The organism is Bartonella sp. W8167, from assembly GCF_016100335.1.
Taxonomy (GTDB): domain Bacteria; phylum Pseudomonadota; class Alphaproteobacteria; order Rhizobiales; family Rhizobiaceae; genus Bartonella; species Bartonella apis.
This window is the reverse complement of the sequence record NZ_JACFSQ010000001.1, coordinates 230,687-288,357: the sequence shown is the minus strand read 5'-3', so window position 1 is coordinate 288,357 and position 57,671 is coordinate 230,687. Positions and strand designations below refer to the sequence as shown.

The following is a 57,671-nucleotide window of genomic DNA, read 5'->3' as shown; positions in this document are numbered from 1 at the left end:
AGAACATTGCCGATATTCTCGACTCGGTTTACGAGCGCGACCATGTTCGTGCCGATATTTCCGAATTTGCCGAGGCTGGCAATATGGTTGGCAACAACCTTGCTGCCCATATCGAACATCTGGAAAAATTGATGCGCGACGCGGCTGCCGATCTTGATTTCGAGGAAGCGGCAAAATTGCGCGACGAGATCAAGCGCTTACAGCAGACGGAGCTTGCTATTTCCGATGATCCGTTGACCCGCAATGTCGAGAAGACAATCGAGAGTGGCGAACTGTCGCGAGACAAAGCCAATAAAAAGGGACTTTTCGCCAAACCCGACCTTGACCATATGGGGCCGAATATGGATGTCGGGATTCTCCAACCAAACCCGAAAAACGGAAAGTTCAGAAAAAATACGCTTGATGAAATGACCGTAAAACGTACCGAAGTCCCGCTCGGTGAAAGTGCAAAACCGATCAAGCGCGAACGTATTGGTTTGGGTTCTTTCGAAGACCCTGTGGAAGTTGCACGCAAACGGCGTCGTCCCGGAAAAACCGGAAGGCCGGGGCGTTAAGCGCCCTTGGCCTCTTCTCCTACACGAGTAGGCATAGTACCGAGAGGGTGAATTCTTGTGTAAATCTTTCCTTTTGCCACTTTGAACAGCCGCTTACCGTGAAAAATATTTTAAAAAAAAATGAAAAACGCATTTATCGTATAATTAGATCGATTTAAAGAATTGGATAATTCTTCATAAGAAAAGGCATAATTATACTTATTTTTTATCAAATTTGATTGGGACGTTTTTGATCTCCCGCGCTTTTTCATGTGAAAAATATAATTATCCGTATGATTTCATTATATATTTTATTCTGTTCAAAAATTCCGGAAATAAAAACAATTGTTTGAAATTGATTTCGGTCCTGCATCATCGCTGTTGATACGGGTTTTTAGAAAAGCGCTCAAATTAAAACGCTTCTTTTTTCCTGTTTCAGAGCTCAAAAAGCGCAATTATCGGTAAAACAAGTGGATAAAACCGGACAAGCTTTACGACTTTTTAAAAGTGCAAATCGCCTCTCTTGATGGTTTCATAACGATTTAAAAAACGGGTATGGAACTGCGTCTCTTTATGTTTAGACGAATTTTAAACTGTTAATTTCAATCAATTTAAAGAATAAATCCAAAAAACTCTTGCAAATTTCAAGAATTTAATACAATCTATGCGGGTTCGGGCATTTTACGAACATTGGAAGACTATTAACAGGCGTGCCAAAACCGCTATAAGTTTTGGGCTGGTAACAACCGGATTTCCGGTAAAACCGGAGCCACTTTGCCAATAGAAATATTGGTTTCAATTGGTAACCGTCGGTTGCAAGCTGGTAAATAGAGTGCTTTCCAGACTTCAAGAACTGCCTGCATGAGCCGTTTTGCGCATGGTGTGTGGGGCGGCGTTTATTATGAAACCTGTTGCGACAGGTAACTGAATGAGGAAACATTCTATGGCACAGACCGGGGAAGTAAAGTTTTTTAACAACGATAAAGGTTTCGGGTTCATCAAGCCGGATGATGGTGGCGCTGATATTTTCGTGCACATCTCGGCCGTTCAGGCTTCGGGTTTGACTGGACTTACCGACGCACAGAAGGTGTCATTCGACACCGAGCCTGACCGTCGTGGCAAAGGTCCGAAAGCGGTCAATATCACAGTTATCGGATGAACCCGGACCGTTCATCCATTAAACCGGGTCTCGCGATCCGGTTTTTTTTTGACAAATTTTCTGTAACAAAAAAATATAAATTGTGATGGAAAAAAATGTTAAATATCTTATTTACCATAAGAAAGTCACAAGCAGCGTTCAGGCTGCGTTCAGAAAATGAGACATAGAATTGTTTTCATGAACCGAATTCAAAGGAGTTCAACCATGAAAAATTTTGCAAAATTGGCAATGCTTTCTGCCGTATCGGCAGTGATGGTTGTGGCCCCGCTTGCTGGCGCATCAGCACATGACCACTATTGGGGTGGTCCGGGTTATTGGGGTGGTCCGCGTTATTGGGATCACCACCATCATCATCACGATCACGGAGACGCAGTTGCCGCCGGTGTCGTCGGCCTTGCAGCCGGTGCGCTGATTGGCAGCGCCTTGTCGCAACCGTCACAACCTCAGGTCATTTATCAGGCTCCGCCCCCGCCTCCGGCCTATTATCCGGCAGCACCAAGATATTATGCACCTGCCCGTCCCTATTATCCGCCGGCACCTGCCGCTTACAAACCGATTTATCAGCCTTGGACACCGGGTTGGCGCGCCTATTGCTCGCACAAATACCGCTCGTTCAATCCGCGGACAGGAACATATCGTGGCGTTGATGGTCTCAACCATTTTTGTAACGCCAATTGATTTGACGGCATCCGATTAAAGGAAAATACCCGGCCTCGCGTCGGGTATTTTTTTACCCCTCTTCGAAACAATGCTTGAACTCGAGATAATGCCTGATAAACAGCATCAATTCGACCGCACCTCCCAAGCAGATGAAGTTATAATTTTTAACCGAAAAGGCATCAACCGTTCAATCAATCGCTTGAAGGCCTCTGGAATGATTGAATGCGGGCGCGAGTAAACGCGGGATATTTTCCGCCATCAAATGATTACCGATGGCGCCGAGTGCCTATTTCTATATGACACGCCTATTTCTATGAGTCCTATGGCACCAAAGGACATAGCAAGTGCAATAGCACTTGCTATTTGATCTTGAAGCGAGGACTGTTTCACATCTCACATATCTTGTAAGAACGGATTATGGCGTTTTTCTTCGCCGATCGTGCCCATTTCACCGTGCCCGCTGATGAACACAACATCATCCCCCAATGGCAAAACCTTTTCTTTCAACGAGCGCATAAGATCCGGATAGGAACAAAAGGGAAAATCTGTCCTGCCGATCGAATTATGAAAAAGCACATCGCCGACGAAGGCCAATTTTGCTTCTTTATTGAAATAGATGACGTGACCGGGTGCATGACCGGGTGTGTGGAAGACTTCGAATTTATGGCCACCACAATCCACAACATCACCTTCTTTAAGCCAATGGTCGGGAACACAATTACGCACGTCTTTCATTCCATAATCCCGCGCTGTGATAACCAGATTTTCCATGAGCGGTTTATCGGCAATATTGGAACCGTAGATTTGAACACCAAGAGCTTCCTTGGCCTCCATCGCTCCGCCTGCATGGTCGACATGGGCGTGGGTGATCCATATGGCTTCAACATGGACGCCAGTCTCTTTTATTGCATGGGCGACATTCGGCCAATCACCACCGGGATCAACCAGCACGCCACGCATTGTTTCACCATCATAAAGGAGAGTGCAATTTTGCCGGAACACAGTGACCGGTATGATTGTTGCTTTCAAGTTTCCCATTCAATTACTTTCGACAATCGGTTGCAGGAATTTTAAATTTATATCGACTTCAAGCTTTAGAATATCAAGAACTATAACGGGACAGCCCAAAACACCTCTCGCCTGTCTTCCCGACCGATTATCTATATTTTGCCTTTAACAGTACCGTGCGGGCGCTTCACAGTTTCGAGCCTTTCCAAACATGACAAAAGCGATTTTAAAAGCCAACGGCGAATGGTAGGTGAAGACATAATCATCGTTTTTTGAAATTCGTTACTGAACAGCCTTCTTTCCCTCCCGCCCCTCTTACCAAAGAAATTCACATAAAAAAGAAGTCGGACCACGCAACGCGAAATTTATAGACTTGCAATCGTTTTTGGCCTGTCACGTAAAAGCCTAAAATTGGGAGCAATAAAAAGCCGGTTCTCTCGACAGAGGCGGATTCTTCCGATAAACTCTTTTCAATTCGGATAGGTAAAAATGACAGAACAAACAACAAAGCTTTCTGATGACGCCCCCCATCTTCTGGTTATTGATGATGATACGCGTATACGCAGCCTTTTGTCGCAATATCTTGTCCAGAACGGTTTTCGTGTCTCGGTTGCTGCAAACGCTGATGACGCACGCCGCAAATTAGCCGGACTTGATTTTGACCTTTTGATTGTCGATGTCATGATGCCGGGTGAAAACGGCATTTCGCTGACGCGGTCACTACGCCAGACAAAAACCGTGCCCATTCTCATGCTTACAGCTTTATCTGAAACTGATAGCCGTATTGACGGGCTTGAGGCGGGTGCTGATGATTATCTGCCAAAACCGTTCGACCCGCGCGAACTTTTACTGCGCGTCAATGCTATTTTGCGTCGCGGTAATACCAATGGACAGCCGAAGATAGAGCAACTGGTTTTTGGACCCTATACATTTTCGATTGCCAAGAAAGAACTGAAAAAATCCGGCGAAGTCATAAAGCTCACAGATCGCGAACAGGAAATTATGTCAATCTTTGCCGAACATGCGGGCACAACCATTCCGCGCCACAAACTCGCCACCGGTGAAGGAGAAGTTGGTGAACGCACAATTGACGTGCAGATCAACCGGTTGCGCCGCAAAATCGAAAAAGACCCTGCCAATCCGGTTTATTTGCAAACGGTGCGCGGCGTCGGTTACAAACTTTCAATCGAGTAGGATGATCAATGGCCGGGCCTATCAATAGTTTTGGGCGTTGGCTGGCAAAAAAAATGCCAAAGCGCCTTTATGCGCGCTCGCTCATCATCATCATTGCGCCAATGGTGTTGTTGCAATCGGTTATTGCCTATGTTTTCATGGAACGGCATTGGCAGATGGTAACCGAACGCCTGTCTACGGCCGTTGTTCGTGATATTTCCGCCATTATCGACATTATCGAAACCTATCCGCAAGACGATAATTACAACAATATTACGCGCATTGCCCAGCAACGCATGGGGCTTAACATATCAATATTGCCGCCCGAACCATTACCACCCCCCGGCCCGAAACCTTTCTTTGCTATTCTCGATTATTTCTTAAGTGAAGAAATCACCCGCCAGATCAACCGCCCGTTCTGGATTGACACAGTGGGAGATTCCGACCTTGTGGAAATCCGCATCCGGCTTGATAACCATGTCTTGCGCGTATTTGCCATGCGCTCGCAAGCCTATGCATCAAACACCGGTATTTTCTTGAGCTGGATGGTTGGCACAGCGCTTGTTTTATTGATTATTGCTATTTTCTTTTTAAGAAACCAGATCAAACCGATCCAGCAGCTGGCCGCTGCGGCCGATAGTTTCGGGCGCGGCCTGCCTTTACCGGAAGGGTTCGAACCGAGAGGTGCAGAAGAAGTGCGCCGTGCAGGCACTGCATTTTTGCGCATGCGCAAGCGCATTGAACGCCAGATTGAGCAACGCACAATGATGCTTTCCGGTGTCAGCCATGATTTGCGCACCATTTTAACCCGCTTCAAATTACAACTGGCTTTGGCAAAGGGAAGCTTCGATACAACGCCCCTTGAACAGGACGTGGCCGACATGCAGAACATGCTGGAAGGTTATCTTGCCTTTGCCCGTGGCGAGGGAACCGAAAATGTCGGCGAGCTCGACTTGAGCGAATTGATGAAGACCCTTCAAAAGGATGCGAAACTGCGCGATCGCGGCTTTGTCTATCACATGGAAGGATCGCCTCTCGTACAATTGAAACCGAAGGCTTTTTCAAGGCTTGTCAGCAATCTTGTCTCGAACAGTTTCCGTTATGCCAAAAACGTTGATGTGGCCATTGTCCATGGTGACGATGACCTCGTCATCATTATCGATGATGATGGGCCGGGAATTCCTGCCAATATGCGAGAGGAAGTGTTCAAGCCGTTCTTCCGGCTTGATGAAGCACGCAATCAGGATGCCAGTGGCACAGGCCTTGGCCTTTCGATTGCACAGGATATTGCCCGCAGCCACGGCGGCAATATTGTACTGGATGATAGCCCGACCGGCGGCTTGCGCGTCATTGTTGAAATTCCTCTCTAGCGCCCGATATGAATAAGAACAGGCATTTCATTTCGAAACAGTCTTGAAGAAAGTGAGATCAGCTTTCTTGTACTGTTTCAATCTTATGTATCTGTTCTTTTCAGAAAGGAAATCATCATGCCAGCACGTTCCAAAGTCCAGCAGAAGGCAGCCGGAGCAGCCCTCGCGGCCAAACGCGGCAAAAGACCGGTCAGCTCTTTGCAGGGGGCTTCCAAAAAAATGGAACAATCCATGACAGAAGACGAGCTTGAAGATTTTGCTTCGACCAAGCTCAAGGATTTGCCTGATAACATCGGCAAAAAATCAAAAAAATAAGAAGCGGCACGTCGTTGTCACGCTTTGACTCGAGCTTATCAGGAAATAATGGCTATCTGAGAATAGAAGCTCGGGCTTGGCTTCAGCCTGACGGGCAAAAAACCGTTTGCGCAACTATTTTCTATTGCCCGCTTGTGAACACGTGATGCCAGCGGTGTCGGGAAGAACTTGTCGCACCAGCAACTTAAAATTATTCCTTGACGACCAAATTAATATTTTTATCAGTGACGAAGGCCGTTTGCGCCTGTCATTAAACGTTCCTTGTTAATGACAGGCCACGCGTACCCTGAAGAGCGGTTCATATGCCGTTCGGCAGTGGTTACTGATGGCAGGCTTGTTTAGCAATGACTGGAACCGTTTGCCCGCAAACCACTTATCCTTGAGCCACTCATCCTTACATTCGAATGCAGTTACAGATGGTAAAAGCAGTTATTTTCGAAGCGCTGATAGGAAAAATTGGCAAACGGAAAATGTAGCGACTGATTTTTTAAAGCGCCCCAAAGACACTAAACCATCACCGCATTCGATCAATCGTTGTGCTATGCCGATCATTGACCTTCGACCATCATCACAAAGTGTAATCGGTTCACTCGGCCACAAGCAACAATGCTAATGGTTCAAGTGTTGGTCATTCAAGTGGCACGGTTGGCTGGGTTAACCCGCTTCGCATTGCAAAAATCCGATGCATTGATGCTTCTAGAATATACGTCCGCCGACAGGAACTTCTTTTGATGGCTCGAGAAGCACGACATCACCGTTTTCATCCGGCAGACCGAGAGTGAGAACTTCCGACATGAACGGGCCGATCTGGCGCGGCGGAAAATTGACAACGCATAGAACTTCACGACCGACAAGCTCGTCGAGCTTGTAATGCACAGTTATCTGGGCTGATGAAAGTTTGACGCCAATCTCTTTGCCGAAATCGATTTTGAGCTTATAAGCAGGTTTACGTGCTTCAGGAAAAGCCTTCGCTTCGATAATTTTCCCGACACGGATATCAACCTTTAAAAAATCATCAAAACTGATTTCTGCCACCTTACAAACTCCTTGTACTGCCTGCCAAACACTTTATCCGATTAGGCATTTCCCTTTGTTTCGAACAAAGCAAATTGCAGTGCATTTTCTGCTGAAAGGGAAGACCACGCCACCATCTGGAAAGCGCTATAATGCGTTTCGCAAACATCAAGAGCATTGACAAGCAGGTTTTCCACTTGTGCGTTCGACGGATGCAAGCCACCCGAAAGCAACAATGCCTGCCGGAAAATGACCGACGAAGAATCTTCCCAGAAATCAAAATGCCCCATCAGCAATTTTTCGTTGATTGCCAGAACCAGTTTGAGAAGTTCTTTTCGTCTTTGTTGCGAAACAGACATATCGAATGCACAGGCAAGATGCAGTGCTTCCTGATTTTCCATCCACGAGAACGCAATATGGTAAGTCGCCCAATGGCCCTCGACACAAATTGTTATTTCGTCTTCGGCCGTTCTTTCAAATGACCAATCATGACCATTGGCTACCTGCTCGATCAAATCGACAGGGTGGCGATCCCGTTCCAAGTTGCCTACGGCAAGCCTCATTTCATTCCTCAATTCCAAAAGCGCATTTCCGCAAGAAAAATTCCGGCGAAAAATACCACCCGTGCGTTGCCACACGGTTCAAGTTACCCGCAAAAATCATAAACGCATAAAACGCACAACAACTGCATAAAACGCAAATATTGCCATTTGTTCTGTTTCGGCTTCTTTGCGAATCATCTTTAATTTTCAGTGTATTGATCTAAATTGCGAACGCTAGTCCCCCTGATTCAAAAAGCTGTTCAAGAATAAAAAAACGGGCCGGAGACAAAAGTCCGACCCGTCCTAACAGATTCTGGATTAAGCGTTTTTCTGACTTATTCACAGCCAATAAAAACTGGGGATTATTTTTTCTTTTCGTGCTCTTCTTGTGAAGTCGAAGCGGTTTTTGCCTTCGAACCCGATTTGTTTTCCTGTTTATCCAGACGTTTTTTCAGTTCCTCGACTTCTTCGCGTGCTTTGGCGGCCATTTCCTTGACAACCTCGAACTCGTCACGATGAACAAAATCGAATTTATTGAGAACACGTTCCGCCTGGGCACGAAAAGCGGTTTCGGCTTCTTTGCGCACGCCCTGTGCAGCACCGGCTGCATCGGTCATCAACTTTGCAAGTTCATCAAGAACACGATTGGGTCCATTATTCATTTGGCCTATCCTTTTTAAAACTATTTAGACGCCCATTAAAAAATCAATTCAGGCTAACATATAGAACATTTTTTTAAAATGAGGATAGGCGATTTGTCATCTCTTTGTCCCCACATCGCAAAACATAAACATAAAAGCACTTTTTAGCTAAAAAACATAAAAGCTTTTAACCGCATGATTTTAGAGCCTAAGTTGCAACCGTCCTTTACGCCACTTCCTATAGTTTTAGATTTTTTTAATAGCTGACAATTGACTTTACAAGCAATAGAGGGTTGACCGAAACCCGTTCCTCGGTCATCTTCGGCTGCAAAAATTCAGGATTGAATAGTTTGTCATGAACGATTTGCCCAACTGTCCCGCTATTGCATTTCCCGATTTTCTCAATCCGATCATTGTAGAAATCGGACCGGTTGCACTTCATTGGTACGGCCTTGGCTATGTTATCGGTATCCTTTTTGCCTGGTGGTATGGCACCTTTTTGTTAAAACACAAATCGCTCTGGTACAATGAAACCCCGCCAATAACCCCGCAATTATTGGGTGATTTTGTGGTTTGGGCAGCTATCGGCGTTGTCGTTGGCGGGCGTCTCGGGCAGGTTTTATTCTGGGACCCGCAATATTATTTCAGCCATCCGGCGGAAATCATTGCCGTCTGGGATGGCGGCATGGCCTTTCATGGCGGGCTGATCGGCACCATTATCGCCATGATCTGGTTTGCCGTAAAACACAAAATCGGCATTTGGACAATGTTTGATACAATCGCTGCGGGTGTGCCTGTCGGCCTTGGTGTGGTGCGCATTTGTAACTTTATCAATCAGGAGCTATGGGGCAACGTGACAAATGTTCAATGGGCAGTCTGTTTTCCGCGTGATCCCGATTATCTTCCCCGCCACCCGAGCCAGATTTATGAAGCGCTGATGGAAGGGCTCATATTGTTTATCGTGCTTGCCATTCTTGTTTTTGCATTCAAAGCCTTGCGCAAGCCCGGCATTGTTTCAGGCACCTTCATTTTCGGCTATGGTATAGCACGCATGATTTCGGAAATATTCCGCGTACCCGGTGAAGATCCGGAATGGTTCAGCAGTGTTTTTTCCAACACCGGCGTTACCTATGGCATGGCATTGTCGCTTCCCATGGTGCTATTCGGCCTTTATGCCATTTGGCGGGCTTTCAAATACGCTCCAAAAAACAAGGCCGATCTTCATTCGATAAAAAACGATGGCTGATCTTAAAACAAAAATTTGCGAGTTGATTGCCCTTCAGGGACCGATGCGGGTGAGTACCTTCATGACACTGGCCTTGAGCGACGATCAAAACGGCTATTACAAACATGAAACACCGTTCGGTAAAGAAGGTGATTTTATTACCGCACCTGAAATAAGCCAGATGTTTGGCGAACTTATCGGTGTCTGGGTGATTGAAACTTTCAATCAGTTGAACAAACCGTCATCCTTCAGCCTTTGCGAGTTGGGACCGGGCCGCGGCACACTCATGCAGGATTTGTTGCGTGTTGTTGCAAAACTTTCGCCCGAATGTTTTAAAGCTTCGAAAGTGTTCATGGTCGAGACCTCCGACAAGCTTGTAGAAGCGCAAAAACAGGCTCTTTCTTCTTATAGTGATAAAATCCATTGGCTAAAGGATTTCGATAAACTTCCTGACAACCCACTCATTCTTGTAGCAAACGAATTTCTAGATGCTTTGCCGATTGACCAATTCGTCAAAATCGACGGTCAATGGCACGAACGGCTTATTGGAACAGACGACAACGATCAACTGGAGTTTGCCGTAGGTCACAATGTGCTTGATCGGAAAAATTTACCGAAGAAATATCAGGATTTGCCGGATGGTTCGGTCTTGGAGCTTTCGCCCGCAAGAATGCAATTTGTGGAACAGGTTTTAAAACATATTTCAACGGCGCGGGGCTCGGCACTGTTTATTGATTATGGCAGCACCGGTCTTCCCTATGGGGATACGTTACAGGCTATATCCCGTCACAAATTCAAAAATGTTTTTTCCGCTCCGGGAAAAGATGATTTGACCAGCCATGTCGATTTTTCTTCGTTAGAAATGGTTGCAAAACGCCACGGCATTCTATCAGGCGTCATCACACAAGGCGCATTTCTGACTGGCATGGGACTGATCGAGCGTGCAGGCCAACTCGGCGCCAATAAAAGCCCGACCGTACAGGAAAAAATTCGCCTTGATGTTGAAAGATTGGCAGCTCCCGAAGAAATGGGAACACTTTTCAAAGTACTTTCCTTAAGCGATAGTAAAACAGGTCTTCACCGGTTGTTTACTGCCAATAATACTTCCCATAATTGACAACCGGTTTTGAAAACGCCACGATAAGCCGATAAAATAACAATGGTCGCTCACATGTTACTATCACCATCGCCTGTTTTTTCACCATCCCTTAAAGTTTTGGAAAAAGAAGGCATCCGCCACGCTTTTTTTACCCGTCAGGGCGGTGTATCACGCGGTATTTACGAGAGCTTGAACCTCGGGCGCGGCTCTAATGACGATAAAGAAAATATCGAAAAAAATCGCGCTATTGTTGCCGACTATATGGGGATAAAACCGGAAAACCTCGTTAATCTCTATCAAATCCATTCCCCGCATGCGTTGATCGTCAATGAACCGATAAAAGGCGAACGCCCCCGTGCCGATGCATTGGTGACCAACAAAAAGGGACTGGCGCTCGGCATTTTATCGGCAGATTGCGGACCGGTGCTGTTTGCCGACCCGAAAGCCCATGTGATCGGCGCTGCCCACGCCGGTTGGCGGGGTGCTCTTGCCGGTGTTGTCGAAAACACCGTTGCGGCAATGGAAACATTGGGTGCAAAACGGAATGATATTGTTGCAACATTAGGGCCGTCGATTGGCCCGAAACATTATGAAGTTGGCAAAGAATTTTATGAGACTTTTGTCAATGAATGTGCTTCATACGAGAAATTCTTTGTTCCATCCGGCCGTTTCGAGCATTTTTTCTTCAACCTTTGGGACTTCGTTCAAAACCGTCTTGATGATGCCGGCGTTCATGGCAATTGCCTGAAGCTTTGTACTTATGGTGACGAGAAAAGGTTTTTCTCCTATCGTCGCAAGACACATCGTGACGAGCCGGATTATGGCCGCCAGATATCGGTCATCACACTCGAATAAACTTGTTCCTGGTTGGGCCTGTGCTCGTTCGTTGGTGCGGGTTCAACGAATTCCAATTGTTGCATCAACCCCATTCTTAATCTTGTCTGGCTATTCCGTTTTTTCGGCCTCTGATGAAACGTCAGCATTCAACAATCAATTTTGCATCATTCGGACAAAGATTGGATAATGAAATTCCGTCGTTGGTTCCGGCCATTTTTCTGCTATGAGGCACCGGAAAATAAAGCAAGGCCTTTTAGCCGGCCTCAATAGCGACCAATCAAAAGCCGATTATTGGCACGGTCACGCCTGACCTTTATGATCGGGTTCGTTTTTAATGGTTGCATCGGTGCAAATCTTTTGTCTTTAAAGAAAATCCGTTTTTTAAAAATTCCGCGGTGAAACGCATCCGATTTTCCCCTCAAGCCGTTTAATGCGGATAATAACAGTTTGCTTTTCTACAGTTGATTATTCAATCATCATAGAAGTGAAGATCGTTTGCAACTTGTGAATATCATTTCATAAACGGTGCAAAAACAAAACAGTCAAATAGAAAAAGGCCGAAGTGACAATTTGAACCCTTGCAATCTGATAACAAAAAGTTAAAACCGCACGCAGAAAGTCTGTTTTCTTTAGAGCCAGAGGCCAAGCCATGAAACTTTTCTGCGGCAATTCCAACCCACGCCTTGCCGAAGACGTAACAAAATATCTCAACATTCCCATGGGTAAAGCAACGGTGAGACGCTTTGCCGATCAGGAAATTTTTGTTGAACTCCACGAAAATGTTCGCGGTGAAGATGTGTTCCTCATCCAGTCGACATCCTATCCCGCCAATGACCATTTGATGGAACTGCTCATTATGATTGATGCGGTTCGTCGTGCATCGGCACGCCGCATTACAGCCGTTATTCCTTATTTCGGTTACGCAAGACAAGACCGCAAACCCGGTCCAAGAACACCGATTTCGGCCAAGCTTGTTGCCAATCTTTTGACAGAAGCCGGTGCAAGCCGCGTTTTGACGCTTGATCTTCATGCCGGCCAGATACAAGGCTTTTTCGACATTCCGACCGATAATCTTTATGCGGTTCCCGTCATTGCACGCGATGTCAAAAACAACTATTCCCTCAAAAATGTTATGGTTGTTTCGCCGGATGTCGGTGGCGTGGTTCGCGCCCGTTCTCTTGCCAAACGTCTGGATTGCTTGCTTGCCATCGTCGACAAACGCCGCGAACGGCCGGGCGAATCGGAAGTTATGAATGTTATCGGTGACGTTTCAGGAAAAGATTGTCTTTTGCTTGATGATATTGTCGATTCCGGCGGCACACTTTGCAATGCAGCCGAAGCCCTTTTGAAAAAAGGCGCAAAAAGCGTCACCGCCTATATAACTCACGGCGTTCTTTCGGGCGGGGCTATTGCCCGCATCACTGCTTCAAAGCTTAAAGAACTGGTCATTACCAATTCTATTATGCCGACCCCCGCGGTCGAGCAGGCACCCAATATCCGTGTTCTGCCCATTTCCGACCTTATCGGCGAGGCTATTTCACGCACAGCTGCCGAACAATCGGTTTCAAGCCTGTTTGATTAAAAGTTTCATTTGTTAACGAAAAAAAGGGTCGCAGAATTTTTCCGCGGCCCTTTATCAAAACCGGACTGTTTGACCGGCTGAACTTTTTTCCGGTTCGTTAGCACTCTTTTTTCCGGTTCATTGCCATATTTTGTTAAACCGGTTTTGCCGGATAGTCCGGATATTCTTGCTTTGTCTCCAGCCTCTTCAGTTTGTTAAAATGCCGAGACTTTCTCCGGTAAGTCAAAAAGCTTGAAAAAACCTCTTCCCTTTTATCTCTCCCAAGCCTCCCGTCAGTTATTTTAAATTTCAATTTTTCATCCGTTAAAAGATTTTTAAGTGATGAAGAACAAACATCTGACGATATGCGACGCTGCTTCAAATAGAGCCCGTCATCATTCAAAATTTTCCCGTCCTCTTTTCGCCTTTGGTCATGAGAACTGACAATCGCCAAGCATTATTCACGATTTTCCCCCCACGACAAAACTTTGCTCGTCACCAAAATTTTTTTAAAAACAGTGCTGTCATAACTGCGCCTATCGTGCCCGTTTGCGACAAAACGAACAGCCGGAATAGCGACCAGAAATTTCTTCAAAAATCCTCGTTCTGAACTACAAAAAAAGATTGTCGACTGATTGGCAGCTTAAAAAATTGCTATTCTGCCGCATCTTCCCTGCTGACGAGATTATCGGGAGCTTCCGGATCTCCCGGTAATGTTTCAAGCCCGAGTTCGGGGAAAGCGGCAATGCGTTTGCCGCCGAAATCGGTTCTTACAACCAAAAGCCCGCGTTCTTCGAAATAGGTCAGAAGATGACGGGCACGGCTTAGCGAATGGGTGCCATAAAGGCGGGCAAGCGTTGCATCGGAAGGACATGGTTTGCCGCTTACCGCAGCTTCTGCGACATTCAAAAATACACCCTGAATATCATCCGTCAGCGTTTCGGAAAGCGCTAAAGCCTTTTGCCAGGTTTCACTTGCAGCCATATCTTCGTCAATAGCAGCCTGTGCTACAGCAAGCTTGCGCCTGAATTGGGCAAGATCAAGCGGTTCACCCTGAACACGATGAATTCGACAACGCACCAGAAAATCCTGATAAAGCACTGCAATCGAGCGGAAAGAGGCATCCTTGTCATCAACGATTTCGCGCAGCACCACATCAAGTTCGGCTTCGCGTTCATTTTCGTCAATTTCAGGAAAGAGGCTTTGGGCTTCTTGCGGCTCTTCCTGTTTCTGGCGCACCAGCTCTTCCAATAATTCATTGGTGGGTTTGGGAGGTGTCGGTGGCGGTGTACGGCGCACCGGCATAATCATTTCTTCAGGTGAAGGCGTAAAAATCAGGTCTTCGGCGTCGACCGGCGCTTGCGGCAAAGGAACAAGCTTCGGACTTGTCGAACGGGCAGCCGTTTCCACGGGGCCAATCACCACATGAAGCGGGCGACGCGACAAGGCCGGCCCTAAAGCTACAAAATGACCGCGTTCAAGATCGCGGAACATTTCCGCCTGACGGCGCTCCATACCTAACAGATCGGCAGCACGCGCCATATCAATGTCAAGAAATGTGCGCCCCATTAAAAAGTTGGAAGCTTCGGCGGCAACATTTTTTGCAAGCTTTGCAAGACGCTGGGTGGCAATAACACCGGCAAGTCCGCGTTTTCTGCCACGACACATGAGATTGGTCATGGCACCAAGCGAAAGCTTGCGCGCTTCGTCCGAAACATCACCAGCGGCAGCGGGTGCAAACAATTGCGCCTCGTCAACCACCACCAGAAGCGGATACCAATAATCGCGTTCAGCATCAAAAAGCCCGCCAAGAAAGGCCGCAGCAGCACGCATTTGCTGCTCGGTATCAAGCCCTTCCAGATTCAAAATGGCAGACACGCGATGCTGGCGCACACGCGCGGCAATACGTGTCAATTCGAGTTCGGTGCGTTGTGCTTCGACAACCACATGGCCGAACTTGTCGGCAAGCGTAACAAAATCGCCTTCAGGGTCGATCACGCATTGCTGAACCCAATGGGCACTTTGTTCAAGAAGCCTGCGCAACAAATGCGATTTTCCCGAGCCGGAATTGCCCTGTACCAATAAGCGGGTTGCCAATAATTCTTCAAGATCAAGGCTCGCCACTTTCGAGCCCTTGAGCGCTCCGCGTTCAAAGATGGTTCCGAGATTGATATCGACCGTCATTGCCGACCCATCACATGACAAATGGGATTTTGAAACAGAAATAGACCCGCTTTATAAAATGTGGTTGATTCTTTTTCCATGGTTCCTTTTACCATTTCCTTGCCGAAAGGTGGAAAAAACGTCATTTTTTCCCACAACTCTTGCAAGCTCGCAATCTTTCCATTATAGCACCCCAATCCGCGTCGACACCCTTGGAGGCAACGCGGAATGGATATAAGGGATAATCTTTGCCTTTTTCCATATTCATGTCAGGAGCTGTTGAAAGTTCCCCGCATGGATCTCCAATTTTTGAAAAGGACTTAAGCCATGAGTAAAGTTTACACACTCAAGGCCGAAGCACGCGAACGGGTTGGTAAGGGGTCCTCTCGTCACCTTCGCCGCAACGGTCTTGTTCCAGCAGTTATTTACGGCGATAAAAAGCCTGCACTTTCCATTGCCCTCCCCTATAAGGACATTTTTTACAAGATTCACGGTGGTGCATTCTTCACAACTATTGCCTCGATTGAAGTTGGCAACGAGAAGATTGAAGTTTTGCCGACCGATTTCCAGCTTGATCCGGTTCGTGACTTCCCGATGCACGTCGATTTCTTGCGTGTTACAGAAAAATCGGTTGTTCACGTCAATGTTCCTGTCCACTTCCTCAACGAGGAAGAAGCTCCCGGCATCAAGACCGGTGGCGTTTTGAACATTGTTCGTCACGAAGTCGAACTTGCAGTTCCGGCTCACCACATTCCGGAAGCTATCAAGGTTGATCTTACCGGTTTGGAAGTTGGTGATTCCGTCCACATTTCCGACATCAAGTTGCCGGAAGGTGTTACGCCGCTCATCAAAGACCGCGATTTCACCATTGCAACCATTGCAGCTCCTGTTGCATTGCCTGTCGAAGATGAAACACCGGCAACTGATGAAGCCACAGCAGCAACAGAAGAAACACCTGCTGAGACAACTGAAGAAAAAACTGAATAATTTTTTTAAAAAAAGGCGGGAAAATTTTTTCCGCCTTTCTTTCCAAATGAGGTTTATCCATGTTGCTTATTGCCGGTCTCGGCAATCCCGGTATCGAATATCAGGATAACCGGCACAATATCGGTTTTATGGCGGTTGACGAAATCAATCGCAAATACAAGTTCTCATCGTGGAATAAAAAGTTTAACGCACTTATTTCCAGTGGAACGATAGAAGGCGAAAAAGTCCTTCTCCTTAAACCTCAAACCTATATGAATCTTTCCGGTCAGGCGGTTGGCGAAGCGATGCGCTTTTATAAGCTACAACCGGAAAACATCATTGTCATTCACGATGAACTCGACCTTGTGCCGGGCAAATTGCGTGTCAAAACCGGTGGCTCCAGCGGCGGCCATAACGGCATCAAATCCATTGATGCCCATTGCGGCAATAATTACCGCCGCATTCGTATCGGCATCGGCCATCCCCCATCAAAGGAACAAGTGACAAACCACGTGCTCGGCAATTTCTCCAAAGCCGATCATGAATGGCTTGATCCCCTTCTCCAATCGCTGGCTGACAATCTCGGCTTGCTCGTAAACGGCAAAGACAGCCTGTTTATGAACCGGATTTCACTGGCGCATGAGGGAGAGGCCGAGAGCGAACACAAAACTGGTGGCGACAAGCCCAAAAGCCAAAGCCACATCCGGCAAGCCCGCCCGCATAAGGCAAAAGAGCTTCCTGCCACCGGCCCTATGGCCGACATGTTGAAAAAACTGTTCAAAAATAACGACTAGATCAATTCGCTTCACTCATCTGAAAGCAAATACACGCGATAAAATGTGCGGCTTGGCTTTATCCAAAAACTAAGCCAGTGACGCTGTTCAAACAAATAATCCCACCGGCCATCAACGAATGTATCCGGCCTGTCATACTCAAGCCGGATAATCTTTTATGCCGGATAATCTTACGCTGCGAGAGGAACACTCTTTTAAACGCAAAGTGCCGATTTTTCAGGTTCTTATAGGTGCAAGGCGCAGGTTTTCCGGCACCATTTCAGGAAAGCCCCTGCTCGTTATGTTGCAGAACAATAACATGGGTGCCTTCGGGTACCCGGCCATAAAGGTCGATGATATCCTGATTGAGCAAACGGATACACCCGCTCGAAACTGCCTTGCCGATTGACCATTCTTCATGGGATCCATGAATTCTGAACAATGTATCCCGGCCATCCTTGAAAAGATAAAGTGCGCGGGCACCCAATGGATTATCGGGTCCTGCCGGCATGCCATCGCCGAGATGTCCGTAACGGTCGGGTTCGCGCTCCATCATATCCTGTGTCGGATGCCATATCGGCCACATGCGTTTATATTGAACGACGGCTTCACCTTCGAGTGCCAGACCGGCTTTACCGACACCAACGCCGTAGCGTAATGCGCGACCGTTTTCCTGAACGAGATAGAGGAAACGTGCCTGCGTATCAACAACCAGCGTTCCGGGTGAATAAGGCCCGTTAAATGCCACTTCCTGACGCCAGTATTTCGGGTTGATCTTGCTCATATCAACAGCCGGAAGCGGATAAGGTTCGTTCATCACCGGACCATAGAGCGCTTTGATATCGGCCGGAACCGGCCATGACTGTTCAACTTGAGGTTGATTGCTTACGCAGCCCACAAGAGCCAAAGGTGCTGCAATGATGAATGTACGCCGAGACAGTTGCCTCATGATAACTCCATACAAAATATCGGATTGTTGCTAACACTGAAAGTTTAGCCAATGGTTAAAATAGGCAAGTTTTTGGCAAAAACGAGAAGCCTTGGAAAAATCTATGAGCTGTATCTTTTTCGCATCATAATAGGCTCTTTAACTGGTTTCTGTTAAAAAACGTGCTATAGAACCAGTCATGTTGAAAAGCTTACCGGATTGCGAGAATTTCCATGGGTTTTAAATGTGGTATCGTCGGATTACCCAATGTGGGCAAATCCACACTGTTTAACGCTTTGACAAAAACGGCTGCGGCTCAGGCTGCCAATTATCCTTTTTGCACAATCGAACCGAATACCGGCGAAGTTGCTGTCCCTGATCCGCGGTTAAAAAAGCTTGCGGCGATTGCCGGTTCAAAAGAAATTATCCCGACGCGCATCAGCTTTGTCGATATTGCCGGCCTTGTTCGCGGCGCTTCCAAGGGCGAAGGACTAGGAAACCAGTTTTTGGCCAATATTCGTGAAGTCGATGCCATTGTGCATGTGCTGCGCTGTTTCATTGATGACGATATCACCCATGTCGAAGGCCGGATTGATCCGGTGTCGGATGCAGCAACCGTCGAAACAGAATTGATGCTTGCCGATCTTGAAAGTCTCGAGCGGCGTATTGTGCAAATGAGAAAACGCGCAACCGGCAAAGACAAGGAAGCTTTGACTGTTCTTCCGATGATGGAAGCGGCTTTGAAGCTTTTACAAAATGGCAAGCCGGTGCGGCTCCTTATCAAAGACATTTCCGCCGATGATAGGCAAATTCTTGATTCCTTCAATTTGTTGACTTCAAAACCGGTGCTTTATGTTTGCAATGTTGCCGAAAGCGATGCGGCAACGGGCAACAATTTTTCGAAAGCAGTCGAGAAAATGGCTGCCGAACAAGGTGCTGAAAGTGTTATTATTTCGGCTGAAATCGAGGCAGAAGTTGCCCAGTTGCCGGAAGAGGAAGCCAAAGAATATCTTGAAGAGCTGGGGCTTCATGAACCGGGGCTCGACCGGTTGATCCGCGCGGGCTATCATCTCCTTGATCTTATTACCTATTTTACTTGTGGTCCCAAAGAAACCCGCGCATGGACGATCAAACGTGGGACCAAAGCCCCGCAGGCGGCAGGCGTTATCCATTCCGATTTTGAACGCGGTTTTATCCGCGCGCAAACGATTGCCTATCAGGACTATGTTGATCTTGGTGGTGAAGTTGCGGCAAAAGAAGCGGGCAAAGCACGAGACGAAGGCAAGGATTATGTTGTTGAAGATGGCGATGTCATGCTTTTCAAGCATAATTCCTGATGTCCTGACAACCAATCGCACCGGTGTTGCTCATTTTCCGGCTGTTTTTTGATAAACAATCCGGTTCTAATATTTTCGTCAGGATCTCGAAAACTGATAATATGAAAGCCATCCGGAAATTTTTCCGGATGGCTTTTGTTCAACTCTTGGCCATAGAAAAACAACAAGCTTTCGATAGGAAAGAGTTCACCTAAAGAATTGTTATATCAGAGCTTCTTATGCTCTTCATATTTGAATTCGGGCGCAGCCATCAGGCTCTCTTTGGTGACATTGACGACAACCTTCCATGCTCCGTTCTCGTGACGCATGTAAATGCTTGTCGGGTCAACCACAACGTAGCGTTCGCCAACGCCAAGGAAACCGCCAACACCCACAACAATGCCCGCTACATTATTCTGGCGGATGATAATGTCCTTGATCTGGCCGATTGCCTGATCTTGCTTGTTTAAAACTTTCGTATCAATCAAGCTCGAAGCAATAAAATCGGTTTCGGTCGGTGTGACATAACGAACAACGACATCACCATTCGGCAGCTTGACTTCCGAAGCCGGTTCTTTCGGTGCTTCGATTGTAATTTTTGGAGATTGTGCAAATGCAGTTCCAGCGAGTGTTGCAGCTAAAACAGTGATAAGTGCCAGTCTTTTCATTTAATACGCCTCATTAAAAAAATTGAATTACTTTAATGAAACGTATAAAAATTCGAATGGTTCCAATTTTTATTTAATTTTTCGATTTATTTTTCATTATAATAATTCTTTTAATGAGTATTTCATTATAGCATTTTTTATTTGGAATTTTTTTACTGCATTTTATGGAAGTTATACTCGGAACAGGTTTTAGTATTTTCCGTACACTAGTCTTCGGCTTTGTGGGCAGTCTTTGTTTTTTAAAAACAAGCTCCTCAAACGTTTTCTGTTTTGAACGTTATATCTTTTTAAGACCGTCCGGCTTGGAACGTCCGGTTCTCTCACCGTTTGATTTTTTTTAAACCCCACCGGTAAACATTGCAAAAGAGCTTCAAAGCGAAGCCAAAAACATATTGAAAATGCGGTAAAAAATCAAAAACCGGCATTATTTGATTGTTCCGTTGGATTTGATTGTTCCGTAGGTGACCGGCCGTTAGCCACCCACGAATAGAAATTCAAAACCGGCTTGAAAGAAAGAAAATCAAGAGCACTCGGGCGTTTTAAAAACGCCTGCTCTATCAACAACAATTTGCCTGAAAAATTGATGCAAAAAACAGCTTTCGCTGAAAACATCTGTGGTTACTTTTAAATGCGTCCCCACATTTTAAAAGCGAACTACATTTTCAAGAGGTCAAGCTTCAATCGCCTTCATAAGAAACGAGTGTATGGACATCAACCCCCAATTGGCGAAGCTTGTCGGCGCCGCCATGGTCGGGCAGATTGATGACAAAACAGGCTGCAACAATTTCCGCATCTATCTGGTGCAACAATTCGGCTGCAGCAATGGCCGTTCCGCCGGTGGCGATAAGATCATCGACCAGTACCACACGTTCACCGGGTTTGACCGCATCGCGGTGCATTTCCATTTCGTCAATGCCATATTCAAGGCTATAGGCAATGCGCACCGTATCATAAGGCAATTTGCCTTTTTTCCTGATTGGCACGAAGCCTGCCGAAAGCTGGTGGGCAACAGCCCCGCCCAGAATGAAACCGCGTGCTTCCACACCGGCAATTTTATCGACTTTAAGCCCTATATAGGGGTAAACCAGCGCATCAATGGTGCGCCGGAATGCACCGGCATTGCCCATCAAAGTGGTAATATCGCGGAACTTTACTCCCGGTTTCGGATAGTCCGAAATCGTGCGGATCGCTTTTTTCAATGTTTCTTCAAGAGTTTCATTTGTCATCAATTTTCAATCCAATTCATTCCATATGCGTCTTTTCACGGCATAGGTAAGGCCGGCAAAAACTATCAAGAACAAGATGACACGAAAACCGGTCTTCTTGCGTGTTTCCATATGCGGATCGGCAGTCCACATCAAAAAGGCCGATACGTCACGGGCGTAATTTTCAGTTGTTTCTTCTGTACCATCATTATACGCCACCATGCCATCACTTAAAGGGGGCGGCATGGCAAGCGCATTTCCCGAATTGAAATAAGGGTTATACCAATTATTTTCCGCAACTTCTGCTCCCTCCGGCGGGTCGCTATAACCTGTAAGAAGTGCCGTGATATAATCAGGTCCTGCTTCGTTATAGTTGGTAAAAATATCGGTAATGAGGGCCGGAAACGGCAAAGGCACCGCACGGGCTTTTGCCATTAGCGAAAGGTCGCCCGGATTGGCACCATTATTGGCAAATTTTGCCGCCTCGACATTTGGAAATGGCGAAGGAAAATAATCGGTTGGCAAACCTTTTCGAACAAACATTTCCCCTTCGCTGTTCGGCCCATCCTGAATGTCATAGGTTTTGGCGAAAGCTTTTATTTGTTCGTCACTATAGCCAAGTGCCTTGAGGTCACGAAAAGCAACATATTTCAAGGAATGGCAGGTCGAGCAAACCTCTTTATAAACCTTGAGGCCGCGTTGCAATTGTTGAAGATCATAAGTGCCAAAGGGGCCGGAAAAGCTCCAGCTCTGTTTTTCGGGAAGCTTCAACGGGTAATGCGCCTCGCCACCCTCTTCAGCAAAAACAGCAAGAGGCGCAAGGACAACAGCTAAAACACCAAGCCAAAGGAGAGTGAGTTTTCTTACCATAGCCGCCACCCCCCTTTGGCCTTTGCTTCTTTTTTTGCGAGATCTTCGCTAATGGAAGAAGGAACAGACAAAGTTTTTTCAAACTTCGGCAAGAACGGCATGATGACGAGGAAAAATACAAAATAATAAAGTGTGGCAATTTGCGACCAGAATACGCTACTTTCTGTAATGGGTGCTGCCCCCAAGGTACCAAGCGCCACTACGTCTACAATAAACAGCCAATAAAACAGTTTGAAAGCGGGACGATAGCGCGCAGAACGCACTTTCGAGCGGTCAAGCCATGGCACGAATAACCAGATCAACACCGCCGCCATCAATACCAGCACACCGCCGAATGTCGAGCTGATCGGCCCGAAATCGAATGTAATTGCGCGCAGCATCGCATAAAAGGGCAGAAAATACCATTCCGGCACAATATGCGGTGACGTGGTCATGGTGTCACCGGCGATATAATTATCGGGGTGGCCCATATAATCGGGCATAAAAAACAAAAACCATGCAAAAAAAATCAGAAACACGCTGATTGCAAAAATATCTTTGATCGTTGCATAGGGCGTGAAAGGTACCGTTTCCGAGGGCGATTTCACCTCTACCCCTGTCGGGTTGTTCTGCCCGACATGGTGGACAGCCCAGATATGCAAACCGACAAGAAAAATCAGAATGAAAGGAAAAAGATAATGCAAAGAATAAAAGCGGTTGAGTGTCGGCTGGCCGACATTGAAACCGCCCAATAATGTTTCATGAAGCCAGGGGCCGATAACAGGAATGGCCTTGAAAAGGCCGGAAATGACCGAAGCTGCCGATGTCGACATCATACCCCAGACAAGTGTATAGCCTAAAAATGCGGTTGCCATCATTACCAGATAGATCAGCACACCGATCATCCAGATGAGCTCTCGCGGCTTTTTATACGAGCCATAATAAAGGCCACGGGCAAGATGGATATAGGCTGCAATAAAAAAGAATGACGAGCCGACAGCATGCCATGGCTCGAAGAGCCACCCGAACTGGCCGTCGCGCATAAAGCGTTCACGCGCATCGAAAGCCAATGTCACATCGGGTATATAATGCATCGACATGACAATGCCGGTCAAAATCTGCGATACCAGCATTAATGTGAGGATGCCGCCATAGGTATAGAAATAATTGAGGTTTCTCGGCACCGGAAACGATACACCAAGATTATAAAGAAAACGCAAAATCGGTAGCCTTGCGTCAAGCCAGCGTGTCAGAGCATATTTCGGATTATAGGATGAAGATTTTGTCATCACATCTATCCGATCTGCAACAGGCTGTCAGACAAAAAACGGTAAGGCGGTATTTCAAGATTGCGATTGGCAGGGCCTGAACGCACCCTTCCGGCTGTGTCGTAAACCGAACCATGACAGGGACAGAACCAGCCGCTAAAAGCACCCGACTGCCCGATCGGCACACAACCAAGATGTGTGCAAATATTGATGAGAACAAGCCATTGTTCGCGCCCCTCACCGGCCGAGCGGGCAAGATCGGTTGCGGGTTGGTGTCCCTCAAGATTGGGATTTGCCGCATCCTTATCCTTGAGCTTTTCCAAGTCGACTTGACGGGCATCGGCAATTTCTTTTTCGGTACGGTGGCGAATGACCACCGGCTGCCCGCGCCATTTGACGGTGACCGACATTCCCTCTTCAATGCCGGAAACATCAACCTCGATTGTGGCGCTTGCCAGAACCTTTTGATCAGGGCGCAATTGGTCGATAAAAGGCCATGCGACAGAACCGACGCCAAGCGCACCGGCAACGCCGGTTGCAAGAAAAAGAAAATCGCGTCGTGTCTTTTCGCTGCTCATTGTAAAAGGTTTTTAACCTGTCGGAAAAAGGTTGGTGCCTGTTGGTCAAACGTATGTTTTTTAACACACAGCACCAATTTGTCCACGCTTTAAAATAATGATAGCCGGAACGCGACTGTTTTTGCAACTTTCACGGTTAATTGCTGCACGATTATGAGTAACTTTTCTTCATTTGTTTCAAATAACGGCAGCTTGTTGTTTATCGCCCTTAAAAACAGTGACAAGTTTTTAAAAATATGGGTTTCTAAAAATATGGAGCACGCATTAAAAACAAGCAGCATGTTTCAACTTTCTTGTTTTTCATTGCTTTTGCAGCTCTCTTCACCATTTCCGGCAATGAAAAGGCTTTGTTAGAGCCGGTTTTTTTAAGGTGGAGTAAGCTTCCCCCCAAAAAGCCCATGCGGATAATCTCATCCGAAAATACCATATAAAAAAACGACATAAGAAGCATAAATTTTAAATGCGTTTTGACAAAACTTCATTGACAAAACCGTGGGTAAAAATACAACGCCAGCTCTCTTGCCACCCGCAACGAAAAGCTAGGTTTATTGCGGATGGCTAATTTCGGCTTGATTTCAACCTTTTTGAAAAAGCCGATCTCATTTTTCAAGCCTCTTCATCAAGATCAAGATGCCCGCCAACCTGCCGGTTCCACAAATGGGCATAAATACCGTGCTTCGAAAGCAATTCTTCATGTGTTCCATCTTCGACAATTTTTCCCTTATCCATCACGATGAGGCGATCCATTTCGGCAATTGTCGACAAGCGGTGGGCAATGGCAAGAACGGTTTTTCCTTTCATCAGGCGCGCGAGATTTTCTTGAATGGCCGCTTCGACTTCCGAATCGAGTGCCGAAGTCGCCTCGTCAAGAATAAGGATCGGCGCATCTTTAAGCATGACCCGCGAAATGGCGATGCGTTGGCGTTGGCCACCGGAAAGGCGCGCGCCGCGCTCGCCGACAAAGGCATCATATCCCGTCTTTCCATTCTGGTCGCGCAGACTGTCGATAAAATCGGCAGCTTCGGCATCCCTCACCGCATCAAGCAGTTCCCGATTGCTGGCATCAGGACGGCCATAGAGAATATTGTCTTTGAGCGAACGGTGTAAAAGCGAGGTATCCTGTGTCACCACGCCAATGGCCGCGCGCAAGCTTTCCTGTGTGACATCGGCAATATTTTGCCCGTCAATCAATATGGCGCCCTCTTCGACATCGTGAAAACGCAAGAGAAGATTGACAAGCGTCGATTTACCGGCACCAGAGCGCCCCACAACACCGACCTTTTGCCCGGGCTCGATATGAAGGTTGAAATCTTTCAAGATTCCTTTGCCCTTGCCATAATGGAAGCCGACATTTTCAAACCGGATATCGCCCTTTTTGACGACAAGTTTTTTGGCATTTTTCTTGTCTTCGACCATTCTTTCCTGTGCAATGGAATGCATTCCATCTTCGACAATGCCGATATTTTCAAAAAGTGCGGCCATTTCCCACATAATCCATTGCGCCATGCCATTAAGCCGCAAGACGAGGCCGATACTGACCGCAACCGCGCCAACAAGAATGGCATCCCGCTGCCATAGCCAGATGCCAAGTGCTCCCACAACAAACAATAAAATACAGTTCGACACATAAACGCTGATCGAAAATTTCGAGATGAGCCGCATCTGTTTGTAAACTGTGCCCTGAAAATGCTCGAATCCTTCACGCGCAAAGCTTTCCTCCCTTGCATGGTGGGAAAAGAGTTTGACGGTTGCAATATTGGTATAAGAATCAACAACGCGCCCCGTCATAAGCGAACGCGCATCGGCCTGCGCTTCGGATGCGTCGCGCAATTTAGGAATAAAATATTTAAGTAGCCCGATATAACTGATAATCCACAACAGAAACGGCACCATCAACCGCCAATCGGATGAGGCGGCAATTACAAGTGTGCCGAGAAAATAGACAATCACATAATTTAAAACGTCAAAAAGCTTCATGACCGTTTCTCGTACCGACAAGGCCGTTTGCATGACTTTCGCCGATATGCGACCGGAAAACTCGTTCTGGAAAAAGCTCATGGATTGGCCAAGAAGATAACGGTGCACAAGCCAGCGTATCCGCATCGGATAATTGCCAAGCAATGTCTGATGCATCACCATACTGTGCATAGTGACAAAAAATGGCAGGATGAGAACGACCAGCACACCGATGAGTGCAAGTTTTACGCCTTGCGTTTCAAAAAATGTTGCCCGCGAATTGGCATTGAGCCAATCGACAATACTTCCCAAAAAACCGAAAAGCGAAACTTCTGTGACAGCGATCAAGGCCGTAAAAACCGCCATGAAGATCAACCAGGGCCAAACGCCTTCCGTATAATAAAGGCAGAAACCCAACAGATTTTTCGGTGGGCGTTTCAGCTCCTTTTCGGGAAAAGCGTTCAATCTTCGTTCAAACCATCCAAACATGGTCGAGCTCCTCGTTATTGCTTTTTAGCTGTCCGGTAGTGTGTGTCCGGTAAAACCGGAACGCGTCATAAATGCAACGATTTTGACGTTAATGTGTTGCATCCGATAGAATGCGGTATTTCTTTTCTGCCATAAGAGGGCAAATTTTTCAAAGTCCGCACCTTGCCTGATGACCACTTTTATTCAATTGTGACTTTTGTTCAATTGTGACTTTTGTTGAGGGCAAAGATATTTTTAAAAAAAGACATTTGAAAACCGGTTTGATGACAACAATAAAACCGGATGCCTCACTCAAGATAGCTATTCCAAGATAATTTATCATTTTCCCGCGTCAAGAGCGGAAACAAACATATAAAACTTATGGCCATACACAATTTTGAGCTTCGAAAAATATCGAATATCGTTTGCAAAAAAAGACATTTTCGCGCTTCGCGACGGAAGACAATTTGCAAAGAAAGATGATGCGCAAAAGAAAACAAATCGACGGGAAGTCCAAATTTTTGAGGGTTGATAGATTCGTTCACGTTTTGCTTGCCCTCCCCTTTACAACAGCGTGGTGACAAGCCTATTCAACAGGCATGACACTTCATATTGCACTTTTCCAGCCTGATATTGCCGGAAACACCGGAACGATTTTGCGCTTGGGCGCCTGTTTCGGCGTACCTGTCGACATTATCGAACCGGCAGGTTTTGACCTTTCCGACCGCCATTTGAAACGTGCGGGCATGGATTATCTCGAAATTGCAACATTGAAGCGGCACATTGACTGGCAGCATTTTCTGGTAGAGCAAAAGGCCAAAAACCGCCGTCTTATCCTTTTTACCACCAAGACGGATGCTCCCTATACCGATTTTTCTTTTCAAGACAATGATGTGCTTCTTTTCGGGCGGGAATCAGCCGGTGCACCCGATTATGTCCATGAAACGGTGAACGCCGAAGTGACGATTCCAATGGTCAAAGTTGCGCGTTCTCTCAACCTTGCGGTCAGTGTTGCGATCGGCATCAGCGAAGCATTGCGCCAACTAACGCGGCATGAGGTGGTTAATTTGTCATCTCGTGATTAAGAGGTAGACAAAGCAGTCTTCACCCCTTATCTCTTTTCTAGAGTTATTCTAAACGAGTTTACAGATTTAAGACGGATTATGACGAATAGAGATATTCCCGATGACATGCCTTCCGATCTCGAAGACAAGAAAAAACGGGCAGAAGAGTGGTTCCAATCATTACGTGATAGAATTTGTAATTCACTGGAAAAACTTGAAAGGGAACTGACCGGCCAATTTTCCAATTTTTCTGCCGGATCATTTGTCAGAACACCTTGGGAAAAACCTGGTGGCATGAATGGCGGCGGTGTCATGTCGGTGTTGAAGGGGCGGGTTTTTGAAAAAGCGGCTGTGCAAACATCAACCATTTATGGTGAATTTTCGCCCGAATTCAGAAGAGAAATTCCCGGTGCGGAAGATGATCCGCGTTTCTGGGCAAGTGGCATCTCGCTTATTGTGCATCCGCAAAGCCCGCATGTACCGACAGTCCATTTCAATACACGTATGATCGTTACAACCCGCCAATGGTTTGGCGGTGGTGCCGATTTGACGCCGATGCTTGCCGAGCGGCGCACCCAGTCGGATGTTGATACTCAAACTTTCCATAAGGCGTTCCAATATGTCTGTGAACGCCACCCCACGGTTGCCGATTATCCGAAATTCAAAAAATGGTGCGACGAATATTTTTATTTAAAACACCGCAAAGAACCGCGTGGCGTTGGCGGCATATTTTACGATTGGCTCCACAGCAGCAAAGAAGCTGGCGGCTGGGAAGCCGATTTCAGCTTTACGCAGGATGTCGGACGCGCTTTCGACATTGTTTATCCTTCTATCGTGCGTGAAAATTTCAATAAGCCATGGACGGAAAAACAAAGAAATGCCCAGCTTGTCCAGCGTGGCCGCTACGTCGAATTCAACCTTATTTACGACAGGGGCACCATTTTCGGGCTCAAAACCGGCGGAAATATCGAAAGTATTCTCTCTTCCCTGCCGCCGACCGTTAAATGGCTTTAGTCATTTAACAAAACAAAAACCAGAAATGGCTTTAGTCATTTAACAAAATAAAAACCCGAAATGGCTTTAGGCATTTAACCAAACAAAAACTCTAAATGGCTTTAATCATTTCAACAAACAAAAACCCGAACCCGCGCTAAGGTTGTAAGACAAATGACAAGCTTGAAAAAGCTTGTCATCACGTCAAGCGTGAAAGCAAGCTTCATGACAATTGCGCAATAGCCGGTCAGGCCGTTGCCAAATCAAGGAGCGCTTTCCGGTCCAGTAAAAAGCCGCTTTCCACCCAACGTTTTTCCAGCGCTTTAAGTTTGTGGCCGATGGCCGGCCCCTCGGTAATGCCAAGAGGTAACAGATCCTTTCCTGTTAAAGGAAAAACCGGAATATCATATTGCTCGGTCAATTTTCTAAGCCGTGTATAATGGCTGGCCTCGACAAGTGCATTATCATTACTCAAAGCATGGGCACGTGCATTGGAAAGCGCCAATGTCAATTCATCAAGAACGGCCTGTTTGCCATGATGGTAGACAAGCTTTTTAATTTCGATGTCAGAAGAATTGTATTTGATCGGAGAAATACGGGCAAAATCCATCAATCGCGTTTTTTCCAACTTGGAAAAACGCAAGCGTTCGGCCATTTTTTTCAAACGCACTTCATCGCGCGGCACAATGGAAAAAAGCCGCAATAACGGGTCGGGCGGAAGCCTCATAACACGTTCGGTTTCAATCAGCGGGCGGAATGCATCAATTCCCCATTTTTCTGTTTCAGGAAGAATAATTCCCAAAATCGCAGCTTGCCGCATCCATAAAAGCGCCCGCGTCGGGTCGGGAGCGGAAAGCATTTTTTTTACTTCCGACCACACGCGTTCGGCAGATAATTGCAAAAGTCCATCTTTTAGGCGTGCACATGCTTTGATAGCCTCGGCATCGGGACGCCCCTTACCAACCCAAGCATAAAGGCGGAAAAACCTTAAAATGCGCAAATAATCCTCGCGAATACGCTCCTCGGCCGTGCCAATAAAACGCAATGTCTCGGTTTCAATGTCGGCAAGCCCGTTGACATCATCATAAATTTTACCGTTGGCATCGGCATAAATGGCATTGATTGTGAAATCGCGCCTTTTAGCATCAGTTTTCCAGTCGCGGCCGAATATGACCTTTGCCCGACGCCCGTCGGGTTCGATATCGGCTCGAAGTGCCGTCACCTCGTAGGAGTGGTCCTTGACCACCACCGTGATTGTGCCGTGTTCATAACCTGTAGGCACGGCTTTGAAGCCATTTTCGCTAGCCCGTTTGATAATTTCATCGGGCACACAGGTTGTTGCAATATCAATGTCGTTTACCGGATAGCCCAAAAGCTGGTTGCGCACAGCACCGCCGACCACGCGCGCTTCCTCGCCATTTTCCGAAAGACAATGAAGCAGTTTTTGCAGCCCCTCATCGTGAAGCCACAAGGCTTTTTTGGCGATATTAAGCGTAGTCACCGGGATAACCTTTCTGCGAGCGAACGAATCATTGCAGCCGTCGCACCCCATATATAATGGTTCTCGTAGGAAAGTGCATAAAAGCTCCGCATTTCAGCGCCAGCCGTCTTTGAAACGATCACATAATTTTTCAAATCAAGCACAAAAGATAACTGAACAGTAAATATTTCATCAACCTCATTATCATTTTTAACAAATTGTGCCCTTTGCCCGATTAAACCAACTACCGGACGGATCTCGAATCCTGTCGAAGTATAATGGAAGCAAAGTTCACCGAGTTTTGTAAAATAATCCGGTTGAAGGCCGATTTCTTCGCGCGCCTCGCGCAGTGCGGTCATCTCGTCGCTTTTATCCTGATTTTCTCTTTTGCCACCGGGAAAAGCTATTTGGCCTGCATGGTTATGAAGTTTCGATGTTCGTCTCGTCAAAACGAGATGCGGGACATTCGACTTTTCAATAATGCCGATAAGGACAGCCGAGCGCTGCCATGACGGGCGATCGGATTTTTGGCGCAGAATACGCGAATTTGAAAATAGCCGGTTCAAGTTTTGATCGCCGTTCAAAGCCTCTGGTGCCGGCGAAAGAATTTCCGGTTCATTGAATTTTTTGACAATGTCAGCAATTTGAATTGCTATGCTTTCGGCCACCAATTTTAAAAAACCTTTTCTTCAAATTGTCGGTGAGGACCGTTTAAACGCTTCATTTCTGTTATTTTTCTGTTACAAGCCTTGAAATAGTCATTGTTCAGAGATGAAGGTGGTGACAAATTCTCTCACCGTCAATCGCATTTGGTCACGTAGCCAAAAAGTTCTGGGGAAAAGCCATGAGAAGCGCTTCTAAAACAACAGCCGGGCTGGAAAAGAATAAAACAGGCGCATCCGCCCTCAAGCCTCGAAAGAAAGTAGCTCCAAAACCGGTTGCAGCAAAAAAGACTGCAACTGAAGATGCGGCAGAGATAGTCGCCGATTTTGACAATGTCGGAAAGCTTTTTAAAACTTTGCGCGCCACCATCGACAAAGTGGTTTTTGGTCAAAGCGATGTTGTCGAAAACAGCATTATTGCCATTCTTTCCGGCGGGCACGCACTCCTTGTCGGTGTGCCGGGGCTTGCAAAAACCCGCCTTGTCGAAACATTGGGCACTGTTTTGGGACTGGATGAAAAACGCATCCAGTTTACCCCCGACCTGATGCCCTCCGATATTATCGGTTCGGAAGTCATGGACACCGACAAAAGCGGCAAACGTTCTTTCCGTTACATAAAGGGTCCGGTGTTTACCCAGCTTTTGATGGCTGATGAAATCAACCGTGCCTCACCCAGAACCCAATCGGCACTTTTACAGGCCATGCAGGAATATCATGTCACGGTTGCCGGTGAACAATATGATTTGCCGAGCCCCTTTCATGTGCTTGCAACACAGAACCCGCTTGAACAGGAAGGAACCTATCCGCTTCCGGAAGCCCAGCTTGACCGTTTTCTGATGCAGATCAATGTCGATTACCCCGATATTGATACCGAACGGCGCATTATCATCGAAACAACCGGTGCAGGACAAGAAACTGTCAATCCGGTGCTTGATGGCAAAAAACTAAAAGTCATTCAGAACATGGTACGGCAAATGCCGATTTCCGAAAATGTCGTCAATGCCATTTTGAAACTGGTGCGTTCTGCCCGTCCCGATGCCGATAACGAGCATGCCAAAAAGCATATTGCCTGGGGGCCGGGGCCACGTGCCTCGCAGGCGCTTTCCCTGTGCACAAGGGCACGCGCGCTTTATCAGGGAAGGCTCGCCCCTTCGGTTGATGATGTCAAAGCGCTGGCACTTCCGATTTTACAACACCGTATGGCCTTGAACTTCACAGCACGTGCCGACGGGCTTACAATTTTTGAAGTGATCGACGATCTTGTTAAAAACATCGATTAGCGGGAACATCGAATAACAGGAATAGAAGATAGCGGGACACATTACCCCCCCCGAAAAGAACGGACAGCGAAAACAAATAATGGCTATTGCTCGCGACATCAATGTGGAAGCACCTACCGACCTTGCGGTGAAAGCCCGCATCCAGTCAGCGAGATTGCCTGATCTGCTTGTCGAGGCCCGCCACATCGCCAATACACTGATGAGCGGCTATCATGGCAGAAAAAAACGCGGCAACGGCGATAATTTCTGGCAGTTCCGTCCCTATGTGGAAGGCGAACCGGTTTCACGCATTGACTGGCGCCGTTCGGCGCGCGACGATCATATCTATCTTCGCGATCAGGAATGGGCTGCAGCTCAAACCGTGTGGATATTGCCTGACCAATCACCATCCATGCACTATCAATCGCGCTTTTCCGACATGCCCAAGGATAGTTATGCCATGCTGATGGCGCTGACCCTTTGTGAGCTTTTTGCCCGCTCCGGCGAACGTGTCGCCGTGCCCGGTCTCATGGCACCGACACGCTCGCGCAATGCTGCCGAGGAAATGGCACTCAACTTTACAACGCTCAAAACGCAATTGACATTCGGCAATTTTCCGGACGTAAGCCGCCATTCGCATATCATCATATTAAGCGATTTTCTGGATGATCCGGTAAAAATTGCCGGAAATTTTGCAAAACTTGCAAGCGCCAATGTCACTGCACATTTTGTCGAAGTCTGCGACCCTGCCGAAGAACGTTTTCCCTATCATGGACGGGTCGAATTCATTGATCCGGAAAGCCACAAGCGTTTCCTTGCAGGGCGTGCAGAAACATTTCACGACGCTTATTTGCTGAGTTATAAAGCGCGCCGCCAGAGTTTGGCCGATCTCGCTAAAAACACCGGTGCAAGCTATCATGTTGCGCCAACCGACAAAAAACCGAGTTCAGTCATTCTGGCGCTTGCCACCATGATCGGTCAGGCTTCCGGTTACAGGAGAGGATAGGCATGGGCTTTGCTGCACCGTTTCTCCTGCTTTTTCTGATTGCTCTACCGGCAATCTGGTGGCTTCTTCATGTCACACCACCGGCACCGACGGAGGAAAAATTTCCGCCGCTTCAGCTTTTGTTAAAAATTGCCAATAAACAGGAGACACCGAACCGCACGCCATGGTGGTTGCTTTTGTTGCGCCTTTTCATGGTGGCGATTGTTATTTTTGCCTTTGCCGACCCGATCTGGCGTCCGTCAACAACTGTTTTGAAAGGCAATGCCCCCCTTGTTGTTGTTATTGATAATGGCTGGTCATCGGTTCACGACTGGGAAAAACGCTTCAATGCTGCACTTGATCTTGTAAAACAGGCGGAAGCGGCAAAAAAGACAATCTACATTGCGGCGACTGCCGACAATGACAATCAGGATATCCGCCCTCTCAATAGCGAAGAAGCAACAAAACGCATTTACACAATGCGCCCGCTCCCCTTACCCACCCACCGGTTATCTGTCATCAAGCGGCTTGAAGCCGCGCTTAAGGGCGAAAAAGCCGATATTGCCTATCTGTCGGACGGATTGCGCATGCTTGAAGATGGCGAGGCGTTTCACAAACTTCTGGCCAATGCCGAAAGCAATATCTTGCTTTATGAGGGAAGCATTTCAAACCTTGTCGGTATAACATCAGCCAAGAACGAAAGCGGGTCATTGTCTGTCGACCTTGTGCGTGGAAAAGCGGATAGTGAAAAAATTCACTCTCTTGGCGCCTTTGACCGTGAAGGGCGGATGATTGCAGACACCGAAGCCCGTTTTGAAGACGGAGAAACCTCGACTGTTTCGGCTTTCAATTTACCGCTTGAAATGAAAAACGATATCGCTGCAATCAAAGTAAACGGCCAACAGGACGTCGCAAGCACATTCCTTTCCGATACGAGAAACCACGTCTATCGGGTGGGAATGGTTGCCCCTTCTTTAAACGAATTGACACAACCCTTGCTATCGCCGCTTTATTATGTCGATAAAGCCCTTCAGGGACATGTCGATATTGTTGCGGTCAATAGCGCCAGTTTCGACGAGGCTATAAATAAACTAACGCTCCAGCATCCATCGACAATTATTCTGGGTGATGTTGTCAATATGCCCGAAGCGGCACAGCAAAAACTGAACCGATTTGTCGAAGACGGTGGCGCGCTTATCCGCTTTGCCGGTCAAAATCTTGCAAGCAACGATAATGAAGACATATTGCTGCCGGTAAAATTGCGCCATGGTGAGAGGCAATTGGGCGGGGTGATGTCTTGGGCAACACCACAAAAACTTGCGCCTTTGCCGAAAAAAGGCATTTTTGCCGATCTTGCCTATCCGGAGGATGTTACTGTTTCGCGGCAAATTCTCGCCGAACCAAGCCCCGAACTTTTTGATCATACATGGCTCAGTCTTGCCGACGGCACGCCTCTTGTTACCGCTCGCGCGCGCGGTAAAGGTATGTTGATTTTTATTCATACTTCAGCCGATCCGACATGGTCAACGCTGCCGCTTTCCGGCTTTTTTGTCGATATGATGCAGCGACTTACAGAAACCGGCGGTCATACCGGTGACGACAACAGTGCCAAGAAAAACGATGAAAATATCGCGCGTGAACCCTGGCAGGTGATTGATATAAACGGCGAACTTGTTCCCGCACCCTCGACAGTTTCTCCGCTTACTTTGAATGATAAAACGGAAGCTCTCCCCTCTTTCAACCATCCCCCCGGTTTTTATGGGCAGAAAGACAATCTCTATGCGGTTAATCTCCTTGATAAAGAAGACAGTTTCATGCCGCTTGAAACCGAAATTTTTGCCGAAAAAGTACGTTTGATGGACTATTCGGATGATGTTGAAAAACACCTGACCGGTCCGCTTTTGGCAATTGCTATTGCGCTTTTTGCACTTGATACGCTTGTCACGCTCGGTGCTTCGAGACTGTTTAACCCGAAATCGGGCTTGCGCTTTAGCAAAGGCAAATTTCTTGTTCTTGCTCTTGCCGCAACAGTTCTTTTTGCGATCGGCCAAATGTTCGTTTCCAAACCGGTCTTTGCCGAAAAGCTTTCTGCCAATGATGCGGCCATGGTGCAATCAGCAGGCAAAACCCGCCTTGCTTACGTCATAACCGGCCTTGATGAAATTGATGACACAAGCAAAACCGGTCTTGAAGCGTTGAGCCAATTTCTCCAAACGCGTACCACAATTGATCCGGGTCCCGTTGCCGGTCTTGATCTTGATAAGGATGAGCTTGCCTTTTATCCACTCATCTATTGGCCGGTCGACGCAAATTCGCCAATGCCGACACAAAAAGCCATCGACAAAATCAACACTTATATGCGTCAGGGCGGCACAGTTTTGTTTGACACCCATGACCAGATTGAAACCGGCATGGATTTGAGTGGTAAAACCACCGCCAATAACCAGCGCCTGCGCGATATTCTCAATGGTCTCAACATTCCCGAACTCGAACAGGCCCCGCCCGACCATGTGATCTCGCGCTCGTTTTTCATTATGCCGGATTTTCCCGGTCGTTACAGGGGCTCGCCTTTGTGGATTCTATCATCGTCGCTCGGCGGCAACGACAAACGCCCGATCCATGCAGGCGATGGCGTAAGCTCGATTCTTATCACCGCCAATGATTTTGCCGGTGCCTGGGCACATGATGGCAAAGGCGCATGGAAATATCCGCTTGTCCCCGATGATGAAATGCAACGCGTCTGGGCCTTCCGCGGGGGGCTCAATATTGTTATGTATATTCTTACCGGAAACTACAAAGCCGATCAGGTGCACGTGCCGGCACTTCTTGAACGTTTGGGACAGGAAAAATCACAATGAACCAGTCACTTGCGTTTGAACCGTTTTTATCCTGGACATCAAGTCTCGCACTGATCGGCGTGGCATTTTTATTTGTCGTTGTGGCAGTTGTTTTGCGCAAACGCGGTGCAATTTTGCGAGCCCTTGCGCTTGCGGTTCTTGCACTTGCCCTCCTCAACCCTGTCATGGTCGAAGAACAAAGAGAGCCACTAACAAGCATTGTCGGCGTGGTGGTGGACAAGAGCCAGAGCCAGAATTTCGGCAACCGCACCAAAGATAGCGAAGAGGCACTCGAAGCCTTAAAACAAGAATTTTCAAAACATCCGGAATTCGAACCGCGTTATATTGATACAAAAACCGTTTCCGACAATAGTAACGGTAGTGAAACAAGACTGTTCACACCGTTAAACGAGGCAATTTCCGATGTACCTCCTGCCCGTTATGCCGGCACAATCCTGATTACTGACGGACAAGTCCACGACATAGAGGCGGCAAATGCCAATACGTCGGGTGAAAAACCTGTCAATGCACTGATAACAGGTGAACCCGACGAATATGACCGGCAGATCAGGTTTGTCGATCCGCCGCGTTTCGGAATTACCAACAAACCGTTCAAAATCAGGTTTGAAATAGACGATAAAGGGAAGGTCCCCTCTTCCGCCGATAAGGCAATGGTGGAACTTAAAGTCAACGGCAATGTTGTTCTCCATCAAGCCCAAGAAACAAACAGGGAAATTGAAACCGAAATTACGCTTCCTCATGCGGGAAAGAACATTGTCGAAGTTTCAACATCTCCGCTTGAAGGCGAGCTTACCAATGTCAACAATGCGGCGGTTACAATTATTGACGGCGTGCGCGAAAATTTGCGCGTTCTCCTTGTCTCGGGGGAACCGCATAATGGCGAACGCACATGGCGCGACCTGTTAAAAAGCGACCCCAGTATCGACCTTGTGCATTTCACAATTTTGCGCCCGCCGGAAAAAGCCGACAATACGCCGCTAAGCCAGCTTTCCCTGATTGTCTTTCCGACGACCGAACTTTTTGTCGACAAAATCAACGATTTTGATCTGGTAATTTTCGACCGTTACCAGCACTATAATGTATTGCCTTTGATCTATTACGACTATGTCGCCCAATATGTGAAAAATGGCGGTGCACTGTTGATGGCAACGGGGCCTGAATTTGCCGGTGAAAATTCTCTTGCCCGCACACCACTGTTGAGCGTTTTACCGGCATTGCCAAGCGGCGAGGTGATAGAAAAACCGTTTACTCCGGCCGTTACCAAAGCCGGAATGCGCCACCCTGTTACACGCGGGCTCACTGGCGTGACGGCAAAAGACGAATCTTCCAAAACGCAAGATGCGGTAAAAGGCAATTGGGGGCGCTGGTTACGCCAGCTTGCTGTCCAGGACACCTCGAAAAGCACTGTTGTCATGAATGGTGCGGATAACCGCCCGCTCATGTTGCTTTCCCATATGGGAAAGGGACGCGTTGGTATGTTGCTATCGGATGAAGGCTGGCTATGGGCACGCGGTTTTGAAGGTGGTGGCCCCTATGCTGCGCTTTATAGACGCATGGCCCATTGGTTGATGAAAGAACCGGAGCTTGAGGAAGAAGCGCTGACAGCATCGGGTGAAGAAAACCGCCTTACCATTCGCCGCCAAACTATGGCTGACAAACCGGAAATTGCAAAAGTCTATTTTCCCTCCGGAAAAACTGTCGACGTTACTTTGAATAAAGTCGAGCCGGGCGTGTTTGAAGCAAACCTCGACACGGATGAAACCGGATTGTTCAAGGTAAAAAATGGCGACAAGGAAGCTTTGACACATATTGGCCCGATCAACTCGCCCGAATATGCCGAATTGATTTCGACAGGCGAAAAGCTTTCTCCCCTTGCCGAAGCAACCGGCGGCGCAATCACGCGGCTTCACCAAAAAGCGGGTGCCACAATCAAACTTCCCGCCATCGACATTATAAATGGTAAAAGCATTGAACCCGCAAATAAGCAAAACCGCATTTTGCTCAATGCGCCGACTGAAACGAGGCTTACCAACACATCTGCCTTCCCGCTCTTTAATGGAGTTCTGGCACTTGTCGCTTCGCTGCTTTTGCTCGCAAGTCTCTGGTATAGAGAAGGCCGCTAGGGGCTCATCCCACCCGCCTTCTCTCGTCGGCCTGATAAAACTTGAGGCAATGATTTTTAAAACCTACGCCATGGCCTCGACGGACAAGGCAATTAAAAATTGCTCTTATGCTTTTTGAATAATCACGCGTTATAGTTGCAAATAATGCCTTTTTCTAACGATCAAATGAAAGCAAGATCTCTCGAAAATTTGCTCTTTTAATCAAGGTCAAAATAGTCGAGGCCAAGAAAACGTTTTTCACAAGGTCAAATAGAAACACAACTTTGAATTTCCATGTCTCTTAAAAAATCAGCCTCTCCGCTTTGCCTGACTTTTATGGCACACAAGGCCTTTTACGCCGGCAATTGTTCCATCAACGAGTTCAAGAGCCAATAAACGTTCGGGATTGACCGGACGAGGCATTACAAAATCGGCAGCCGATACTTTGGAAAAACCGAAACGACGGTAATAGGGCTCATCCCCTGCGAGCAGAATAAATGGCACACCCGCTTTTCTAGTCTGCTCTATTGTGTGGTTCATGAGCAGGCCTCCGAGCCCGAGACTTCTGAATTTCGGTGAAACAACAATTGGCCCCAGAAGATAGGCATCAACCTTTCCCACGGTAATTGGCGTCATGCGGATTGTTCCGACAAGTTTACTATCTATGAGTGCAATGAACGAAAGAGCCATATCGTGCCCCCCCTCCTCACGAATAAGATGGGCAGCACGCGTAAAACGGGCGGGGCCGAAAGCCTCGCTATTCATAGTTTCGATAATGTCCTGATAATCCGGAGTCTCGGAAATGATCGTAATATCGTTTCGGGACATCGGGGACGAGGATGAAACTGCGAAAACGTTTGAATGTTTTTCCATTTTTGTTACCGGCAAAAAAACGCGAACAAAATCAATAGGGCAAGAAGCAGAAATCAAAACTTGTTCATCGTCGTTGAACCGGAAAAAACATAAATTTCAACCCGTTTTTATGAAGCCCGTTCAGGCAGTTATTTTATAGTCGGCTTCTTTGGCGACTTTTGAAAAAAAGACGCCTTAAGCCCGTTCCAATTGAAAGAAGAGAAGCAAAATATGCAACAACAAAATTATTGAAAGAGGAGAAAAAGTAAAAAATTGCGTTTTATTGTGTTTATTGCGAGCCGGTGCGCCACTCGAACACAATGATATATTTCTAAACTGTCACATTTGTTCAAAGTTGGAACAGAAACATTCTTTTAAAAACCGGTTTTATAACTTGGCGTTGATTCGACTTGGTTAATAATGACTTAATATTAACCGCGTTTTTCCCCGTTGTTTTTCCACAGGTAGCGGTTTTTGTTGCAATAATGATACAGTGGGCCTTCAAACAAGGCGATAAAGCGGCAAAAAGGCGATTGTTTGATTCAAATCAATGGATATTTTGGCTTAAATGGTTTTGAAAGTAATCCAACTACTGATGTGAATAACGCACCACTTATTGATTTAGGAGACGTAAATATGAAGAAATTGATCGGTAGCAGTATCGTTGCGATCGCTGCAGCACTCAGCTTCTCAGGTTCAGCTTCGGCTGCCGATGTTCAGAGTGCCAAGCCTGTTGTTCAGGAAGCCCAAAGCCCATGGCAGATCCGCGTTCGCGCTCTTGGCGTTGTTCCGCGTGACAAAGGCCGTGTTCACCAGATCCCTGGCTCTGAAATGGATTTCTCGAGCACTGTCATTCCTGAACTCGATATCACTTACTATTTCACTAACAACATCGCTGCCGAATTGATTTTGGGCACAACCTATTCGTCAATCGACGGTAAAGGTTCATTGCATGCAGCAGGTGCCGGCAAGCTTGGTAAAACATGGCTCTTGCCTCCAACACTTACTGTTCAATACCACTTCACAAACTTCGGCGCATTCAAGCCGTATGTTGGTGCTGGTGTTAACTACACAATCTTCTACAATCAGGATGCTGACCACAACTCCGCTGGCGTTGGTTTGAAAGACCTCGACATCGACAATACATGGGGCGGCGCTCTTCAAGTTGGTTTCGACTACATGCTCGACCAACACTGGGGCTTCAACTTTGATGTCAAGAAACTTTACCTCCGTCCGGATTTCGATGCCAAGCTGAACAATGCAACTTCTGCTGCTTTGGGTATGGATGAGCACATCAGCGGTAAAGCAAAGCTTGATCCGTGGCTGATCGGCGCTGGTGTAACCTATCGCTTCTAACAAAGGCGGGGGCTTGAAAAAGTAAATTGAGGGGGCTTGGTTTACTTTTCACAAAAAAAGGACGCTTTTTAGCGTCCTTTTTTGTTGCCTGAGCCTTTCGTGCCCGAGCCTTTTGGTTCTCGTTCGATTATTGCCCTTTCGATTGTTGCCTGTTCTGGCGTTGTCTGTTCTCTAGCGTTGTCTGATCTTTTTTTGTTGCCTTTTGAATGCCTAATCAGCCTTGAGCGGGATTAGAGGTGAATCACATTCCGGTTTTAGCCAATTGCTTTTTCCATCTCGATAAAGCAGCTTTTATCCGTTTAGAATGGCGACACTATATGGCATAAATTTACGCACTCTTCTCCGATAGGTTGCCCCTTTATCTGCTCCGTCATGTGCATTGATAATCGGAAAGCGACGCTTTACTTGATGTACAAGCAACGTTCAGGCTCCTATTTTCCTTCGCTATTCCACTTGGCGTCGGTTGTTACCCAATGTTCCCCTCCTCCTTATTAACCTTGTCGTTTCATGTTATAAGTCGCTTTTATCGTTGTTTGGTCGGCTGTGTCGCGATACTCGATCCGCAGATTGAATAGGAAGATTTCCTCATTTCCTGAAGTTCAGTCGGTCATTGACCTCATCAACCGACTAAAGCTGATTTTTATCACTTATCTTCTTGTGTCTGGAACAGAATGACGACCATGCTTTATTGTCGCGAATGCATGTACTTGCATAAATGCATGTACTTGCATAAAAGCGTGCTCCAATGCGCTTTTTCCGGTGCTTGCAAAAACGCTTGGGCGTGCCCCTTCGCTTGGGCAAACTCCTTCGCTTGGGCGTGCCCCTTGTGCCTCTTCGCCTTAGTCAAGTTTTCAAGAAAATGCTTAAGCCAGTTTTGGCAACACGTTTTGTTTTGTAGAATATGTTTCCCACCCATTGCTTTGACCGGTTTGCCCTTTCCCTTTGATTGTTTCATCCATCCGAATGGTATCGTGATTTCTTGATAGTCGAAAAACTTGTCTCTTTTTTATTGTTTTTCCCGTTTTTTTCAAAGCTTTACAATAAATTTGCCATTTTTTCCTTTCTATCCTCTTGTTTTTCAAGCTCTTTTGTTTTTTTGTTGCCTATTTTTATTGTCTCGCTATGTTCTGTGGGATGTTTCAGTTGGCTCATATATCCGACATTCACTTGTCGCCGCTACCTACCCGTCGTCTCTACGAGCTCATGGGCAAGCGTTTAACCGGTTATATAAACTGGAAGAAAAACCGCACCGGTGAAATGGGAAGGCAAACGCTTGATGCTTTGATGGAAAGTCTCAAACAGAAGCAAGCCGACCATCTTGTTATTTCGGGTGATCTTGTCAATCTTTCTTTGCCACGGGAATTTGCTGCTGCCAAGGACTGGCTTGTAGCGCAAGGTCCTGCAAGCGATATCTCGCTTACATTCGGCAATCACGATGCCTATGTCGGGGGTGCATTCAAAAAAGCTTGCAAAACCTTTCGCCCCTGGATTACGAGCGAGGAAGCCCATGCTTGGAGTGCTGTTTTTCCCTATATGCGCATTCGCGGTCAAGTTGCCATTATTGCTGTTTCTTCGGCAATCGCCACGCCACCTTTTTTTGCTACCGGCCGTTTCGACAGCGCGCAAGCCTATCATTTGGCCGACCTTTTACGCGAAGCCAAGGAACGCAATCTTTTCAGAGTGGTGATGATTCATCATCCGCCATACAAGAATGCAACCTATTGGTATAAAAAATTATGGGGTATTGAACGTTTCCAGCGCGTTATCAAGCAACATGGTGCCGAGCTTATTCTTCACGGTCATACCCATGTTCCGTCGCTTGAACATATAGATGGTAAAGACCGTGATGTACCGGTGGTTGGCGTTGCTTCTGCCTCGCAAGCATTCGGAGGCAAAAAGCCGCCTGCCAATTACAACTGGTTTACAATTGATGGTGACTGCGAAAGTTGGCATTGCGGGCTTGAGCGCTATACGGTGGTAAACAGCGAAAACGAAATCAACTGCACTGAAAATATCCCGCTTTTTTAAAGCGAAGGTAAAAATATCAGCGTTTCATTTTTCTGCAAAGCGGTTCTCCGAAAGACATGAATTATAAGGTTTGTTGACATAAAAAATCGGGCTTGGTGTTTCCCACCTCACCCGATTTTTAAATTTTCAACAATTTGCGTTGAAGGTTTTTTTAAATCTTCAACTTTGTTAAAAGGCTCAGCGTTCCAACCGGTTTACTGCCGAAACAATGGCATCAAGCGATGCGGTTGCGATGTTTTCATCAATGGCAACACCGAAGATTTTGCCTTCCGGATAGGCTATTTCCATATAGCAAATGGCTTTGGCATCTGAACCGCGTTGCAATGAATGTTCCGAATAATCGACAACCGAAAGTTTTTCGTTCAGATATTTGGAAAAAGCGTCGATAAAGCCATCAACCAGACCGGTACCCGTTCCTTTAATGGTTTGTTCTTTTCCATGATCGGTAATTGTTGCCGTCACATTAATGCGTCCTTTTTCATTCGGATCTGCTTTGGTTTTGTAGTCGACAAAGCCGAAGCGCCCATTATTCTGTTTGACATAAGTTTTGACAAACTCGTCATAAATCCGCTTGGAAGGCAGTTCCTTACCTTCTTTATCGGTGATGTGCTGGATGACATCACGAAATTCGATTTGCAAGGCGCGTGGCAGATTAAGACCGTAATCGGATTGCAGAATATAGGCGATGCCACCTTTACCCGACTGCGAATTGATGCGGATAATGGCTTCATAACTTCTGCCGACATCTTGCGGATCAATCGGCAGATAAGGCACTTCCCACAAAGTCTTGTTCGACTTTTTCATTGCCTTCATGCCTTTATTGATCGCATCCTGATGCGAACCCGAAAAAGCGGTATAGACCAATTCACCGACATAGGGGTGGCGTTCCGGAATTTTGAGCTGATTGCAATATTCATAAACTTCCTTGATCTTTTCTATATTCGAGCAATCAAGTTCAGGGTCGACCCCTTGGGTAAACATATTCAATGCAAGCGCGACAACATCGACATTACCTGTCCGTTCACCATTGCCAAACAGTGTGCCTTCCACGCGGTCGGCACCGGCAAGCAGCCCCAACTCGGCTGCCGCAATGCCGCAACCGCGGTCATTATGCGGGTGCAAGGAAATCAGAACACTGTCACGGCGGTCAATATTGCGCCCCATCCATTCGATCTCGTCGGCATAAATATTGGGCGTCGACATTTCCACTGTCGAAGGCAAGTTCAAAATCATTTTGTTGTCAGGCGTCGGATTGACAATTTCGATCACTGCATTCGAAATTTCCAGCGCGACTTCAAGTTCGGTACCGGTGAAACTTTCCGGCGAATATTCAAAACGGTAATGTTTGCCGGCTTTTGCAGCCATATTCATGACCATTTTTGCCGCATCGGTTGCTATTTTCTTGATACCGGCAACATCTTTGCCAAACACCACCCGCCGCTGTAATTCGCTTGTCGAATTATAAAAATGCACAATCGGATGGTTGGCGCCCTCCAATGCTTCGAATGTACGGGTAATCAATTCCGGACGACATTGCACCAGCACCTGCAAACTCACATTTTCCGGAACATTGCCTTGTTCGATACACCAGCGCGCAAAGTCGAAATCGGTTTGCGAGGCTGATGGGAAACCTATCTCGATTTCCGGAAAGCCCATTTCAAGAAGCATGCGGAACATACGCTCCTTGCGGTCTTGACCCATCGGGTCAATCAAAGCCTGATTGCCATCGCGCAGATCCACCGAACACCAGATTGGTGCCTTCTCAATACGCTTGTCAGGCCACGTGCGGTCTTTCAATGAAACTTGCGGGTAAGGTTGATATTTTTGCGATGCTGTCGGCATGCCTTTTTGTGAAAATTCTGGTGAAATACTCATAGTTTATGCTCGTCTGAAATACCGGATACCGGTTGATATTTTAAAATGAAGATTGTTGAAGAGGAGCATTTACGCCGGCGGGAAACGACCGCCGGGCGCCCCTCACCGGCCCCGGCAGTCGCTCATAAGCCCGAGAAGAAGCAAGTTTGATGGCAATGCACAAAAGCCCGCATCCGTGACGCGGCAAAAATCAAACAGCTTTTGTGAATCAAACTTTTCCATGGTCGAAAATATGACATAGCTTTTTTTCAAGCGCAACCCGTTTTATAAAACACGCACATGCTCTTCATCAAAGCCTTAATACCCCCCTTGTCTTAAAAGATTCGTTACCCTTGTCAGGATGGCGAAATTTTGGCAATCAGGGTTCTTATTCATAAGCTTGGCGCTAGACGACAGTCATGCCGACGCTGGTTCAAAGCCCTGATAACTTTTATTACCCTTATCCGGATGATTACACTTTTCTTGATATCCCGCTTGTGGCAATCAAGGCTTTGTCGGCGCTTATTGAAAAGTTGTGCCCACGCGGCTTCAAAGCCGCACATAATCTCATTACAAAGCCTCGTCCCCCTTCCTTTAAGGCTCGAAAAGCCTTGTGACCGATCAAAGTTTCAAGCGGTGGCGCAGCAGGTTTATAAGCAGAGCTGTTTTCATGTCGTTGATCTGTCCTTTGTCGTTAAGCTTTATTGCCTCTTCAACGGACATTTCGACAATTTCGAGATTTTCGCCTTCCTGGACAAGCCCGCCGCCAGCAAAATGGTGATCCTGCGGGCGATAGCGCGCAAGATAAAGCCAAAGCTGTTCGGTTGAAAACCCCGGAGTTGTAAAGCCTTTGAAAACAAGTTCGAGATTGTGGATTTGGTATCCTAATTCCTCTTTTGCCTCGCGCAGCATGGTGTCATCGGCCGACTCGTCTTTTTCAATGTGACCGGCGCAGGCTTCCAGAACATACATGGCACCTGTTGCAAGGAAGACAGGCGCACGAAACTGCTTGACAAAAAGCACAGTTTTTCTTTCCGCGTCATAGGGCAGAACCGCAGCGCCATTGCGATTATGATAGGTTTCGCGCTTTAGCGTTTTCCACGTGCCATCCGCATCCTGCTGCTCATAGGAAACGGCTGTCAGTTTTGTCCAATGATCGGACAAAACAGTTTCTTTCAAATTTCTGATTTTTAACATAATGCTCCTCATGCAATGGGAACGGCAGTCGTCCCCTTTGGCAGTTTTGCCTCCTCTTCCGGCTCGATGTGAATAACGATACGTGCGTTTTCGACTTCTTTTTTAAGAGCATCTTCGATTCTGTTGCATATATCGTGGGCATCTCCCACCGTCATTTTGGAAGGAACCACCAGATGAAATTCTATAAAGGTGACCTGACCGGCTACACGTGTGCGCAAATCATGCGCTTCAATGGCACCGGCCGCATGGCTTGAAATAGTGTCTCTGATGCGCATCGTCTCTTCAAGCTCGACGCCGACATCCATCAACCCTTGTACCGAATTGTTGATGACTTTCCACCCTTGCCAGAGAATATTCAAGGCCACAATAATGGCAAGCACCGGATCAAGAATGGCCCACCCTGTCAGGATCGCCGCAAGAAGGCCTGCAAGCACGCCGAAAGAAGTAAGAACATCGGTCATCAAATGCATACCGTCGGCTTTCAATGCCGGAGAATGCGAAATCTTACCCTGTTTTATCAGAATGAGAGCCCAGATCGCATTGATGGCACTCGCTGCAAGGTTGATCGCGAGCCCATATCCGGGTTGTTCCGGCAAATGGCTGGACGTCAGTAAAGGCCATGATTCACGCAAGATCATGATGGCCGCGACAAAAATCATCGCACCTTCAAGAATTGCCGAAAAATATTCTGCCTTGGTGTGGCCGAACGGGTGATCGTTATCGGCCGGTTTCATGCTGATAAGGATGGCAACATAAGCAGCAATTGCCGCAATGACATTGACAATCGATTCCAGCGCATCCGAATAGAGAGCTACAGAACCGGTTACATAATACGCGAAATATTTGAGTGCAAAAACAACAATGGCAACAGGGATAGACCATATTGCCAATTGTTTCAGCCTTGAATTCGCATCTGTCATCGCCATGCTTTCCTGACCAATTTTGAAACGACGTTTTCAATGATTGCCATACCGACATTGCCACCAAGACTCATGATTGATTCAGGATGGAACTGGACAGCCGCAATCGGCAGGCTTTTATGTTCGATTGCCATGATAACACCATCAGCGGTTTCTGCTGTCACATCGAATTCGGCAGGCAGACGGCTCGGGTCGGCAAAAATCGAATGATAGCGGCCAACCGTTATTTCTTTTGGCAGATCCTTAAACAACAAGCTTTTGCCAATGATATTAATGCGCGAGGGTTTGCCATGCATCGGTTTATCAAGAACACGAAGGCTTCCACCGAACGCTTCTGTCAAAGCTTGCAATCCCAGACAAACTCCGAAAATCGGAATTTTACGCGCCCTTGCCTTATTGATTGTGTCTTCACACTTGAAATCTTTTGGCGTTCCCGGCCCCGGTGACAAAACAACGAGATTGGGATTGACCGTTTCAAACACCTTTTCATCGACAGGGCTTCTCACCGTTGTCACTTTCGCGCCTGTCTCGCGGAAATAATTGGCAAGCGTGTGCACAAATGAATCCTCATGGTCGACAAGCAGAATATTGACACCCGTACCTGGCTTTTCTTTTTCCTGCCTTACGGCTTTCGGTAACGGTTTGGCGCTGTCACGAATAGCAGCAATCATGGCGGACGCTTTCAATTCTGTCTCTTTTTCTTCGTCTTCCGGATTGGAATCGTAAAGCAAAGTTGCGCCTGCTCTTACCGATGCCACACCATCCTTGATGCGCACGGTGCGAAGTGTTAGCCCCGTATTCATGTCGCCATTAAAGAAGATCATACCGATAGCGCCGGCATACCATGCGCGCGCACTTCTTTCATGATTTTCGATAAAACGCATTGCCCACAATTTCGGTGCACCGGTCACAGTCACTGCCCATGCATGCGACAGAAAAGCATCGAATGCATCAAGGCCATTGCGCAAGCGTCCCTCAATATGATCAACCGTGTGAATGAGGCGCGAATACATTTCAATTTGCCGACGCCCGATGACCCTCACCGAACCCGGTTCACAAACGCGGCTTTTATCATTGCGGTCAACATCCGAGCACATAGTCAATTCCGATTCATCCTTTTTGGAATTGAGCAATGTCAAAATCTGCTCGGAATCTGCAATGGCATCTTGCCCCCGTTTGATTGTTCCGGAAATCGGGCAGGTTTCAACCCGCCTTCCGGTCACGCGAACATACATTTCAGGCGAAGCACCGACGAGATATTCTTCCTGCCCCAGATTGATAAAAAACGAATAGGGCGAAGGATTGGTGAGTTTCAGCCTTTTGCTGATTGCCGAAGGACTTGCCGGACATGGCTCGTAAAATGTTTGCCCCGGTACCACTTCAAAAAGATCGCCGCGCTTGAAACTTTCCTTGGCTTCTCTTACCAAAGCGGCATATTCGCCCTTTTTGTGATCGCCTTTTTGCGGAATGGTGTTTGCCGCTTTGAATGGCTGTTCAACCGTTTTGCGGCTTAAACCTGCAGTCGACATATCGGAAAAAGAAAAATCGTAATTCTCTATCCATGCGCGCGCCGAATAATGGTCAACAATGAGAATGGAATCAGGCAGGTAAAGCACCAGATCGCGCTGGTCTTCAGGTCGTTTGATTTTAAATTCGATGGGTTCGAACTGGAACGCAAGGTCATAACCGAAGGCTCCGTAAAGCCCGAGGCTCTGATCTTCCGTTGAATGAAAAATATCGCAAATTGCCCGTAAAAGAGAAAAAATAGACGGCATACGGGAACGTTCTTCCTCGTTGAAGACGCGCCCCGGTTTTTTGACCGTAAGTGTCAATTTGTTGGCAGTGCGTTCGGTTGTTTCCACCGCGTCAAGAATTTCAAGGCGCGGCTCGATCATATCAAGGATAATTTTTCCGCGCTCGTTCAGCGCCTCGATTTTCATAACCCGCCCGCGCGACGTAATAGCAATTGGTGGGTCGATAATGCCCGAATCCCACCGCGTATAGCGCCCCGGATATTCATAGTTTGAAGAAAAAATGGCCCCGCGGCGGCTATCAAGTGCTTCAACCATTTTGTCGATTGCACCCTCATAGGCAATATCCTTGCACGAACGGCGAACCTTTATGTCCCCTTTCGTGAGATATTCAAAAGTCTTTCCACCAACCATGTTTTTATCCATTTTTAAACTCCGCTCTGTTTTAAAGGTCACCACCGGAACGGAGTATATAAAAAAGGCCGCCCGGTTTTTTCCGTCGCGACCTCGTCTTGAATTTTACGCACAAGCAATCAGGGCCGCTAGAAGCAACCCCACCACCAGATCATGAATGTGCGTTTATTGTTCATAAGAATTCTTTTAACCTTTCCGCCATATCAAGGCAACAGAAAACATTATGATGAAAAACGCTTATTCTTTTCTGCAACCGAAACGGGCATGGCAATTTTCGTGGTGTTCCAACCCATTTGTCATAAATGAAACGAAAAACCGGACTGTCTTTTTCCAAAACCGCATAACCCGACGACTTGCTCTGATACGTCCTTGACTTGCCCGACAAACGCATCAAACACCGTTTTTCGAACTATCCTCATCGTTTTATGCGCCTCATTATATTCAAATAGAGTTTTAATAAATAAAAATTCTTACTTAGATTTTGTGGTAAAAATAATTCTTAAAAAAATTTTCAATGTTTAACGACGACTTTATCGAACTGATCAGCTTGATCTTAAAATTTTTATGGATTTTTTAAGACTATAGAAATTCGATTCGCTTTTATGATTCCACTTAAACACTTGAAAGGCGTAAATTCTGAAGTTTCAAAAACTTGGATATACTCGAGATAAGAACAATAGATCAAATTGTTTAAAATATTGAAAGATAAAGAAAAGTCCGGGCATTGGGAACCCGGACTTTTCTCCCCCTCTTAAGAAAGGGGGCACAGGTGTAGGAAATAGCGGGGGACCTAGACACCTGTCGCCTGCACTGCAAGAACTGAAGTTCTGTTGTGCGGCAATCACGAATATAGGTGAGGGTTTATAATAGTCAACAAAATTCTACAACCTTAGGTTTTAGATTTTCAGACTGTCGCCCCAATCCGAACGCCGCATCACAGAATAATTTTTTTTGTCTTTGCGCGTGGAAGTGACGGCTTCCTTTTGCCCCGCAGGGGTGCAAAGGTAACAGCTTATTTTTCCGCTCGAGCGGAGCGGACGGGAAAGGATGCGACAATATTGCACATCTGGTTGGTTATGCGAAAGCGCGAGATAACAGAATTTTTCGTCTTCAAATGGAACAACAGCCTGTTTGGCAAGCCGGTGGGTGCGCGAGCGTTCTACTCTTACCGAAAAATGACACCAGTCAGGAGGCACGATCGGACAAGCCAATTCATGCGGGCAAGGTGCAACAATATGGGCGCCTTTTTCAATTAGCCTGTCACGTTGGCGGATCAATCTTTGAAAACCGGCAGGCGTACCCGGTTCAACGAGGAAAAGTATGTCTCCGGTCTTGTTCCATAGGCCATCAACAAGGCGATCCTGTATTTTTTCGGAAAGTTCATCGAGCACGTAACTTGCTGTGACAAGATCCGCTTTGCCGAGATTTTCAAAATAGGCAGAAGAAATATCCATATTCTGCCAGTCTGTTGTCACCTGTTTTTTCTCGGACGGGCTGCTATCGTCATGGGCAAGGGTCGCTGAAAACAGCTTTTTACCGATAGCGATAATATCATTGCTTTGTTCAATGAGCGTTGCATTTTCAAGTGCGGGGAAAAGTCTTGTAGCCGCAAAAACTGCGGTTCCCGGACCGGCACCGACATCAAGCTGGCTTGATGGTGAAAAGGATGGAACAATATCCTGAACCTGTTGGAGTGCTGAAAAAACGGCGGCATAAGTTGCCGGAAAACGCGCAGCAACATAACCGAGAGCTGCATTTTTGTTACCAATATGCATTTTCCCGTCCAGCACTTCATCGCGGTAACGTTTGGTAAGACGGCTTGAAGCTTTTTCGAGGTCGGCCGTGTTGGTCGTTTGAAAAATTTCGTCGAGCGCGCTTTTTAATTGAGCGGGAAGTTGCATGGCAGGATTCCATTATACAAGGCTTTTCTTGTGAACCTTATTTCATTCTTTGTTGAAATAGTCTAACCCCGTCCTTAAGCTGGATGATGTGTAATCATGGAGTAGCCCGAAACTTTGTCAGGCATTTTAAAAAACATAGCGATTTTTTTCTTCAGCCTGTTTCTCACAATAGATGCAGGAATTGCTCCTTCGCATGCAGCAGAACCGCAAGCTTGTAAAACGGTCCGTTTTGCCGATACCGGATGGACCGACATTTCCATTACAACAGCGATAGCAACCACGCTTCTTGAAGCGTTGGGTTATGAAACAGAAACGCGCATTTTATCGGTTCCGGTTACCTATGCCTCGCTTTCCAATGGCGATATCGACGTTTTTCTCGGCTATTGGAACCCTTCCATGACACCGGATTTCACCCCCTATCGGGATGACGGCAGTGTCGAACTTTTAGGCTATAATCTTGAAGGCGCCAAATATACCTTGGCTGTGCCACAATTTGCCTATGAGAAAGGCTTGAAAACTTTTGAGGATATCAAAAAGTTCGGGCCCGAGCTTGGTTACGCCATTTATGGTGTTGAACCGGGAAATGATGGTAACAGGCTTATCCTGTCGCTCCTTGATGACAAAGATTTGGGGCTTAAAGATTTCCACATTGTCGAAACCTCCGAACAGGCCATGCTTGCCGAAGTAGAAGCGCGTATTCACGAAAACCGGCCAATCGTTTTTTTGGGCTGGGAACCGCACCCGATGAATTTGCGCTTCAAAATGGCCTATCTTTCCGGTGGTGACAAATATTTCGGGAAAAATTTCGGCAATGCCAAAGTCGGCACCAATATTCGCCGCAATTACAGTCGGGAATGCCCGAATGTAACGCGCTTTCTTGGCAATCTTGCTTTTGATGTCGACATGGAAAACCGGTTAATGGTCAATGTTCTTGACCATGGTGAAGATCCCGAACATGCTGCCCGTTCGTGGCTTTCAGCCAATAGGGAGAAAGTTGCAACCTGGCTTACGGGTGTTACCGCTTTTAACGGTGGCAATGCAGGCGAAGCTGTTGACAATGCATTAAAACTACAAAACGAGAACACGGGTTTTTCCTATAAAATCCCTATTGGAAAAGGCGCAAATACAATCGTCCAATTTTTGAAAGAGCATGGCGGGCTCTTTTTTACGGCTGTCCGTTTGGGGCTCGATAACCTTCTTAAAGGAACACTGGCGCTGTTACTATGGCCAAATCCTTTGTTGCTCATCGGTTTTTTATGTGTTCTTGCCTTTGCCATCCAGAGAAACTGGCGCGTCGTGGTGCTCACGGCAATAGGTTTTCTTTTCGTCATCAATCAGGGCTATTGGATTGATACGATGGAAACAATAACCTTGTTGTTCTGGTCGTGCATTCTTTGCATGGGAATAGGTGTTCCCGTTGGCATTGCCTGTGCCCACCGGCCAAAAATCTATCGTGTAATCGAGCCGATTCTCGACCTCATGCAAACATTGCCGACCTTTGTCTATCTGATACCGGCGATCATTTTCTTCCGTATCGGCATGGTACCGGGGTTGATTGCAACGATTATCTTTGTGCTTCCCGCCCCGATAAGACTAACCCAGCAGGGTATTGTTTCGACGCCGAAAGCGCTGATCGAGGCAGGCAAGGCATTCGGCTCCAACCGACGGCAGATATTGTGGAAAATCGAATTTCCCCATGCTATGCCGGAAATACGTGCGGGCATGACACAAACCATTATGCTATCGCTTTCCATGGTGGTGATTGCAGCAACTGTTGGCGGTAACGGACTGGGCGTCAAAGTTTACCGTGCGCTACAACAACATGATGCTGCCATGGGCTTTGAAGCGGGCTGCGTCATTGTGGTGGTGGCCATTGTCCTTGACCGCCTGTTCCGTCCGGGAAAGGCACGCTAATGGCCAGAGTGATTATCGATCATGTCAGTGTGGTTTTTGGCAATCGGCGCAAGCAGGCGCTTGAGCTTGCTGCTCAGGGTGCATCACGGGCAGAAATCAAGGATTTAACCAATACGGTGCTTGGTGTCCATGAATGTTCACTCGACATTGCCGAGGGTGAAACGCTGGTTTTAATGGGATTGTCCGGTTCAGGAAAATCGACTTTGCTGCGCACCATCAACCGTTTGATAAAGCCGGTTGAAGGCAATATTTATGTTGGTGATGTCGGAAAAGAAATCAACGTTACCACCGCTTCCAGCGAAGAATTGCGTTATGTGCGCACCCGCCTTGTTTCCATGGTGTTCCAGCAATTTGGCCTGTTTCCTTGGCGTACAGTTGCCGATAATATCGGTTTTGGCCTCGAAGTGGCGGGAGTGCCAAAGAAGCAACGTCAGGCCATTATTGCCGAACAGCTTGATCTTGTCGGACTGAATGAATGGGCAAACCGCATGGTGACCGAGCTTTCCGGCGGTATGCAACAAAGAATTGGCCTTGCCCGGGCTTTTGCAACCGGTGCACCGGTATTATTGATGGACGAGCCGTTTTCCGCCCTTGACCCGCTTATTCGCAACCATCTACAGGACGAACTTCTGGAACTGCAAAAGCGGCTCAATAAAACCTTGGTATTTGTGAGCCATGACCTTGATGAAGCCATCAAAATGGGCAACCGCATTGCTATTATGGAAGACGGGCGAATCTTACAATGCGGCACAGCACAGGAAATTGTGCTCACGCCGGCCAATGAACATGTGGCCAACTTTGTGCGCCACATCAATCCTTTAAGCTTCTTGACGGCAAGACAGGTTATGCGCCCCTATAATTATGAAAATAGCGATATTTCTGTTGCAGCCATGGCAAAACCTGATACCAGTTTACCCGATCTCATCAGTGCTTGCGACCGCAAAAACGGCGCCATAGGCGTTGCCGAAAACGGACGTGTCATCGGTGTGATAACCGGGGAAGACATTATCCACCATCTGGCAGAACACCAGAAACGGTGATAGGTGTGTTTTATGAGTTTGGATATTACGACAATCAGCGATGTTGATGACCCGCGGCTGCTCCCTTATCGGGATATTCGCGAACGGGATCTGGTCGGCCGCGAACATCATTTTATCGCCGAAGGCAAGGTTGTGCTTTCAGTGCTTTTGCGTTCGAACCGTTTTCAGGCTCAATCACTGCTTGTTGCAGCAGCCAAGCTTTTGGGGTTAATGCCAATATTGGAAGCAACAAAGCCCACCTGCCCGATCTATTGTGTACCGCAAAAGATTATGGACGATATTGCAGGCTTCAATGTGCACCGCGGAATTCTCGGTATCGGAGAACGGATAAGCACCCCGACACTTGATGAATTTCTGGCAAGTTTACCCGAAAAAGCACTGGTTCCGGTTTTATGCGGCATTTCCAACCATGATAATATGGGCTCGATCTTCCGCAATGCTGCGGCTTTTGCGGCCGACGGTATTATCATTGATAAAACAAGTTGTGATCCGCTTTACCGCAAAGCCATTCGCGTGTCGGTGGGGGCGGCACTGAAAGTGCCCTATACTCAAGGTGAGGATATCAAGCATATTCTTGACGCGCTCGAAAAAGCCGATTTCCGGATCTACTCGCTTTCGCCATCAGCACCGAATTATTTGAAAGATGCGGAAGTGGCAAAAAGAACTGCTCTCGTTTTCGGAACAGAAGGTGAAGGCCTTCCTGAATTTGTGCTTAAAGATACCGAGACCTTACGCATTCCCATTGCCTATGATTTTGACAGCCTGAACGTTGCCACTGCAACAGGATTGGCACTTGAACATTTTGCCGATTTTGACAAACTGAATTGAGAGCTTCGGGAAAAGATTGTTTTTCTAGGCCTGAAACGCAATTGTTCTTCATCAAAAGATAAAAAGCAGCTTCGGCCATTTTTTTCCGCAACCACGGCAGAAAAATAAGAATAACCCGAAACATTCAGGCAAAATCTCGAGAGACAGCCAAGGCTTTCTTCAGACACAACCGACGAGGTTTTCTCGAACATAGCCAATAGGGTTTTCTCTTGAACACAAACCAGACGGGCTAAGCTGAACATAGTCCACAGGCCATTCGCAAGCACAAGCAACAAGACTTTTCTTTAACACGTTCGTCAAACCTTCCTCAGACACAGCCGGCGAGGTTTTCCCGAACAAAGCCAATAGGGTTTTCTCTTGAACACAAACCGGACGGGTTAAGCTGAATATAGTCCACAAGCCATTCGCAAGCTCAAGCAACAAGACCTTTCTTAAACACGGTCATCAAGCCTTCCTCAGACACAGGCAACAAGACTTTTCTTGAACACAGTCATCAAGCCTTCCTCAGACACAGCCTGTAAGGTTTTCTCGAACAAATCCAATAGGGTTTTCTTTTGAACACAAACCGGACGGGCTAAGCTGAATATAGTCCACAAGCCATTCGCAAGCTCAAGCAACAAGACTTTTCTTTAACACGTTCGTCAAACCTTCCTCAGACACAGCCGGCGAGGTTTTCCCGAACAAAGCCACACGGTTTTCCGTGAACACCGACAACAAAGTTTATCCGGACGTGGGTGGGCTTTCTTCCTATACAATCGGCCAGGCTTTCTTGGTGAGAGTCGGGAAGGCTTGCATCAATACATGTTGGTGAAAACTTGCTTTGTGAAAAGCAGATATGTTTGTCCATGACAAATGCAAAGAGCCTTAAGCCTGGAGATGCAAAGATGTTGCTGCGGGCAAATGGTTTTGCCTGCCGGTTTTTTGTCTGTTACTTTGAAACGCCCTGAGCTATCAGGCTGCGGTGTTTTCACGTGTTTGATCGAGCAGGTTTTTAAGCATTGCCTCGGCACGCGCATCCCGCTCCGAACGGGTGATAAAGCCGCCGCCAAGAACGCGTGCATCATTGCTGTCATTATCATAAAGAACACAGGCTTGTCCGGGGGCAACGCCGGTTTCGCCTTCCAGCAATTCAACCGTCAACACACCGTCTTCGACTTTCAAAATCGCCGGACGTGGCGGACGTGTGGAGCGTACTTTTGCAGCAACAACGATACCATCCTTCGGAAATTCGTCGATATTTTCGTCGCCCAGCCAATTAGCATCACGCAAAAACAATTTGCGGGTTTCGAGTGCTTCTCTCGGACCGACAATGACGCGCGCATTTTCTGCATCAAGATAGACAACATAGAGGGCTTCGCCGGTTGCAATGCCAATACCGCGACGCTGACCGATAGTATAATTGACAATACCCGCATGGCGACCAAGAATGCGCCCGTCAATATGGACAATATCACCCGGATTGGCAGCTTCGGGACGCAATTTGGCAATCACATCCGAATAACGCCCCTGGGGCACAAAACAAATATCCTGACTGTCATGCTTGGATGCAACAGAAAGTCCCATTTCGGCAGCAATTTCGCGAACATGGGGTTTTGCCAGATCGCCCAAAGGAAAACGCAGATAATCAATCTGCTCCTGCGTTGTGGCAAAAAGGAAATAGCTCTGGTCACGATTGGCGTCGACCGGCCGATATAATGCACGGTGCGCACCATTCGGACGACTTCTTATATAGTGACCTGTTGCCAAAGCATCGGCACCAAGATTTTTTGCCGTCACAAGAAGATCGGCAAATTTCACCGTCTGGTTACAGGCAACACAGGGAATTGGCGTTTCGCCATGAGCATAGCTATCGGCAAAGGGATTGATGACCGCTTCACGGAAGCGGGCTTCATAATCCAGCACATAATGGGGAATACCCAAAGTTTCCGAAACACGCCGCGCATCCTCGATATCCTGACCGGCACAGCAAGAGCCAACGCGATGGGTTGCCGCACCATGATCGTAAAGTTGAAGGGTGACGCCGACCACATCATAGCCTTCTTTTTTCAACAATCCCGCAACAACGGACGAATCGACACCACCCGACATGGCAACGACCACGCGTGTGTCTTCAGGACGTTTTGGAAGATCAAGACTGTTGAGAGACATAAGCTTACCTTCTAACCCATTGGCGGCTTGTTGAAATAATATTGTGTTTTGAAACGCACAACGCAACCGCCGCTTCAAAAAAGAAACTCTAAAACGGGGCAATTTATGAAAACCCGTTTTCTCCAGTTTATAAAAAAACAAAAAAAAATAAAGTAGCGTTTTTTGTTCAAGTTTGTTTGATTACCGCATTTTTTAGTTAACCTACTGATATTTATCAATTTTAAATAAAAAACACAATTTCGCGCCTTGCTATTTGTTAAATTTCCGTTTCCACCTGTTTAGCTCTTTTTTAAAGCTCGGCGTTTATTGTCGCTTCAGGTCCTTGAATAAGAGTAGAGAGTACAATGACCGAGTTAGTAAGAACACGAGTAAAATACGTTATTGGCCCAGATGGGAGTCCGCTTACGATCACCGACCTGCCGCCAAGCAATACAAGGCGCTGGGTTATCCGTCGCAAAGCCGAAGTTGTTGCCGCTGTCAGAGGTGGCCTGCTCAGTTTAGATGAAGCCTGCCAACGTTATACTTTGACGGTGGAAGAGTTTTTATCCTGGCAATGCTCGATTGATGAACATGGTCTTGCGGGCTTACGCACAACGCGTATTCAGCAATACCGGCATTGATATGCTTGACCCTTCTTGCCTTGAAATATCAATAAGACAACCGTTTCTTTCATTTTAAGAAACGGTTGTTTTATATTAAGGCGATTTCAAGAATGCGGGATAAAAATTTTCCTGAAAATGAACACATGCGGAAACGAGGCTGCAAGTTCAAAACCTTGTTTTGAGACTCCCTACCACATTTTAAAAAACACTTTTTGCAAGACGCAATTCTGCAAAAAAATTACACGCCTTGGAAAATTCAATTGTTGCAGCATTGAAATCGCCTGTTTTCCCGACTTTTTGAAAATTTAACCCATTTCTTGTTTTTACAGATTCTTTTCGTTCTTGACTTTTAGAATTCGGATATCATTCTCTGCCCGCTTGAGGACTCTTCGTCTTTATTGCGGTCATTATTGCGCAAGTTTTCTCTGCCGGCTTTGGAGCCAAAGAAAAGACCATTCTGGCAGATTGCAATTCTTCACATTTTTTTAAAACTTTTTTAAAGCTCCTCCGGACGGGTGAGCGGTTCTTTTCCATCTTAGGGTCGTCCCCCACATCCTCTTTTTGCGCTTAAGACTCATTTTCTTCTCAAGCCTGTTTGGCAGGCGGAAGGGATTCCAAAGCTCTATTTCCGGTTAAGTGCGAGGCTTCCGTAACAAAGAAGTGATTTCAAAACTTCTTCTTAATTTAAGTGCGAGGCTTGTTTTCAACCTTGCACATCAAGCAGGCAATCACTTGTTTGAGCTTAGTGCTTGGCGGGTAAAATCCTCAGCGCAAAATCGAAATAAGTTCCCAGCTGATCGCCTGATTTGTTGGAAAGACACGTTGATATAATCGGAAAAGTTACGGGATATGACCGGAATGATGATGTTCGGGTGCTCACAAAGCCCGCCTAAAGGTGAGAAACTGTTGCGAGGAACAATCCGGATGTAATGGGCAAAGATCAGGAAAAGCATGAAGATAAGGAAAGCACGAAAAAAATGGCCGGTTCTTCAACCGACCATTTCATGCCCGCCATCAGTAGGCACTGGAGAATAGTTTCGGGTTTCGTCCACGCTGTGTTGAAAGCGCGTTTTGATGAAAAATTAGTGCTTTGCCGAAGGTCCCGATTTTTAAATATCGTCAAAGAAACGGGAAAAAACCGTTTTCCGTTAAAACGCTCTGTGCCCTTAACGACCGAAAGGTTAAAAT

At 46.9% G+C, this 57,671-nt stretch carries 47 protein-coding genes and 1 pseudogene (1 of these 48 cut by a window edge); 27 read left to right on the top strand and 21 right to left on the bottom strand.

Annotation, left to right across the window (positions count from 1 at the left end; all coding sequences use genetic code 11):
* From uvrB to H3V12_RS01055, 3 genes are all read left to right on the top strand, one after another.
* On the top strand, positions 1-554 hold the 3' end of the coding sequence (gene uvrB, locus H3V12_RS01065) for an excinuclease ABC subunit UvrB (protein ID WP_198212180.1). Its footprint begins 2,194 nt before the window's first position; only the last 554 of its 2,748 coding nucleotides appear in the window; its start codon lies beyond the left edge, outside the window; it ends in the stop codon at positions 552-554.
* A 922-nt stretch (positions 555-1,476) separates the two neighbouring features.
* Positions 1,477-1,692, top strand: a complete 216-nt coding sequence (locus H3V12_RS01060) for a cold-shock protein (protein ID WP_075868883.1) — start codon at positions 1,477-1,479, stop codon at positions 1,690-1,692.
* 204 nt (positions 1,693-1,896) lie between these two features.
* The gene (locus H3V12_RS01055; protein ID WP_075868885.1) at positions 1,897-2,370 is read left to right on the top strand and encodes a BA14K family protein; all 474 of its coding nucleotides are present in this window, start codon (positions 1,897-1,899) and stop codon (positions 2,368-2,370) included.
* Positions 2,371-2,745: 375 nt separating this feature from the next.
* Here H3V12_RS01055 and H3V12_RS01050 read toward each other — a convergent pair whose 3' ends face one another.
* A complete protein-coding gene (locus H3V12_RS01050; RefSeq protein WP_198212178.1) occupies positions 2,746-3,390 on the bottom strand; it encodes an MBL fold metallo-hydrolase in 645 nt (214 codons plus the stop codon).
* 459 nt (positions 3,391-3,849) lie between these two features.
* Between H3V12_RS01050 and H3V12_RS01045 the strand changes: the two genes are divergently transcribed.
* The 3 genes from H3V12_RS01045 (at position 3,850) to H3V12_RS01035 (ending at position 6,218) form a co-directional block, all read left to right on the top strand.
* Positions 3,850-4,554 carry a response regulator gene (locus H3V12_RS01045; RefSeq protein ID WP_198212176.1) on the top strand — a complete coding sequence of 235 codons (705 nt, stop codon included), beginning with the start codon at positions 3,850-3,852 and terminating at the stop codon, positions 4,552-4,554.
* A gap of 8 nt (positions 4,555-4,562) precedes the next feature.
* Positions 4,563-5,903, top strand: a complete 1,341-nt coding sequence (locus tag H3V12_RS01040) for an ATP-binding protein (RefSeq protein ID WP_075868892.1) — start codon at positions 4,563-4,565, stop codon at positions 5,901-5,903.
* 117 nt (positions 5,904-6,020) lie between these two features.
* Entirely contained in the window at positions 6,021-6,218 is a 198-nt protein-coding gene (locus H3V12_RS01035) for a DUF3008 family protein (RefSeq protein ID WP_198212173.1), read from the top strand.
* A 696-nt stretch (positions 6,219-6,914) separates the two neighbouring features.
* On the opposite strand, the gene H3V12_RS01030 is transcribed toward H3V12_RS01035, so the two are convergent.
* The 3 genes from H3V12_RS01030 to H3V12_RS01020 form a co-directional block, all read right to left on the bottom strand.
* On the bottom strand, positions 6,915-7,253 hold the full coding sequence (locus tag H3V12_RS01030; RefSeq protein ID WP_198212171.1) for a tRNA-binding protein: 339 nt from the start codon (positions 7,251-7,253) through the stop codon (positions 6,915-6,917).
* A 41-nt stretch (positions 7,254-7,294) separates the two neighbouring features.
* Entirely contained in the window at positions 7,295-7,795 is a 501-nt protein-coding gene (locus tag H3V12_RS01025) for a YbjN domain-containing protein (RefSeq protein WP_075869838.1), read from the bottom strand.
* A gap of 341 nt (positions 7,796-8,136) precedes the next feature.
* On the bottom strand, positions 8,137-8,436 hold the full coding sequence (locus H3V12_RS01020; RefSeq protein WP_075868897.1) for an accessory factor UbiK family protein: 300 nt from the start codon (positions 8,434-8,436) through the stop codon (positions 8,137-8,139).
* Positions 8,437-8,770: 334 nt separating this feature from the next.
* On the opposite strand from H3V12_RS01020, the gene lgt reads away from it, so the two are divergent.
* From lgt to H3V12_RS01000, 4 genes are all read left to right on the top strand, one after another.
* Complete coding sequence (gene lgt, locus H3V12_RS01015; protein WP_198212169.1) at positions 8,771-9,661, top strand: prolipoprotein diacylglyceryl transferase; 891 nt, start codon at positions 8,771-8,773, stop codon at positions 9,659-9,661.
* On the top strand, positions 9,654-10,757 hold the full coding sequence (locus tag H3V12_RS01010) for a class I SAM-dependent methyltransferase (RefSeq protein WP_198212167.1): 1,104 nt from the start codon (positions 9,654-9,656) through the stop codon (positions 10,755-10,757). The genes lgt and H3V12_RS01010 overlap by 8 nt, the downstream gene beginning before the upstream one ends.
* 54 nt (positions 10,758-10,811) lie before the next feature.
* Positions 10,812-11,594, top strand: coding sequence for a peptidoglycan editing factor PgeF (gene pgeF / locus H3V12_RS01005; protein ID WP_198212165.1), 783 nt, complete (start codon positions 10,812-10,814; stop codon positions 11,592-11,594).
* A gap of 631 nt (positions 11,595-12,225) precedes the next feature.
* The gene (locus H3V12_RS01000) at positions 12,226-13,158 is read left to right on the top strand and encodes a ribose-phosphate pyrophosphokinase (protein WP_075868906.1); all 933 of its coding nucleotides are present in this window, start codon (positions 12,226-12,228) and stop codon (positions 13,156-13,158) included.
* A 633-nt stretch (positions 13,159-13,791) separates the two neighbouring features.
* Here H3V12_RS01000 and H3V12_RS00995 read toward each other — a convergent pair.
* Complete coding sequence (locus tag H3V12_RS00995) at positions 13,792-15,321, bottom strand: ATP-binding protein (protein ID WP_198212163.1); 1,530 nt, start codon at positions 15,319-15,321, stop codon at positions 13,792-13,794.
* A gap of 306 nt (positions 15,322-15,627) precedes the next feature.
* Here H3V12_RS00995 and H3V12_RS00990 point away from each other — a divergent pair, with 306 nt between their 5' ends.
* Both H3V12_RS00990 and pth read left to right on the top strand, forming a co-directional pair.
* Positions 15,628-16,287, top strand: a complete 660-nt coding sequence (locus H3V12_RS00990) for a 50S ribosomal protein L25/general stress protein Ctc (RefSeq protein WP_198212161.1) — start codon at positions 15,628-15,630, stop codon at positions 16,285-16,287.
* Between the two features lie 59 nt (positions 16,288-16,346).
* On the top strand, positions 16,347-17,060 hold the full coding sequence (pth, locus tag H3V12_RS00985) for an aminoacyl-tRNA hydrolase (protein ID WP_198212159.1): 714 nt from the start codon (positions 16,347-16,349) through the stop codon (positions 17,058-17,060).
* 259 nt (positions 17,061-17,319) lie between these two features.
* Here pth and H3V12_RS00980 read toward each other — a convergent pair whose 3' ends face one another.
* Complete coding sequence (locus H3V12_RS00980) at positions 17,320-17,988, bottom strand: L,D-transpeptidase (protein ID WP_075868911.1); 669 nt, start codon at positions 17,986-17,988, stop codon at positions 17,320-17,322.
* A gap of 212 nt (positions 17,989-18,200) precedes the next feature.
* Between H3V12_RS00980 and ychF the strand changes: the two genes are divergently transcribed.
* Positions 18,201-19,304 (top strand): redox-regulated ATPase YchF, encoded by a 1,104-nt coding sequence (gene ychF, locus H3V12_RS00975; RefSeq protein WP_198212157.1) that lies wholly within the window; start codon positions 18,201-18,203, stop codon positions 19,302-19,304.
* A 206-nt stretch (positions 19,305-19,510) separates the two neighbouring features.
* Here the strand turns inward: ychF and H3V12_RS00970 are convergent, their stop codons facing one another.
* The 6 genes from H3V12_RS00970 to H3V12_RS00945 all read right to left on the bottom strand — a co-directional run bounded on the left by H3V12_RS00970 (position 19,511) and on the right by H3V12_RS00945 (position 26,296).
* Positions 19,511-19,951, bottom strand: a complete 441-nt coding sequence (locus tag H3V12_RS00970; protein ID WP_075868913.1) for a PRC-barrel domain-containing protein — start codon at positions 19,949-19,951, stop codon at positions 19,511-19,513.
* Between the two features lie 677 nt (positions 19,952-20,628).
* A complete protein-coding gene (locus H3V12_RS00965; protein ID WP_075868915.1) occupies positions 20,629-21,177 on the bottom strand; it encodes an adenine phosphoribosyltransferase in 549 nt (182 codons plus the stop codon).
* 6 nt (positions 21,178-21,183) lie between these two features.
* Complete coding sequence (locus tag H3V12_RS00960; protein WP_198212155.1) at positions 21,184-22,026, bottom strand: cytochrome c1; 843 nt, start codon at positions 22,024-22,026, stop codon at positions 21,184-21,186.
* Positions 22,020-23,294: a cytochrome bc complex cytochrome b subunit gene (locus tag H3V12_RS00955; RefSeq protein ID WP_198212153.1), complete on the bottom strand. Its 1,275-nt coding sequence runs from the start codon at positions 23,292-23,294 to the stop codon at positions 22,020-22,022. Before H3V12_RS00955 ends, H3V12_RS00960 begins: the two co-directional genes overlap by 7 nt.
* Positions 23,295-23,299: 5 nt before the next feature.
* A complete protein-coding gene (petA, locus tag H3V12_RS00950; RefSeq protein WP_198212151.1) occupies positions 23,300-23,851 on the bottom strand; it encodes a ubiquinol-cytochrome c reductase iron-sulfur subunit in 552 nt (183 codons plus the stop codon).
* Between the two features lie 606 nt (positions 23,852-24,457).
* Entirely contained in the window at positions 24,458-26,296 is a 1,839-nt protein-coding gene (locus H3V12_RS00945) for an ABC transporter ATP-binding protein (RefSeq protein ID WP_198212149.1), read from the bottom strand.
* Between the two features lie 578 nt (positions 26,297-26,874).
* Here H3V12_RS00945 and H3V12_RS00940 point away from each other — a divergent pair.
* A complete protein-coding gene (locus tag H3V12_RS00940; protein WP_198212147.1) occupies positions 26,875-27,360 on the top strand; it encodes a tRNA (cytidine(34)-2'-O)-methyltransferase in 486 nt (161 codons plus the stop codon).
* 78 nt (positions 27,361-27,438) lie between these two features.
* Positions 27,439-28,353 carry an oxygen-dependent coproporphyrinogen oxidase gene (gene hemF / locus H3V12_RS00935; RefSeq protein WP_075914131.1) on the top strand — a complete coding sequence of 305 codons (915 nt, stop codon included), beginning with the start codon at positions 27,439-27,441 and terminating at the stop codon, positions 28,351-28,353.
* A gap of 226 nt (positions 28,354-28,579) precedes the next feature.
* On the opposite strand, the gene H3V12_RS00930 is transcribed toward hemF, so the two are convergent.
* Both H3V12_RS00930 and H3V12_RS00925 read right to left on the bottom strand, forming a co-directional pair.
* Complete coding sequence (locus tag H3V12_RS00930; protein WP_343211702.1) at positions 28,580-29,833, bottom strand: CCA tRNA nucleotidyltransferase; 1,254 nt, start codon at positions 29,831-29,833, stop codon at positions 28,580-28,582.
* Entirely contained in the window at positions 29,830-30,480 is a 651-nt protein-coding gene (locus tag H3V12_RS00925) for a CoA pyrophosphatase (RefSeq protein ID WP_198212143.1), read from the bottom strand. Before H3V12_RS00925 ends, H3V12_RS00930 begins: the two co-directional genes overlap by 4 nt.
* A gap of 176 nt (positions 30,481-30,656) precedes the next feature.
* On the opposite strand from H3V12_RS00925, the gene H3V12_RS00920 reads away from it, so the two are divergent.
* The 4 genes from H3V12_RS00920 to H3V12_RS00905 all read left to right on the top strand — a co-directional run bounded on the left by H3V12_RS00920 (position 30,657) and on the right by H3V12_RS00905 (position 37,699).
* Positions 30,657-31,754 (top strand): MoxR family ATPase, encoded by a 1,098-nt coding sequence (locus H3V12_RS00920; RefSeq protein WP_246787458.1) that lies wholly within the window; start codon positions 30,657-30,659, stop codon positions 31,752-31,754.
* A 79-nt stretch (positions 31,755-31,833) separates the two neighbouring features.
* Positions 31,834-32,739, top strand: coding sequence for a DUF58 domain-containing protein (locus H3V12_RS00915; protein WP_198212141.1), 906 nt, complete (start codon positions 31,834-31,836; stop codon positions 32,737-32,739).
* 2 nt (positions 32,740-32,741) lie between these two features.
* Positions 32,742-35,576, top strand: coding sequence for a DUF4159 domain-containing protein (locus H3V12_RS00910; protein ID WP_198212139.1), 2,835 nt, complete (start codon positions 32,742-32,744; stop codon positions 35,574-35,576).
* Positions 35,573-37,699 (top strand): glutamine amidotransferase, encoded by a 2,127-nt coding sequence (locus H3V12_RS00905; RefSeq protein WP_198212137.1) that lies wholly within the window; start codon positions 35,573-35,575, stop codon positions 37,697-37,699. Before H3V12_RS00910 ends, H3V12_RS00905 begins: the two co-directional genes overlap by 4 nt.
* Positions 37,700-37,987: 288 nt before the next feature.
* Here the strand turns inward: H3V12_RS00905 and H3V12_RS00900 are convergent, their stop codons facing one another.
* The gene (locus tag H3V12_RS00900; protein ID WP_246787457.1) at positions 37,988-38,551 is read right to left on the bottom strand and encodes an N-acetyltransferase; all 564 of its coding nucleotides are present in this window, start codon (positions 38,549-38,551) and stop codon (positions 37,988-37,990) included.
* Between the two features lie 615 nt (positions 38,552-39,166).
* Between H3V12_RS00900 and H3V12_RS00895 the strand changes: the two genes are divergently transcribed.
* Positions 39,167-39,886 carry an OmpW family protein gene (locus tag H3V12_RS00895; RefSeq protein ID WP_075916595.1) on the top strand — a complete coding sequence of 240 codons (720 nt, stop codon included), beginning with the start codon at positions 39,167-39,169 and terminating at the stop codon, positions 39,884-39,886.
* A 1,122-nt stretch (positions 39,887-41,008) separates the two neighbouring features.
* Positions 41,009-41,914 (top strand): metallophosphoesterase, encoded by a 906-nt coding sequence (locus H3V12_RS00890; protein ID WP_198212135.1) that lies wholly within the window; start codon positions 41,009-41,011, stop codon positions 41,912-41,914.
* A gap of 177 nt (positions 41,915-42,091) precedes the next feature.
* On the opposite strand, the gene leuA is transcribed toward H3V12_RS00890, so the two are convergent.
* Complete coding sequence (gene leuA, locus H3V12_RS00885) at positions 42,092-43,789, bottom strand: 2-isopropylmalate synthase (RefSeq protein ID WP_198212133.1); 1,698 nt, start codon at positions 43,787-43,789, stop codon at positions 42,092-42,094.
* Between the two features lie 398 nt (positions 43,790-44,187).
* Here leuA and H3V12_RS00880 point away from each other — a divergent pair, with 398 nt between their 5' ends.
* Positions 44,188-44,385: a hypothetical protein gene (locus tag H3V12_RS00880; RefSeq protein WP_198212131.1), complete on the top strand. Its 198-nt coding sequence runs from the start codon at positions 44,188-44,190 to the stop codon at positions 44,383-44,385.
* Positions 44,386-44,389: 4 nt separating this feature from the next.
* Here the strand turns inward: H3V12_RS00880 and H3V12_RS00875 are convergent, their stop codons facing one another.
* The 4 genes from H3V12_RS00875 to H3V12_RS00860 all read right to left on the bottom strand — a co-directional run bounded on the left by H3V12_RS00875 (position 44,390) and on the right by H3V12_RS00860 (position 49,951).
* Positions 44,390-44,965 (bottom strand): NUDIX hydrolase, encoded by a 576-nt coding sequence (locus tag H3V12_RS00875; protein WP_083650286.1) that lies wholly within the window; start codon positions 44,963-44,965, stop codon positions 44,390-44,392.
* 8 nt (positions 44,966-44,973) lie between these two features.
* Positions 44,974-45,885: a cation diffusion facilitator family transporter gene (locus H3V12_RS00870; protein WP_198212129.1), complete on the bottom strand. Its 912-nt coding sequence runs from the start codon at positions 45,883-45,885 to the stop codon at positions 44,974-44,976.
* Positions 45,882-48,062, bottom strand: a complete 2,181-nt coding sequence (locus H3V12_RS00865; RefSeq protein ID WP_198212127.1) for an anthranilate synthase — start codon at positions 48,060-48,062, stop codon at positions 45,882-45,884. Before H3V12_RS00865 ends, H3V12_RS00870 begins: the two co-directional genes overlap by 4 nt.
* Before the next feature lie 884 nt (positions 48,063-48,946).
* Entirely contained in the window at positions 48,947-49,951 is a 1,005-nt protein-coding gene (locus H3V12_RS00860; protein WP_198212126.1) for a small ribosomal subunit Rsm22 family protein, read from the bottom strand.
* A gap of 135 nt (positions 49,952-50,086) precedes the next feature.
* On the opposite strand from H3V12_RS00860, the pseudogene choX reads away from it, so the two are divergent.
* The 4 genes and pseudogenes from choX to H3V12_RS00845 all read left to right on the top strand — a co-directional run.
* Positions 50,087-51,004, top strand: a pseudogene (gene choX, locus H3V12_RS11150) (choline ABC transporter substrate-binding protein); the annotation flags it as partial.
* Positions 51,005-51,052: 48 nt separating this feature from the next.
* Positions 51,053-51,865 (top strand): choline ABC transporter permease subunit, encoded by an 813-nt coding sequence (gene choW / locus H3V12_RS11145; RefSeq protein ID WP_343211715.1) that lies wholly within the window; start codon positions 51,053-51,055, stop codon positions 51,863-51,865.
* Complete coding sequence (locus H3V12_RS00850) at positions 51,865-52,905, top strand: ATP-binding cassette domain-containing protein (RefSeq protein ID WP_198212121.1); 1,041 nt, start codon at positions 51,865-51,867, stop codon at positions 52,903-52,905. Before choW ends, H3V12_RS00850 begins: the two co-directional genes overlap by 1 nt.
* 12 nt (positions 52,906-52,917) lie before the next feature.
* Positions 52,918-53,733, top strand: coding sequence for an RNA methyltransferase (locus tag H3V12_RS00845; RefSeq protein WP_198212114.1), 816 nt, complete (start codon positions 52,918-52,920; stop codon positions 53,731-53,733).
* Positions 53,734-54,684: 951 nt separating this feature from the next.
* Here the strand turns inward: H3V12_RS00845 and mnmA are convergent.
* Complete coding sequence (gene mnmA, locus H3V12_RS00840; protein ID WP_198212112.1) at positions 54,685-55,881, bottom strand: tRNA 2-thiouridine(34) synthase MnmA; 1,197 nt, start codon at positions 55,879-55,881, stop codon at positions 54,685-54,687.
* Positions 55,882-56,225: 344 nt separating this feature from the next.
* On the opposite strand from mnmA, the gene H3V12_RS00835 reads away from it, so the two are divergent.
* Positions 56,226-56,501, top strand: coding sequence for a DUF1153 domain-containing protein (locus tag H3V12_RS00835; RefSeq protein ID WP_075868936.1), 276 nt, complete (start codon positions 56,226-56,228; stop codon positions 56,499-56,501).
* The last annotated feature ends 1,170 nt before the right edge of the window (positions 56,502-57,671 follow it).

What these genes read in the sequence shown, in the direction of transcription:
- H3V12_RS01060 (WP_075868883.1), top strand. Translation starts at nt 1,477, where the DNA reads ATGGCACAGACCGGGGAAGTAAAGTTTTTTAACAACGATAAAGGTTTC.
- H3V12_RS01055 (WP_075868885.1), top strand. Translation starts at nt 1,897, where the DNA reads ATGAAAAATTTTGCAAAATTGGCAATGCTTTCTGCCGTATCGGCAGTG.
- H3V12_RS01050 (WP_198212178.1), bottom strand. Translation starts at nt 3,390, where the DNA reads ATGGGAAACTTGAAAGCAACAATCATACCGGTCACTGTGTTCCGGCAA.
- H3V12_RS01045 (WP_198212176.1), top strand. Translation starts at nt 3,850, where the DNA reads ATGACAGAACAAACAACAAAGCTTTCTGATGACGCCCCCCATCTTCTG.
- H3V12_RS01040 (WP_075868892.1), top strand. Translation starts at nt 4,563, where the DNA reads ATGGCCGGGCCTATCAATAGTTTTGGGCGTTGGCTGGCAAAAAAAATG.
- H3V12_RS01035 (WP_198212173.1), top strand. Translation starts at nt 6,021, where the DNA reads ATGCCAGCACGTTCCAAAGTCCAGCAGAAGGCAGCCGGAGCAGCCCTC.
- H3V12_RS01025 (WP_075869838.1), bottom strand. Translation starts at nt 7,795, where the DNA reads ATGAGGCTTGCCGTAGGCAACTTGGAACGGGATCGCCACCCTGTCGAT.
- H3V12_RS01020 (WP_075868897.1), bottom strand. Translation starts at nt 8,436, where the DNA reads ATGAATAATGGACCCAATCGTGTTCTTGATGAACTTGCAAAGTTGATG.
- lgt (WP_198212169.1), top strand. Translation starts at nt 8,771, where the DNA reads ATGAACGATTTGCCCAACTGTCCCGCTATTGCATTTCCCGATTTTCTC.
- H3V12_RS01010 (WP_198212167.1), top strand. Translation starts at nt 9,654, where the DNA reads ATGGCTGATCTTAAAACAAAAATTTGCGAGTTGATTGCCCTTCAGGGA.
- pgeF (WP_198212165.1), top strand. Translation starts at nt 10,812, where the DNA reads ATGTTACTATCACCATCGCCTGTTTTTTCACCATCCCTTAAAGTTTTG.
- H3V12_RS01000 (WP_075868906.1), top strand. Translation starts at nt 12,226, where the DNA reads ATGAAACTTTTCTGCGGCAATTCCAACCCACGCCTTGCCGAAGACGTA.
- H3V12_RS00995 (WP_198212163.1), bottom strand. Translation starts at nt 15,321, where the DNA reads ATGACGGTCGATATCAATCTCGGAACCATCTTTGAACGCGGAGCGCTC.
- H3V12_RS00990 (WP_198212161.1), top strand. Translation starts at nt 15,628, where the DNA reads ATGAGTAAAGTTTACACACTCAAGGCCGAAGCACGCGAACGGGTTGGT.
- pth (WP_198212159.1), top strand. Translation starts at nt 16,347, where the DNA reads ATGTTGCTTATTGCCGGTCTCGGCAATCCCGGTATCGAATATCAGGAT.
- H3V12_RS00980 (WP_075868911.1), bottom strand. Translation starts at nt 17,988, where the DNA reads ATGAGGCAACTGTCTCGGCGTACATTCATCATTGCAGCACCTTTGGCT.
- ychF (WP_198212157.1), top strand. Translation starts at nt 18,201, where the DNA reads ATGGGTTTTAAATGTGGTATCGTCGGATTACCCAATGTGGGCAAATCC.
- H3V12_RS00970 (WP_075868913.1), bottom strand. Translation starts at nt 19,951, where the DNA reads ATGAAAAGACTGGCACTTATCACTGTTTTAGCTGCAACACTCGCTGGA.
- H3V12_RS00965 (WP_075868915.1), bottom strand. Translation starts at nt 21,177, where the DNA reads ATGACAAATGAAACTCTTGAAGAAACATTGAAAAAAGCGATCCGCACG.
- H3V12_RS00960 (WP_198212155.1), bottom strand. Translation starts at nt 22,026, where the DNA reads ATGGTAAGAAAACTCACTCTCCTTTGGCTTGGTGTTTTAGCTGTTGTC.
- H3V12_RS00955 (WP_198212153.1), bottom strand. Translation starts at nt 23,294, where the DNA reads ATGACAAAATCTTCATCCTATAATCCGAAATATGCTCTGACACGCTGG.
- petA (WP_198212151.1), bottom strand. Translation starts at nt 23,851, where the DNA reads ATGAGCAGCGAAAAGACACGACGCGATTTTCTTTTTCTTGCAACCGGC.
- H3V12_RS00945 (WP_198212149.1), bottom strand. Translation starts at nt 26,296, where the DNA reads ATGTTTGGATGGTTTGAACGAAGATTGAACGCTTTTCCCGAAAAGGAG.
- H3V12_RS00940 (WP_198212147.1), top strand. Translation starts at nt 26,875, where the DNA reads ATGACACTTCATATTGCACTTTTCCAGCCTGATATTGCCGGAAACACC.
- hemF (WP_075914131.1), top strand. Translation starts at nt 27,439, where the DNA reads ATGACGAATAGAGATATTCCCGATGACATGCCTTCCGATCTCGAAGAC.
- H3V12_RS00920 (WP_246787458.1), top strand. Translation starts at nt 30,657, where the DNA reads ATGAGAAGCGCTTCTAAAACAACAGCCGGGCTGGAAAAGAATAAAACA.
- H3V12_RS00915 (WP_198212141.1), top strand. Translation starts at nt 31,834, where the DNA reads ATGGCTATTGCTCGCGACATCAATGTGGAAGCACCTACCGACCTTGCG.
- H3V12_RS00910 (WP_198212139.1), top strand. Translation starts at nt 32,742, where the DNA reads ATGGGCTTTGCTGCACCGTTTCTCCTGCTTTTTCTGATTGCTCTACCG.
- H3V12_RS00905 (WP_198212137.1), top strand. Translation starts at nt 35,573, where the DNA reads ATGAACCAGTCACTTGCGTTTGAACCGTTTTTATCCTGGACATCAAGT.
- H3V12_RS00900 (WP_246787457.1), bottom strand. Translation starts at nt 38,551, where the DNA reads ATGGAAAAACATTCAAACGTTTTCGCAGTTTCATCCTCGTCCCCGATG.
- H3V12_RS00895 (WP_075916595.1), top strand. Translation starts at nt 39,167, where the DNA reads ATGAAGAAATTGATCGGTAGCAGTATCGTTGCGATCGCTGCAGCACTC.
- H3V12_RS00890 (WP_198212135.1), top strand. Translation starts at nt 41,009, where the DNA reads ATGTTCTGTGGGATGTTTCAGTTGGCTCATATATCCGACATTCACTTG.
- leuA (WP_198212133.1), bottom strand. Translation starts at nt 43,789, where the DNA reads ATGAGTATTTCACCAGAATTTTCACAAAAAGGCATGCCGACAGCATCG.
- H3V12_RS00880 (WP_198212131.1), top strand. Translation starts at nt 44,188, where the DNA reads ATGCCGACGCTGGTTCAAAGCCCTGATAACTTTTATTACCCTTATCCG.
- H3V12_RS00875 (WP_083650286.1), bottom strand. Translation starts at nt 44,965, where the DNA reads ATGTTAAAAATCAGAAATTTGAAAGAAACTGTTTTGTCCGATCATTGG.
- H3V12_RS00870 (WP_198212129.1), bottom strand. Translation starts at nt 45,885, where the DNA reads ATGACAGATGCGAATTCAAGGCTGAAACAATTGGCAATATGGTCTATC.
- H3V12_RS00865 (WP_198212127.1), bottom strand. Translation starts at nt 48,062, where the DNA reads ATGGATAAAAACATGGTTGGTGGAAAGACTTTTGAATATCTCACGAAA.
- H3V12_RS00860 (WP_198212126.1), bottom strand. Translation starts at nt 49,951, where the DNA reads ATGCAACTTCCCGCTCAATTAAAAAGCGCGCTCGACGAAATTTTTCAA.
- H3V12_RS00850 (WP_198212121.1), top strand. Translation starts at nt 51,865, where the DNA reads ATGGCCAGAGTGATTATCGATCATGTCAGTGTGGTTTTTGGCAATCGG.
- H3V12_RS00845 (WP_198212114.1), top strand. Translation starts at nt 52,918, where the DNA reads ATGAGTTTGGATATTACGACAATCAGCGATGTTGATGACCCGCGGCTG.
- mnmA (WP_198212112.1), bottom strand. Translation starts at nt 55,881, where the DNA reads ATGTCTCTCAACAGTCTTGATCTTCCAAAACGTCCTGAAGACACACGC.
- H3V12_RS00835 (WP_075868936.1), top strand. Translation starts at nt 56,226, where the DNA reads ATGACCGAGTTAGTAAGAACACGAGTAAAATACGTTATTGGCCCAGAT.